At 68.6% G+C, this 42,431-nt stretch carries 37 protein-coding genes (1 of these 37 running past the window's edge); 15 read left to right on the top strand and 22 right to left on the bottom strand.

Annotation, left to right across the window (positions count from 1 at the left end; translation table 11 throughout):
- Positions 1-307: 307 nt before the first annotated feature.
- Together MT346_RS14695 and MT346_RS14690 are read right to left on the bottom strand one after the other, a co-directional pair.
- Positions 308-589, bottom strand: a complete 282-nt coding sequence (locus MT346_RS14695) for a hypothetical protein (RefSeq protein WP_243563839.1) — start codon at positions 587-589, stop codon at positions 308-310.
- 62 nt (positions 590-651) lie between these two features.
- Entirely contained in the window at positions 652-2,271 is a 1,620-nt protein-coding gene (locus tag MT346_RS14690; RefSeq protein WP_243563838.1) for a DHA2 family efflux MFS transporter permease subunit, read from the bottom strand.
- 68 nt (positions 2,272-2,339) lie between these two features.
- Between MT346_RS14690 and MT346_RS18470 the strand changes: the two genes are divergently transcribed.
- The 4 genes from MT346_RS18470 to MT346_RS14670 all read left to right on the top strand — a co-directional run bounded on the left by MT346_RS18470 (position 2,340) and on the right by MT346_RS14670 (position 5,358).
- Positions 2,340-2,897, top strand: coding sequence for a GNAT family N-acetyltransferase (locus tag MT346_RS18470; protein ID WP_243563837.1), 558 nt, complete (start codon positions 2,340-2,342; stop codon positions 2,895-2,897).
- A 10-nt stretch (positions 2,898-2,907) separates the two neighbouring features.
- Entirely contained in the window at positions 2,908-3,840 is a 933-nt protein-coding gene (locus tag MT346_RS14680) for an NADP-dependent oxidoreductase (RefSeq protein WP_243563836.1), read from the top strand.
- A gap of 61 nt (positions 3,841-3,901) precedes the next feature.
- On the top strand, positions 3,902-4,207 hold the full coding sequence (locus MT346_RS14675; protein ID WP_243563835.1) for a hypothetical protein: 306 nt from the start codon (positions 3,902-3,904) through the stop codon (positions 4,205-4,207).
- Complete coding sequence (locus tag MT346_RS14670; RefSeq protein WP_243563834.1) at positions 4,204-5,358, top strand: hypothetical protein; 1,155 nt, start codon at positions 4,204-4,206, stop codon at positions 5,356-5,358. The genes MT346_RS14675 and MT346_RS14670 overlap by 4 nt, the downstream gene beginning before the upstream one ends.
- A 6-nt stretch (positions 5,359-5,364) precedes the next feature.
- Here the strand turns inward: MT346_RS14670 and MT346_RS14665 are convergent, their stop codons facing one another.
- The 4 genes from MT346_RS14665 to MT346_RS14650 form a co-directional block, all read right to left on the bottom strand.
- A complete protein-coding gene (locus tag MT346_RS14665; protein WP_243563833.1) occupies positions 5,365-5,991 on the bottom strand; it encodes a response regulator transcription factor in 627 nt (208 codons plus the stop codon).
- Positions 5,988-7,217 carry a sensor histidine kinase gene (locus MT346_RS18465; RefSeq protein ID WP_243563832.1) on the bottom strand — a complete coding sequence of 410 codons (1,230 nt, stop codon included), beginning with the start codon at positions 7,215-7,217 and terminating at the stop codon, positions 5,988-5,990. The genes MT346_RS14665 and MT346_RS18465 overlap by 4 nt, the downstream gene beginning before the upstream one ends.
- 62 nt (positions 7,218-7,279) lie before the next feature.
- Positions 7,280-8,125 carry an ABC transporter permease gene (locus MT346_RS14655; RefSeq protein ID WP_243563831.1) on the bottom strand — a complete coding sequence of 282 codons (846 nt, stop codon included), beginning with the start codon at positions 8,123-8,125 and terminating at the stop codon, positions 7,280-7,282.
- Complete coding sequence (locus tag MT346_RS14650) at positions 8,122-8,961, bottom strand: ABC transporter ATP-binding protein (protein WP_243563830.1); 840 nt, start codon at positions 8,959-8,961, stop codon at positions 8,122-8,124. Before MT346_RS14650 ends, MT346_RS14655 begins: the two co-directional genes overlap by 4 nt.
- Before the next feature lie 169 nt (positions 8,962-9,130).
- Between MT346_RS14650 and MT346_RS14645 the strand changes: the two genes are divergently transcribed.
- Genes MT346_RS14645 through MT346_RS14635 form a run of 3 tightly spaced genes read left to right on the top strand, consistent with a single transcriptional unit; the run spans position 9,131 to position 12,038 of the window.
- Complete coding sequence (locus tag MT346_RS14645; RefSeq protein ID WP_243563829.1) at positions 9,131-9,493, top strand: lactococcin 972 family bacteriocin; 363 nt, start codon at positions 9,131-9,133, stop codon at positions 9,491-9,493.
- A gap of 35 nt (positions 9,494-9,528) precedes the next feature.
- Positions 9,529-11,388: a hypothetical protein gene (locus MT346_RS14640; RefSeq protein ID WP_243563828.1), complete on the top strand. Its 1,860-nt coding sequence runs from the start codon at positions 9,529-9,531 to the stop codon at positions 11,386-11,388.
- The gene (locus MT346_RS14635; RefSeq protein WP_243563827.1) at positions 11,385-12,038 is read left to right on the top strand and encodes an ABC transporter ATP-binding protein; all 654 of its coding nucleotides are present in this window, start codon (positions 11,385-11,387) and stop codon (positions 12,036-12,038) included. Before MT346_RS14640 ends, MT346_RS14635 begins: the two co-directional genes overlap by 4 nt.
- 44 nt (positions 12,039-12,082) lie before the next feature.
- On the opposite strand, the gene MT346_RS14630 is transcribed toward MT346_RS14635, so the two are convergent.
- The 4 genes from MT346_RS14630 to MT346_RS14615 all read right to left on the bottom strand — a co-directional run bounded on the left by MT346_RS14630 (position 12,083) and on the right by MT346_RS14615 (position 15,344).
- Positions 12,083-12,604: a very short patch repair endonuclease gene (locus MT346_RS14630; RefSeq protein ID WP_279397089.1), complete on the bottom strand. Its 522-nt coding sequence runs from the start codon at positions 12,602-12,604 to the stop codon at positions 12,083-12,085.
- A gap of 163 nt (positions 12,605-12,767) precedes the next feature.
- Positions 12,768-13,505, bottom strand: a complete 738-nt coding sequence (locus MT346_RS14625; RefSeq protein WP_243563826.1) for a nuclease-related domain-containing protein — start codon at positions 13,503-13,505, stop codon at positions 12,768-12,770.
- A 264-nt stretch (positions 13,506-13,769) separates the two neighbouring features.
- Positions 13,770-15,059: a hypothetical protein gene (locus MT346_RS14620; protein WP_243563825.1), complete on the bottom strand. Its 1,290-nt coding sequence runs from the start codon at positions 15,057-15,059 to the stop codon at positions 13,770-13,772.
- 78 nt (positions 15,060-15,137) lie between these two features.
- Positions 15,138-15,344: a DUF2510 domain-containing protein gene (locus MT346_RS14615; RefSeq protein ID WP_243563842.1), complete on the bottom strand. Its 207-nt coding sequence runs from the start codon at positions 15,342-15,344 to the stop codon at positions 15,138-15,140.
- A gap of 366 nt (positions 15,345-15,710) precedes the next feature.
- On the opposite strand from MT346_RS14615, the gene MT346_RS14610 reads away from it, so the two are divergent.
- The gene (locus MT346_RS14610; RefSeq protein WP_243563824.1) at positions 15,711-17,846 is read left to right on the top strand and encodes an AAA family ATPase; all 2,136 of its coding nucleotides are present in this window, start codon (positions 15,711-15,713) and stop codon (positions 17,844-17,846) included.
- Positions 17,847-17,892: 46 nt separating this feature from the next.
- Positions 17,893-19,020 carry an McrC family protein gene (locus tag MT346_RS14605; RefSeq protein WP_243563823.1) on the top strand — a complete coding sequence of 376 codons (1,128 nt, stop codon included), beginning with the start codon at positions 17,893-17,895 and terminating at the stop codon, positions 19,018-19,020.
- A gap of 158 nt (positions 19,021-19,178) precedes the next feature.
- Here MT346_RS14605 and MT346_RS14600 read toward each other — a convergent pair whose 3' ends face one another.
- Complete coding sequence (locus MT346_RS14600; RefSeq protein WP_243563822.1) at positions 19,179-20,405, bottom strand: DUF2130 domain-containing protein; 1,227 nt, start codon at positions 20,403-20,405, stop codon at positions 19,179-19,181.
- 263 nt (positions 20,406-20,668) lie between these two features.
- Here MT346_RS14600 and MT346_RS14595 point away from each other — a divergent pair, with 263 nt between their 5' ends.
- The 4 genes from MT346_RS14595 to MT346_RS14580 are packed head-to-tail and all read left to right on the top strand — an operon-like array spanning position 20,669 to position 28,600.
- Positions 20,669-22,576, top strand: coding sequence for a hypothetical protein (locus MT346_RS14595; protein ID WP_243563821.1), 1,908 nt, complete (start codon positions 20,669-20,671; stop codon positions 22,574-22,576).
- A 9-nt stretch (positions 22,577-22,585) separates the two neighbouring features.
- Positions 22,586-24,196: a class I SAM-dependent DNA methyltransferase gene (locus MT346_RS14590; RefSeq protein ID WP_243563820.1), complete on the top strand. Its 1,611-nt coding sequence runs from the start codon at positions 22,586-22,588 to the stop codon at positions 24,194-24,196.
- Positions 24,193-25,383 (top strand): restriction endonuclease subunit S, encoded by a 1,191-nt coding sequence (locus MT346_RS14585; protein ID WP_243563819.1) that lies wholly within the window; start codon positions 24,193-24,195, stop codon positions 25,381-25,383. The genes MT346_RS14590 and MT346_RS14585 overlap by 4 nt, the downstream gene beginning before the upstream one ends.
- Before the next feature lie 34 nt (positions 25,384-25,417).
- Positions 25,418-28,600 (top strand): type I restriction endonuclease subunit R, encoded by a 3,183-nt coding sequence (locus MT346_RS14580; protein ID WP_243563818.1) that lies wholly within the window; start codon positions 25,418-25,420, stop codon positions 28,598-28,600.
- Between the two features lie 104 nt (positions 28,601-28,704).
- Here the strand turns inward: MT346_RS14580 and MT346_RS14575 are convergent, their stop codons facing one another.
- From MT346_RS14575 to MT346_RS14555, 5 genes are read right to left on the bottom strand one after another with little or no spacing between them, the layout of a single operon-like run.
- Positions 28,705-29,730, bottom strand: coding sequence for a MupG family TIM beta-alpha barrel fold protein (locus tag MT346_RS14575; RefSeq protein WP_243563817.1), 1,026 nt, complete (start codon positions 29,728-29,730; stop codon positions 28,705-28,707).
- Positions 29,730-31,295 (bottom strand): PTS transporter subunit EIIC, encoded by a 1,566-nt coding sequence (locus MT346_RS14570; protein ID WP_243563816.1) that lies wholly within the window; start codon positions 31,293-31,295, stop codon positions 29,730-29,732. The genes MT346_RS14575 and MT346_RS14570 overlap by 1 nt, the downstream gene beginning before the upstream one ends.
- A 41-nt stretch (positions 31,296-31,336) precedes the next feature.
- A complete protein-coding gene (gene murQ, locus MT346_RS14565; RefSeq protein ID WP_243563815.1) occupies positions 31,337-32,248 on the bottom strand; it encodes an N-acetylmuramic acid 6-phosphate etherase in 912 nt (303 codons plus the stop codon).
- 8 nt (positions 32,249-32,256) lie between these two features.
- Entirely contained in the window at positions 32,257-33,150 is an 894-nt protein-coding gene (locus MT346_RS14560; protein ID WP_243563814.1) for a MurR/RpiR family transcriptional regulator, read from the bottom strand.
- Between the two features lie 57 nt (positions 33,151-33,207).
- Positions 33,208-33,861 carry an NUDIX domain-containing protein gene (locus MT346_RS14555; RefSeq protein ID WP_243563813.1) on the bottom strand — a complete coding sequence of 218 codons (654 nt, stop codon included), beginning with the start codon at positions 33,859-33,861 and terminating at the stop codon, positions 33,208-33,210.
- Positions 33,862-33,946: 85 nt separating this feature from the next.
- Between MT346_RS14555 and MT346_RS14550 the strand changes: the two genes are divergently transcribed.
- Positions 33,947-34,888 carry an ADP-ribosylglycohydrolase family protein gene (locus tag MT346_RS14550; protein WP_243563812.1) on the top strand — a complete coding sequence of 314 codons (942 nt, stop codon included), beginning with the start codon at positions 33,947-33,949 and terminating at the stop codon, positions 34,886-34,888.
- A 42-nt stretch (positions 34,889-34,930) separates the two neighbouring features.
- Here the strand turns inward: MT346_RS14550 and MT346_RS14545 are convergent, their stop codons facing one another.
- From MT346_RS14545 to MT346_RS14535, 3 genes are read right to left on the bottom strand one after another with little or no spacing between them, the layout of a single operon-like run.
- Positions 34,931-35,509: a hypothetical protein gene (locus MT346_RS14545; RefSeq protein WP_243563811.1), complete on the bottom strand. Its 579-nt coding sequence runs from the start codon at positions 35,507-35,509 to the stop codon at positions 34,931-34,933.
- Positions 35,506-36,027 (bottom strand): hypothetical protein, encoded by a 522-nt coding sequence (locus MT346_RS14540; RefSeq protein WP_243563810.1) that lies wholly within the window; start codon positions 36,025-36,027, stop codon positions 35,506-35,508. Before MT346_RS14540 ends, MT346_RS14545 begins: the two co-directional genes overlap by 4 nt.
- 17 nt (positions 36,028-36,044) lie before the next feature.
- Positions 36,045-36,446, bottom strand: coding sequence for a hypothetical protein (locus MT346_RS14535; RefSeq protein ID WP_243563809.1), 402 nt, complete (start codon positions 36,444-36,446; stop codon positions 36,045-36,047).
- A 78-nt stretch (positions 36,447-36,524) separates the two neighbouring features.
- Between MT346_RS14535 and MT346_RS14530 the strand changes: the two genes are divergently transcribed.
- Positions 36,525-39,977 carry a TM0106 family RecB-like putative nuclease gene (locus MT346_RS14530; RefSeq protein ID WP_243563808.1) on the top strand — a complete coding sequence of 1,151 codons (3,453 nt, stop codon included), beginning with the start codon at positions 36,525-36,527 and terminating at the stop codon, positions 39,975-39,977.
- A 24-nt stretch (positions 39,978-40,001) separates the two neighbouring features.
- On the opposite strand, the gene MT346_RS14525 is transcribed toward MT346_RS14530, so the two are convergent.
- The 3 genes from MT346_RS14525 to MT346_RS14515 all read right to left on the bottom strand — a co-directional run.
- Entirely contained in the window at positions 40,002-40,664 is a 663-nt protein-coding gene (locus tag MT346_RS14525) for a GPP34 family phosphoprotein (protein WP_243563807.1), read from the bottom strand.
- A 78-nt stretch (positions 40,665-40,742) separates the two neighbouring features.
- Positions 40,743-41,540: a glucose 1-dehydrogenase gene (locus MT346_RS14520; RefSeq protein ID WP_243563806.1), complete on the bottom strand. Its 798-nt coding sequence runs from the start codon at positions 41,538-41,540 to the stop codon at positions 40,743-40,745.
- Positions 41,541-41,629: 89 nt separating this feature from the next.
- Positions 41,630-42,431 carry the 3' portion of an HNH endonuclease family protein gene (locus MT346_RS14515; protein ID WP_243563805.1) on the bottom strand. Its footprint extends 38 nt past the window's final position, so 802 of the gene's 840 nt are visible here — the last part of the coding sequence; its start codon lies beyond the right edge, outside the window; the stop codon is at positions 41,630-41,632.

Below are 42,431 nucleotides of genomic sequence, written 5' to 3'. Positions count from 1 at the left end.
GGAAGCTAAGCCTCTCAGCGCCGATGGTACTGCAAGGGGGACCTTGTGGGAGAGTAGGACGCCGCCGGACTCAACGTGCAACACCAGGAAACCCCTGACCTCCACAGGTCAGGGGTTTTCTGCATTCCAGGGGGTCTTCCACTCTTCTTGCATCCATCCCGGTGCGAGCACGGAACGGACGGACGTGACGGTTGCACCGGGCCTGCGCCGGTCGGCAGAAAGTGCATATCGAGATGGCGGTCGGTGTGATGCGGGCGGTTGCCGCGCCTCCTGACCGTTGTCGTGCAGTAGCCGCGGAGCGGCCCGGTCAGCGCCAGTTGCGGCGCTGCTCGCGGAACCACCGGGGTGTCAGTGCCGGTGGGAGGTACCAGGTTGCTGTCGCCCCGAGGACAGTGAGCGTTGCGGGGATCCAGAACACCCAGGTCGGTGCGTCCGTGGCGAGGACGACGCTCACCAGGACGATGCCGAGACCGAACCAGAACAGACCGAATACCCAGTACGACAGGCCGTCTTTCGCCCACGAGCGCCAGACTCCGGTGTACCCGACAGTGCCGATGAGCATCAGGACGGCACCGATGATCCAGATCACGTCGTCCTCCCAGGTCGTGGCTGTGCGTGACGACCCTACGGTGCCGCGGGCGCTGCGCTGGGTCAGTCGGCGCTGGTGGTGGCGGGCTGTGCAGCGTCGTCGGCGGACTCGTCCTCGCGGCGGGGTGCCCGCAGTCGCAGGGTCGCGCCGAGCCCGATGACCAGGAAGCCCGCGGCCGAGAACGCGGCAGCGCGGGTGCCGTCCGAGAACGCGACCTCGGCGCTGTCGCGGGTTTCGCCGGTCAGCGAGCCGATCGCGCCGCCCGAGGACTGCACGACCGCGTCGGCGACCTTCGAGGCCGCGGCCGCGGGTGCGCCGGCGTCCTGCAGGCGGTTCTCGAGGACCGTGCCGGTCGAGGTGAACAGCACGGTGCCGAGGACGGCGATGCCGAGGGCCGAACCGATCTGGCGTGCGGTGCTCTGGGCGCCCGAGGCCTCGCCGCTGCGCTCGACGGGGACGTCCTGCAGCACCACACCGGTCAGCTGGGCGGTCGCGAGCCCGACACCGAAGCCGTAGACGAACAGGCACGGGACGATCGCCCACCATGCGGTCGTGGCGCTGATCACGAAGCCGATCGCCGCGACCCCGATGATCTCGGCACCGATGCCCATCCGGACGATCGGCAGCGCACCGATCCGCTGGCCGACCGTCGCAGCGAACCCACTGGCGACGAAGGAGCCGATGGCCAGGGCCAGCAGGACGAACCCGGTCTGCAGTGCGGTGTAGCCGAGGACGTTCTGCAGCCAGAGCGGAAGGCTCAGGATGATGCCGAACTCGCCGAGCGACACGATGAGCGCGGCGATGGAGCCGTTGCGGAACGAGCCGATGCGGAACAGGTCGAGGGCGATGAGCGCCGAACGACCCGACCGCTGCCGGCGCAGGGACCAGCGGACGAACCCGACGCCCGCCAGCACGGCGACCAGGAACGCGATCGGGATCGGGGAGATGCCCGTCGACCACGACCAGTTGCCGATGGTGAGCGGCGTCGACGAGGGGGTCCACCAGCCGTAGGTGCGTCCCTCGATCAGACCGAACACCAGGGTGGCGCTGGCGACGACGGACAGCACCGCACCGACGACGTCGATGCGCTCGGCGTGAGCGGCGTCACGGGATTCCTGCACCGCGTACACGAGCCCGACCAGGATGATCGCGACGATCGGCACGTTGATGCCGAAGGCCCACCGCCACGAGAACTCCGTCGTCAGCCAGCCGCCGAGCAGGGGCCCGACGGCGACCATCCCGCCGATCGTCGAGCCCCAGACGGCGAAGGCGATGCCGCGCTCGCGTCCGGTGAACGTGGCGTTGAGGATCGAAAGCGTCGTGGGCAGGACCATGGCGCCGCCGATGCCCTGCAGGATCCGCGAGACCACCAGCAGGTCACCCGTGGGGGACAGGGCAGCGAGCACGGACGCGACTGCGAAGACGATCACACCCGTGGCCAGCAGTCGACGTCGGCCGTACCGGTCCGCGAGCGCGCCGAACACCAGCAGCAGGGCGGCGAACACGAGCGTGTAGCTCTCCTGCACCCACTGCACCAGGGTCGAACCGATGTCCAGATCAGCGACGATACTGGGGATCGCGACGTTCACGATCGTGGAGTCGACGATGATCAGGGCGACGGCCAGGCTGATGACGACCAGGCCGATCCAGCGGCGGCGTTCGGGTGCGGCGGTGGTGCTCACGAGGGGTCCTTTCGGGTGTTCAGCATGCTGACGAGTTGACGGTACTCCCTGTCGGGCAGGATGGAACTGTGCGGACTGAGTCAGATGGACAGGGTGCCCGGTTCACGGTCCGTTCGACGGTGGAGGACGACTGGCCCCTGGTCCGCCAGACCCGCATCGAGAACGCGACCGACAACCCGATCTCGTACGGTGCGACGCTCGCCACGACCCTGGGTATGACCGAGGACGATTGGCGGATGCGGGCCCGTCGCGGCACGGCGATCGACGCGATGAGTGTGGCGGCGGTCCACGACGACACCGGGCGGTGGATCCGGATGATGAGCGCGCAGGAGCAGGACGGACCGATTCTGACCGGCGTGTGGGTGACGCCGGAGTTCCGCGGTCGGGTGCACGGCGTGGCCGACGCACTGTTCGCCGAGGTGCTCGCATGGGTGCCGGGACGCGGGGACAGGCTGACGCTGTGGGTGGACGAGGGGCCGGCGGGCTTGCCGGCGCGTCGCTTCTACGCCCGGCACGGGTTCACCCCGACGGGGCGGCGGCGGGCGATCGGGTTCGCGCCGGGGGACTCGATCGAGATGGCGATGCCCGTGCCGGGTGGCTGGGAGCCGTCGGGCATCGACCGGTAGAACGGAAGGCATGCAGGTCGTCGGAGTCACAGAGTTCGGAGGGCCCGAGGCCCTCGCCGTCCACGAGGTCCCGGAGCCCCACGCGGGAGCCGGATCGGTCCGGATCCGCGTGCAGGCGTTCGCCGTGAACCCCACCGACACCGGCGTGCGGGCCGGTGAGCGCGACAGCTCGCAGTCGTCGTCGCCGTACGTGCCCGGGATGGACGCTGCGGGGGTCATCGACGAGGTCGGCCCCGACGTGTCCGGCTGGCAGGTCGGCGACGCGGTGATGGCCATGGCACTGCCCCTCAGCACCCACGGTGGCGCCTACGTGCAGGAGCTCGTCGCCCCGGTCGGCTCGTTCACCCACGTGCCCAAGGACACCTCGATCGAGTTGGCTTCGACCGTGCCGATGAACGGACTGACCGCGATCCGCATCCTCGAGCTCGCGGGCGTGCAGCGTGGCGGGACCCTGGCCGTCACCGGCGCCGCCGGCCTGCTCGGCAACTACCTGGTGCAGCTCGCCAAGTCCGAGGGCATCACGGTCATCGCCGACGCCGCGCCCAAGGACGAGGCGCTCGTGCGCTCGCTCGGGCCGGACCACGTCGTGCCGCGCGGGGACGGGTTCGCGGATGCCGTGCGGGCGATCGTGCCCGAGGGCGTCGACGCGCTGGCCGACGCCGCCGTGCAGCGCGACGTGGTCGTGCCCGCCGTGCGTGACGGCGGTGCGTTCATCGACGTGCGAGGGTGGCCGGGCAACGGCGCCGACGGCGTGCGGTTCGAGCAGGTGATGGTGTTCGGCGAGTACCGGTCGTTCGACAAGCTCGAGCGGCTGCGGCACGCCGTCGAGGGCGGGACGATCACGCCGCGGGTTGCCGAGGTGCTGCCGGCGTCGCGGGCGTCCGAGGCGCACGAGCGGCTGGAGGCCGGTGGGACGCGAGGGCGCTTCGTGCTGACCTGGTGACCGCTGGTCCGTCGGGCCCCGCCGTAGGGTGGAGGTCCGACGGAACGGACGGGGGCGCCGGATGGCAGCAGTGGTCTGGATGATCGTGATCGGCGGGGTGTTCATGGTGCTCGGTGCGCTGGCGTACCTCGGCGTCTGGCGCTCGTGGGTCCGGATCAACCCCAGCATGCAGTTCTTCGGCATCTTCTGGCTGGGGACCGCCGTGGTGTGCGAGGGCATCGCCTGCACCTGCTTCAACGGACCGGTCCCGCTCGCCCTCTCGCTGATGGGGTGCTTCGTCCTCAGCGGATCGTTCGGGTTCTGCATGATGTTCGGCGGCGCGCGATGGGCTGCGCCCCGCTGGTACCGGCGCCGGATGCGCCGATGACCCGGCACGTGCCGTGGGACCCGTGGCCGGACCCACGGTGGGACGCGCTCGTGATCGTCGGTGGTCTGGTGTTCGAGGTGCCGGTCGGCTGGGCAGCGTCCCCGACGGACGGAGGTGTCCGGCTCGACCGAACGGACGGCGTCGTGTCGATCGGACTGTCGGCAGTGCCCGATCGGCCGGTGGAGCTGGCGCGCCGCGTGCTCACGACACGGCCGGACGCCGTGCTGCTGGAATCCGCGACCGATCAGATCCTGTTCGCGCTGCCCGAGCCCGCTGACCTGGTCATGGTCGAGCACCGCTGCATCGACGTCGGTGGCACACGCGTGCGCATCGATCTGCGGTGCTCCGTGCGGGACTGGCCCGCGGTGTCGGAGGTCGTCGACGGGCTCCTGGAGTCCCGGTGGTCCACGCGGGACACCGTGCACGCGGTCGGTCTGCCGGAACTGGCCGCCGAGGTCGGTCCGGGGCCGGTGCTGCAGTGGCGCACGGACGCCGGTGTGCTCGACCACCTGGTGCGCTTCCGTGACCGTGGCGTTGTGCCGGGTGGTGAACGGCGGTCCGAGGCCGGCCGGTCAGCACGGGAGCACGGACTGGTCGGCCGGTTCGGCGCTACCACGGACAAGGGCGACGAGCTGGTCGGTCCGATCAGGGACCCCGACGCGGTGCTCGCCGTCGAGCGGAACGACCCCGCGAACCCCGACGTCGTCCACCGATGGTCGTGCTGGGTGCAGGGCCGGCGGTGCGTCGTGCGAGCGGAGCAGCCGGACGGTTCGACGGCGCTGGGAGTCGTGGACGTCGGGTCGGTTGCCGGGCACCTGTTGGCGTGGATCTCCCCGGAACCGACGGGCACGATCGTCGGCCGTGGTGCGGTGACGATCTCGTCGGCGCAGCTCGTCGACCGCTCCGGCCCGTGCCCGAGCGACGTCGCCTGGTTCCGGGCAGCCTGGACGGCGCCGACCTGGCAGTCCGTGCGCGGCTGGAGCGACGCTGCGCGCTCGGGGTTCGGATGGCTGTCGATCGGCGGGGTCGGCGTCGCAGAATGGAGTAGTACGGGCGACCGTGTCACGCTCGCTCCCGAGCGCCCGAGCAGCCTGGTCCGACAGGTGGCCACCACGACGAACGGGCTTGCGACGGCCGCAGTCCGTACTTGAGCCCCGTCAGCGGAGCAGGTCGAGCTCCATCGCGCGCGTCACGGCGCGCGTGCGGTCGTTCACACCGAGCTTCTCGAACACATGCCCGAGGTGCGTCTTCACGGTGGTCTCGCTGAGGAACAGGGCGCGGCCGATCGCCGGGTTGCTGTTGCCCTGCGCGACGAGCCGGAGCACGTCGAGCTCGCGCGGGGTCAGCGACGGCCCGGTCGGCACCGAGCCCGTGGCCCGACGCACCAGGGCCGCTGCAGCTGAGGGCGCGAGCGCCGTCTCACCCCGCGCGGTGGCGCGGACGCCCGCCAGGATCTCGGACTCGGGCGCCGCCTTGAGCAGGTAGCCGGTGGCTCCGGCTTCGATGGCGGCGAGGATCTGGTCGTCGGACTCGTACGTGGTCAGGATCAGCACGCGGATGCCGGGATCGGCGCTGAGGATCTTCGCCGTCGCCGCATCACCGTCGAGGTGCGGCATGCGGAGGTCCATGAGCACGACGTCCGGGCGTTCGGCCAAGACCACGGCAACCGCGCTCTCGCCGTCGGGCGCCTGACCGACGACCTGGATGTCGTCGGCGTCCTGCAGCAGCGCGACGATGCCGGCGCGGACGATGGGGTGGTCGTCGGCCACCACCACGCGGATCACCGGGCCACCCCCGCCACCGAGCGCTCGGCTGACGCCGGGACAGACGAGAGGACCGGTGCGGACGGGAGGCTCGGTGCAGCCCCGGTGGGCAGCGTCGCCGTCACGACGGTGCCGCGACCCGGGCCGCTGGTGATCCGACACGACCCGCCCGCCAGCGCGAGGCGCTCGCGCAGGCCGCGGAGCCCGTGGCCCGCTGAACTGACGCCAGTGTCGAAACCGACCCCGTCGTCGGTGATCCGCAGGGTCGTCTGCTCGGCTTCGTGGCGCAGTTCGACGTGCACCGCGGTCGCGCGAGCATGCGTGCGGACGTTGCTCAGGGCCTCCTGGGCGACGCGGAGCAGCACCACCTGCGCGTCGCGGTCCAGCGCACACTCCGAGGCGTCGACGGTGACCGTCGTGCCGGTCTCGCGGGTGTGGCGCTCGCCCAGTCGGTGGAGGGCTCCGCCGAGGCTGTCGCGCGTGACGCCGGCCGCTCCGGCAGCGACGAGGGCGCGGGACTCTTCCAACGCGGCACGTGCGGACTCTTCGAGCACGACCAGGCGGTCCTGGAGTGCATCGATCCGGTGGCTCGCCAGGTCGCTCTGCGCGCGTTCGGTGAGCATGACGATGCCGGCCAGGTTCTGCGCGACGGTGTCGTGGATCTCACGCGCCAGACGTTCGCGTTCGCTGGCGATGCCGGCGTTGCGATTCGCCTGGGCCAACGAGGTCTGCGTGGCGCGGAGCTCGTCGAGGAGTTCACGGCGGGACTCGGACAGGTCCGCGATGCTCGAGATCCAGATGCCCATCGCGCAGGCCCCGATGATGCTGATGCCCTCGATCACGAGCGTGCTGACCAGGGCGTCTGGACCGCCGGAGACCTGCAGGCCGATGCTGCTGGCAACCCCGACCGCGATCGAGAACAGCACACCGGTGCGGATGCGTTCCGTCTGGACCCAGATCAGCGGGAACACGATGCACTGCACGAACGCCGTACTCGGTGCGATCGCCGGCAACACCGCGGCCGACACGACGACCAACGGCAGGAACACCGCCGCGGCCTTCGGCTCGGAGTAGCCGCGATGCCCGTACGCGACGTAGGCGAGGACCAGGATCGCGATCATCGCGTACGCCGGCCACCGCGACGACCAGGGCGACCAGCCGAACGCCGCAATCACTGCGGTCAGGGCCATGGTCGCCCCGAAGAAGGCGTGCAACCACCGGTTGCGGACCCAGCTCTCGGTGCTCATGGACACAGCCTGCCACCCGGACACGGCCCGATCGGAGTTGTCCACAGGCCGGATCCGGCGCATCAGGAGTCCTTGCGGTTCCAGCGGAAGGTGAGGACGCAGGCCACCGTGCCCACGACCAGCCACGCCACCAACACCAGCGTTCCGATGCCCAGGTGCCACGCGCCTCCTGGCTCGGCGCCCGCGAACGCGTCGGGCAGGAAGACGGAGCGCATGCCGGACGCCATCCACCGCAGGGGGAAGACGGACGCGGCGTTCTGCAGCCAGTCGGGCAGCTGGGTGAAGGGGAGGTAGACGCCGGAGATGAACTGCAGGACCAGCACGATCGGGACGATCGTGGCGGTGGCGCGGCGTCCTTCGCGCGGCAGGGCCGAGATCGCGATGCCGAGTACGCAGCTGGTCGCGATGCCGAGGACCATGATCCCCGCGAACCGTGCCCACAGGGTGCCGTCGGTCGGCAGGTCGACGCCGAAGACCAGGCTCGCGATCAGCAGGAGCAGGGCGGTCTGGATCACGGTGGTCACCAGGACCATGCCGATCTTGCCGACGAAGTAGCTCAGCACGGGGAGCGGTGTGCCGCCCAGACGCTTGAGCGTGCCGTCGCTGCGCTCGCCGGCGATGTCGACACCGAGCGACTGTGTGCCCGACAGGAGGATGCCCGTCGCCACCAGACCCGGTAAGTAGTACGTCGCGTAGTCGACGCTGACGTTCCGCCCGGCCTGGATGTCCGGAGCACTGCTGAACGCGACCGAGAACAGCGCCAGCATGATGATCGGGAACAGGAACGTGAAGAAGACCGAGTCCGGAGCGCGGAAGTACGAGCGGATCTCGTAGCTGATGCGGGCGGTGCCCATGCTGGCCGTGTTGGTCCGGCTCTTGGTCGTCGGTGCGCTGGTCGTCGTGGTCATTTCGATCCCACCATCTCGAGGTAGACGGACTCGAGGGACGGGCGGATGACCTCGAGGTCGTGCATCGGTTCGGTGCTGCTGCGGATCCGTTCCGCCGCGTTGGTGGTGCGCTCCTCGTGCACGGTGCCGGCGTCGTCGTGCCAGCGGATGCGTGGTGTGCGAGCCTGAGCGCCGCCGATCTCGTCGATCGGGGCGATGTCCAGCAGCTTGCCGTCTGCTATCACCGCTGCCCGGTCGGCGAGCTGCGCGGCCTCGTCGAGGTAGTGCGTGGTGAGCAGGATCGTCGTGCCCTCGCGCTGCACCTGTTTCAGCAGGTCCCAGAACTGCCGGCGGGCCTCCGGGTCGAAGCCGGTCGTCGGCTCGTCGAGGAACAGGACCTCTGGTCGGCCGATGATGCCGAGTGCGACGTCCACACGGCGGCGCTGCCCGCCCGAGAGCCGGGCGATGCGGGTGTTGCGCTGCTCGGTCAGGCCCGTCGCGGCGATGAGCTCGTCGGTGCTGCGCGGGTTCGGGTAGAGCCGGCCGAAGTGGTTCAGCTGCTCGGCGACCGTGACGTTGGGGGACTCGCCGCTGGTCTGCAGGACGATGCCGATGCGGGCGTTGTGGCTGCGGCTGGCACGGGCCGGGTCGTGGCCGAGGACACTGACGTGGCCGTCGGTGCGGGAGCGGTAGCCCTCGAGGATCTCGACGGTGGTGGACTTGCCGGCGCCGTTCGGGCCGAGGAGGGCGAAGGTCTCGCCCTGCGCGATCGTGAAGGAGACGTCGTCCACGGCGCGCTTGCCGGTGGGGTACTGCTTCGCGAGGTTGCGGACCTCGATGGCTGGGGTGTCGGGCATGGTGCCAGCCTGGCCCGGTCTTCGGCTCGGTGGGTCGGGGGAGCGGGTGGGGTTGCATCCTCCGATCGGAGGATGGGACGGTGAATATGCAAGACTTCAGATGGTGGAATTGTTTGTGTAGCGTCAGTCCCGGTCGAACTCCGACCTGAACCGACGAGGGGAACACCACATGACGAAGTCGATCGTGACCATCGCGCTCTGCGCGCTGACGACGCTCGCAGGGACGATGGGTGCCAGCGCCGCATCCGCCGCCACTGTCGGCGACGCTGCCGCAACGGGTGGGAGTGTCACGCTCGATTCGCCGAAGACGGCGCGCAACGGCACCCAGGTGGTCGGCGGGGGGATCTGGACGTACGCAGTCAGCAGTGGACGAGTCGTCTCCGTCTACGACAACTCGAAGCTGGTGCACAGTGCATCAGTGAAGTCCTCCGGAGTCACGAAGTCCTCCGGCAAGGTCGCGAAGGGGAAGATCGCCTCCGCGAGTCGCCCCTCCGCGTTCAGTGGCAACCAGGCCTTCTGGAACATCTACTGATCCGGACCTTCGCGACCGCCACCATCATCGCGGTGGTGGCGGTCGCGCTCTTCTCCGCGGGCCTCGTCGTCTTCCTCTCCGGCAGCGTCGAGGCGCTCGGCTATGCGTCGGGACGAACCACGATCGACCTGACCGATCTGCCGTTCGGGCCCACGAAAGCGGAGCACATCGCGCTCCTCCAGCGTCTGGCGAGTGACGACGGCGTCGACCTCGCGTTGCTCGTTCCCGACCGCAGCGGCGCGCCCGGTGAACTCGACGCGTACGTGCTGCACGGCGACATCGCTCGACCGACGTTCTGGGGGGAGATCACGGAGCGTCCAGTTCGTGACATCGGTGACGCCGTCATCGTCTGGACGTACGCGGTCGACGGGTCCGGTCCGGACGTGTCACGGTTCCTCGGTCACCTCGGCGAGGCTGGGTTCACGTTCTCGAGGGCTGAGCCATTGCCGCTCCCGACACTGCTCGAGGCGTTGATGAAGCCCGGTGTGGCCGGAATCGGCTTCGCGGTGTCGATTGCGCTCCTCATCGCGCTGGTCTCGGAGTCGCATCACCGCGCACCCCGCCAGCGCGTGCGTCGTCTCGCTGGTTGGACCCTCGGACGCATCGCAGCACGCGAGCTCGTGGACATCGCCGTGCTCCTCCTCACCGCATTCGCGGCCGTGTTCGCCGGACTCGCCGGTTTCCTCGCAGTTCGCGGAGCGTCAGACGCCGTCTGGGTTCTTTGCTGGACCTCGTTCGCGACCGTCAGTGCCATCGCTCTCGCAGCCACGGCAGGATCTCATGTCGGCTTCGCGGTCATCAGCGGACGTCAGCTCGGCGGGCCGGACGTGCGCCGCTGGCGGCCGGTGCTGACGGCAGCATCGGGGATCGCGCTCGTCGTCGTGCTGGTCGGGAACGTGTCGACGATCACGTCAGCGAGCACCGATGCGAGAACACTCGAGGCCTCGCTCGCTGCGGAAGCAGCGCATGGTGACGATGTCGTCTTGGGCGTCGGGTTCGCGGGAGAACGCCAGGACCTGGCACTCGGGAGCATCGGCGCCGCCGCGATCGAGCGGAAGCGTGCCCGGATGGCGATGACGAATGCCTTTCCTGATGCGCTGGTGGTCGCGGGAAGCGGCACCACCGGCCTACCGGAGTCGGTCGCGCGGCGCGACGGTGTCACGGTGCTGGTACCCGAGGCCATGCACGGTCGCGCGGATGAGATCGAGAACGAGGTCCGGAGCGGCATCGCGGAGGGCTGGGCGCTCGATGACGCAGATCCGCCGAGGACACTGTCGGTGTCCACTGAGGTCGTCGAGAGCACCGCTCCCATCGTCGAGGCCGCTGACCGGTGGGTGGATTGGGGAGCCCCGAAGGGACCGACCTGGCCGGAGATCGCAGTCGTCGTCGTGTCGGACGTCAAGGACATCGCTCCGAACCGTGTCGGCACCGCAACCCACAACGGAGAGGTACGGTTCTCGGACCGCGCCAGCCTGGAACAGGCACTGCACGACGAGCACGTGTTCGACGTGGTCACCCAGGTCAATGCCGTCGGCGCCGTGATCGACCGGCGGCTCGCGGTGGTCCGAAGCGACCGGATCGTCCTCGCTGGCGCGAGTCTTGCGGCCCTCGTCGCGGCGCTCTTCGCCGCCGGAAGTCTCGTCACGAGCCATCTCCGCCGCGGGCAGCGCGCACACCGTCTCTTGCGTCTCGTCGGGCGACATCCGGCGGTAGCGCATCGATCGTTCGTCCTGGGAGCAGCTGCGACGAGCGGATGCGCGGCACTCCTGACCGGTGCGCTGGGGACGTTCGAGCCCGCCGAGATCATCGGAGCAGCCGTGGCTGCAGGGAGCGCCACCGCACTCGTGCTCAGCGTGCTGATCGCCCTTGACCACGTCTGGAGAAGGAGAGCATGACGCAGCAACGAGCACACATCACCGCCGAGAGGCTCGGCTACGACATCGGGAAACGAACGCTGTGGGACGGGCTCGACGTCCGGGTGGGACCGGGTGAAGCACTCGCCCTGCGCGGACCGTCCGGCCAGGGGAAGAGCACGCTGCTGCGATGCCTCGGCGGGCTCGAGCGTGCCACACGGGGCACGATCCACGTCGCCGGCACAGACCTGAACGATGCGCACCCTCGCATGCTTCGACGCCTCCGCCGCCACGACATCGGCTTCGTCATGCAGGACCACGCGATCGTTCCTGAGTGGACAGTCGAGCAGAACCTCCGTGTGCTGCCGTTCACTGCCGCCGAACGTCGAGAAGTCCCCGCTCGGATGCACCAGTCGCTGCTCATGGTGGGACTGCACGGCCGCCAGCGTTTGCGCGCAGGCACACTCAGCGGCGGGGAACAGCAGCGGGTCGCCGTGGCGCGGTTGCTCCTGCAACGACCGCGAATCGTGCTCGCGGACGAACCGACAGCGTCGCTTGACGACGAGAGTTCCGCGCGGGTTCGGTCGGGGCTCGACGTGCTGCGCGCATCCGGAAGTGCGGTCGTCGTCGCGACGCATGATCCGGAGCTCGTCAAGTGGGCTGATCGGAGCCTCGATCTGTCGGCTCGGTGAACGAGGAAGCACGCGCGATCACCAGGAGAAGCAGACCCGTGTCGTCACCACGATCCGGGTGCTGTGGGCTGCGAAATGGGGGAGTACCGGAATGGAGGATCGGGGCCGGGTCGAGCTGTGCCTCCAGTCCGCCTGTGGCGCGTTCGCGCGATGCGCGCCCACCGCTGCAGCTCGCGCTCCACGCGGTCCGCAGCAGCGTCCGGGTCCTCGTGCTCCCAGACGCGCAGCACCTTCCAGCCCTCGCTGCGCAGGACCGCATCGTGATGCGCATCGCGCTGCCGGTTCGCCAGCAGCTTCGTGCGCCAGAGTTCCGCGTTGGCCTTCGGCAGGTGGATGTGCTGGTCGCAGTGGTGCCAGAAGCAGCCGTCGACGAACACGGCGATGCGGGCTCGCGGGAACACGATGTCGGCTCGGCAGCGGGTGGCGGTGCTGACGCGGCGGTCGACGAAGTAGCGCAGGCCCCGGGCGTGGAGCGCTCGCCGGAGAGCGAGCTCGGGCGCGGTGTCGCGACGGCCGAAGCGGGACATGTGCTTCCGCCGGGCATCGGTGGCTTCCCAGTGCTGCATCGTCCGACGGTAGCCAGTGGTGGGTCGGCGCCCAGTTCGGTCGCGACTTCTGTGGAGAACGAAGCAGGCCTCGCTCTTCAGGAGCGGCCGTACGGCTGTCGGCTCCTACTCATCACAGAGTGAGAAGAACGAACCTTCAAGGTCCGTCGGGGGCCTCTTCGGGTCAGGCGGGACGGAACTCAGACTGCAGCCGCTGCTCGACCGCGGTGACGTCGACATCACCTGCAGCACGCCGGAGCAGCTTCGAGAGCTTCTTCGGCCACACCACGTGAACGCCGTCGACCTGGAACGAGCCGCCGATGATCGGCCAATCCGCGTCGATGAAACACAGGGCACCCACCACCGGCACGTCGACCACGGAGCGAACCGCGTCGAGCTGCTTCTGCATCCCGAGCAGCAGGGAAGACCTGTCGCGGCGGCCGACGAACAGACGCTCAGTTCGCGGTTGGAGGATTCCTCCGTCGACGCGAAGCGTGGGCCGCTCGGATTGGTAGCGCTTGGTGTCGATGACCCAGACTCCGGTTGTCGTCACGACGAGGTGGTCGATGTTTGCTCGGGATCTCCCGCGCCGCCGGTCATGCAGGACCCGTACGACGTCCGAGGACAGCGCATCGAGTGATGCACCCACGCGTTCCTCACCGATGGCGCCCGACCGCCAGGCGCTGGTGCTCTGCCGCTCAGGGGTGAGCGCGACCGCGACACCGCCGAGCCGCCCCCAACGCGCTCGCACGGCCGCCTCGTCGTTCGCCAGACGGCGTTCATGCTCGCGACGTGCCGAGGCACCCGCCTTCTGCAGAGCGCCCGTGGAGAAGCCCGTGGACTTCGCCCCGAGCTCTCCTTCGCCTGGCCGTGCTTCGCCGTCGACATGGTCTTTGCGTGCTGAGCCGCCGGTGATGGCCATCGTCTCGTCCCCTCGGCCGGGCACCTCTCTGGGGTGCCGGTCGTGAACCATCCTCGCAACTCGTAGCGACTCGCGGGAGAGCCCGTTGGGGGGGGGGGGGGCTCCGATCAGCCGAGCTGCCAAGAATGATCGAGAAACGCAGTGCCAACCCGATCCGGTAGGTCTTCGAGGCGCGTGCGAGGTGTGTTCGTTCCTGCGCGCAGCCCGGCATCTCGGAGGGCGCGATCGAGCGCCGCGGCACGGGCTCCAGCCTTCGGCACGGTGTCACTCCGACGACGACGCGGAGCGTTCCTCGGGTTGTCCACCGTCAGCAGCCTCATGGCGGCGGAGGCGGCTGGCGATTCCCGCCAGCCCGGACGACAGCGCACCTGCGGCCGACGCCGCGTGATCGATGGCATCGCCGCTCAGCCGCTTCGCGAGATCCACCCCGTCCTCGCCGAGCTCGACTGCCTTGTCCCGCGCTCCGTCAGCAACAGCGTCCGCGGCGGCCTTCCATCGCGTCGCTTCCAGCGCCCGGCGCTCGCGTTCGATCCCGAGGCTGTCGTGGAAGACCTCCACGCCGTCCGCGACGAGGTTCGTGGAGTGGACGAGTGCACGAGCCGCCTTCGGGTGCAGAACGATCTTCAGGTCGGCGAGTCCCGCAGCGTGGTCCATCCGTGCGACGAGACGTTCCGTGCTCCGCAAGATCGATTGTTTCCGCTCCTGCCTCGCGAGCTTCAGCGTTCTCCGGTGTTGGTCGAGCTGATCGGGAGCGGTGTCGAGGACTCGATCGAGTTCCAACACGGCGAGACCGTCCTGCAACTGGAAGCACCGGGCCAGGACTGCGAGCCACTCCTGGACAGTTGTCTCCGCAGCGCTCGAGGCGTCGGCGAGGTCCTTGACCTTCGTCGTCTTCTCGAGTTTCTCGGCCAGTGCATCGAGTTGACGGAGCGCGTAGGCCTGGGTGCGAGCAATCGTGAACTCGGTGCCTTGCACCTTCGACCAAGTGATCTCGCTGACGGATCCGATGCTGTCGCGCATCCGGAGAGCGTCAGCGATGACGAGGTCCACGCCGATCATGTCCGCGAGGGATGCGTCCTTCTGGGCACGCAGGACGTCGTCGAGCTTCGCGTCAATGGTTGCGAGGTAGTCGGTTATCTCGTCCATGGCCTGCTGCATCGCGAGTTGCGCCATGATCCCTGCCGCACCGGTCAAGATCGCGGGGTTCGTGAGGAACGACCTCGACGCTTTGGTGATCTCGAGCAGTCCCTTGATCTTGCCGCCATCGGTCAGTACCGCGCGGCTCACCCCTGCAGACGAACCCTTCATGAGGGACGAGTGTTGCATCGCCTTTGCGGACTCCTTGGTGAGCTTCACCCAACGGCCAGCATTGGCCGCGATCTCCGCTCCGGCGCCGGCCGCACCCGAGCCGATGCTGTACGCCTGGCTGAGCTTCGGGAGGTCGAAGCCCCGAGACTCCAGACCGTTCGACGCCAGGAAGCGATCAACGGCCGACGTCTCCCCGATGATGGCGACACCGTCTTCGTCGTCGATCATGTCGATCTCGTCTGCCACTGTGTGCTCCTTGTGTCCGTTGTGGGGGAAGGGTGATCGCGCTCGCCCCTGGTCCAGGAGCGAGCGCACCAGTCAGAGCTACAGGCCCGGCGCCGGGGGAGCAGGTGGAGCTGACTGTTGCACGTGTTCGGTCCACTGCATGCCGTCCCACCAGCGGTTCGATCCCTGTGCGTCGGCGTACCAACCGGGCGGTGGCCCTTGCGGTGCGATCGAAGGGACCGCCGACTGCTGGACCGTGACGGTTGGCTGCGGAGTCGTCGCCTGCGCACCGAGGTGCAGCGACATCTTGTGCCCGCATCCGCGACAGGTCTTCGTGAACCCCATGGCCAGCTCAGAAGCGCCGAGGCTCATCACCGCGAGGCTGGCGCGTCCACTGTTCCGCCCGAGGTTCGCGGCTGCACTGTTCGTGCACTTCTTGCAGTCCCGGCAACCGGTCTCGACGCGTTTCGCCATGTGTTGCACCTCTTGTCCCTTCGGGCAGCGTACGAGTGGTGCTCATGTCTGGCTATCACCCGACCGGGGGTGCTGCGGCATCGCGCAACGCTGTGCGGCTTCGGGGAAGGTCGCGCGGCACGATCTTCGACGGACGCCGCCGTAGGATCTGGAAGCTGAGGGCCTCTCCCGAATGGTCCGCAGGACAGGAGCGACTCCGTGTCAGATCAGCAACTGCAGGATGCCCGGCTGATGGCTGCCCTCCGCTTCCTCGCCGCCCAGCCGGATGCGGTGCCTCGCAAGAGCGTGTGGGACGCCGTGCAAGCACAGATCCCGATGAGTGAGACCGAATCGACCTTCGTCCCGTCCCGCCCCGAACCACGTGGCCGCAACGCCTTCTGGTTCGGCACCTCGACGCTCGGCCGTGCCGGTTTGCTGACCAAGTCCGGAGACGGCCTGTGGTCGATCACGGATGAGGGCCGACAAGCGATCGCAGACGACCCGGAGCCGACCACCTTCCGTCTGGAAGCGACCCGCGCTGCTCGTGAGGCGACGAAGTCGTTGATGGCTGATCGTGCGGCACGACTCAGCGTCGCGATCCTGCCACCAGACGCAGGAGCGGAGCGGATTCGCGAGGCGTCACAACGGTTCCGCGAACGCGGTCTCCGTGAGCGGACGTCGGTGTTTGCCGAGCACCGAACGGTCTGGCGAGCCGATGTCACCGCGGAGTTGATCGCACGGTTCGTTGAGCAGGAGGAAGTGGCCGGCGCCAGCTTCCTCGAGAAGCTGCGCGAGCAGTTCGCCGATGCCACCGACGACGCGCGGCTGCTGATGGCGGAGCTGGTGGCGTGGCAGCTCCTGCCGCTGCAGAGCCCCGGGGAGCGGAAGAAGCGGGAGCGTGTCCAGTCGTTGCTCGACTCGATGCAGGAACCGGTCCTGATCCCAGCCGAGGTGGACCAGGCGTTCCGCTCGTGGTCGTTCAATCCCGGTCAGGGGATGGCGCACGGCATCTACAACGCCCTCTCGATCGTGGTGCGGCTCGTGCACCAGTGGGTTGCATTGGCAGATGACGAGCGGAGTGCCCTGCTCGACGATCCGTGGGCATGGCGGGACTTCGTCGCATCCGTTCCGGGAACGCCCTTCCCGACGCAGCGCAACGAGTTGATGTACCTGGTGCACCCGGAGGCGTTCGGCGAGGTGGTCTCTGCTGTGGACCGCGATCGCATCCGGACTGCATTCCGTGGTGAGGTCGTCGGCGACGCCGGGGCCATCGAGGTTCCGGACGATCCCGATCGGGAGTTCCTCGACATCACCCTCGCGCTGCAGGCGAAGGAAAACGGCGCGGCTGTCTACTACCGAGAACCTCTCCGGTCTCGCTGGGCGGGTACGCCCGTGCCACTGGAGAAGCCGGACGACCAGGCGCCGGGGAAACCGGATGGACAGGAGGAGGCTGAGGAGCGGACCGTCTTCCCCTCGGTCAGCCGAGAACTCGCGTCGAGCCTCCACATGCCTCAGGCCTGGCTGCAGCAGACCCTCGACCTGATCGAGCGCCGCAAACAGGTGATCCTCTACGGCCCACCCGGCACCGGCAAGACGTTCCTGGCCCAGGCGCTCTCGAAACACGTGACGGACGGCACCGACGGCGAGACCACCATCGTCCAGTTCCACCCGACGTACTCGTACGAGGACTTCTTCGAGGGCTTCCGCCCCGTCGCCAATGACGACAGCGGCAACCTCGCCTTCACACTGCGGAAGGGCCCGCTCCGCCGTCTCGCCGACGCTGCCGCCGCCAACCCCGAGGCGAACTACTTCCTGGTCATCGACGAGATCAACCGCGGCAACATCGCCAAGGTCTTCGGCGAGCTGTACTTCCTGCTGGAGTACCGCGACAGCGAGATCTCCCTGCTCTACAGCGACGAGCCGTTCACCCTGCCGAGCAACATCTTCGTCATCGGCACGATGAACACTGCCGATCGCTCGATCGCGATGCTGGACGCCGCGATGCGGCGACGCTTCGCCTTCATCGAGCTGCACCCGGAACGCGAGCCGGTGCAGAACGTGCTGTCGCGCTGGGCGGCGACCAAGGGCCTCCAGGACGACCGCGCCGACCTGCTGACGCGGCTCAACGCGCAGATCCAGGACCACGACGCCAAGGTGGGCCCGTCGTTCCTGATGCGCGACCTGGAGGTGACCGGTCTGCAGGACGTGTGGCGGTACGAGATCCTGCCCCTGCTGGCAGAGCACCACTACGGCGAAGGCGTCGACCTGGAGGCTCGGTACGGCCTGGCGACGTTGCGCCGCCAAGCGACGTCCTCCGTTGCGGACGGGACCGAAGGTGCTTCCGTCGACGATTGAGCTGCGGGAGGCGGACCAGCCGGTGGTGCACCGGCTGCCTCGGGCGGTGGCCGTCGGACTTGCGGCGGCGAACATCGCGACCGTCGCCCCGACGTTCGGTGCGGACGAGTACCGCGTGAGCGGGGTCCGGAAGGTCGGCGTCGTGCGGATCGCTGGGCACACGGTGTGGCTGAAGCCGAAGACGCCCGTGCGGCGGCTGTTCGCGATGCTCGGGTACGCGCGGGCCGGCAGTGCGATCTGGACCGAGGACGACTTCGGGTTCGAGGAGGACGACGAGCTGGTGCCGGCGTTGGCGCACGCGTTCGTGCGGCAGGCCTCGCGGGCGCTCGCCGGAGGGCCGCTCCGCGGGTACGTCACCCGCGAGGACGCGCTGCCGCTCGTGCGTGGGCGGTGGCGGATCGGGGACCAGCTGACGCGACGGGGTGGGCAGCCGCTGCCGGTCGAGGTGTCGTTCGACGACTACGTGGAGGACATCGCGGAGAACCAGGTGCTGCTGACTGCGGCGACGCGGTTGTTGCGGCTGCCGGGAGTGCCGGCGGACGTACTTGGGGCGCTGCGGCGGATCGTGCGGGTGGTCGACGGGGTGTCGGTGATCCCGGTCGGGGCTCCGGTGCCGGTCGTGCGGGCTGATCGGCGGAACGCGCGGTACTCGTCGGCGCTGGCGTTGGCGTCGCTCGTGCTGTCGGGGTCGTCGGTCGAGCAGCGTGCGGGGTCGGTCGTGGCGTCGGGGTTCCTGGTCGACATGTGGTCGGTGTTCGAGGACTTCGTGTCGGCTGCGCTGCGCGAGGCGTTCAAACCGTACGGGGGAGTGCTCGTGGTGCAGTATGCGTCGACGCTCGACGTCGAGGGGACGGTGAAGATCGCCCCGGACTTGGTGTGGGTCGTCGACGGGGTTGTGCGGGCGTGCATCGACGTGAAGTACAAGGTCGAGAAGCACGGGCAGTACCCGAACGCTGATCTGTACCAGATGGCGGCGTACTGTCGGCGGTTCGGGCTGAGAGAAGGCTGGCTCGTGTACGCGGCCGGCGATGCGACAGAAGCGGGTGTGCAGATCGTCGACGGCCCCTCGATCTGTCGGCTTGCGCTCCGCACGGACAGCACCCCTGCAGTGCTCGGTGAGCAGATGAGAGCGATCGCGCAGGAACTCGCTCGATCGCTGGGCGTGCCGGCCTGAGCCATCTGGCTCGCGGTGGTTGCCCGTACCAACCACCGCGACCCAGAGGCCGGCGAGCGGGTCCCGCTGTGGATCGCGGCTTCGCCGCATCGCGCACCCGTCGTCGCAGCCATCTGTGTGGGAGTGCTGTCGGGTTCCCGTGGTCCGTCCCGCGGGGCCTAAGCGGCGTCCGGCTGTTCGGGCGCGTTGAGCTCGGCGAACTTGGCTGCCATCGTCGGGTTGCCCTTGGTCAGCTTCTTCACGGTCAGCGCTGTCGCCTTGTCATTCGCGAGTCGGAGGTGGTTCTCCGATCCGAGAAGCTCGCCCTTCACCTTCTGGAGTCGGGCAATCGCGTTGTCGATCTCCTTGATCGCTGCGTCGAACTTGCCCTTGGCGAGGTCATAGTTGCGGCCGAACGCCGACTTGAAGCCATCGAGTTCGGACTCGAAGTCGGTGATGTCGATGTTCTGTTTCTTGACCTGCTCGAGCTCGGCCTTCACCACGATTGTGTCCAGAGCAGCGTTGCGCAGCAGCCCGATGATCGTGAGGAAGAACTGCGGGCGCACCACGAACATCTTCGGGTAGAGGTGCGACACGTCGGTGACACCGGTGTACAGGTCGGAGTCCTCTTCAAGCATCGAGACAAGCACTGCATACTCGCAGCCCTTGTCATTGCGGTCCTTGTCGAGCTTGGCGAGGAAGTCGATGTTCTTCTTCTTCGACGCCGTCGCGTCCGACTCGTTCTTCATCTCGAACATGATTGAGAGGTACTGCACGCCGTCTTCGCTGTAGTCGCGGAAGATGTAGTCCCCCTTCGTGCCGCCGCTTGTGTCGTTGTCCTTCCCGAACTCGGCGTGGGGGAAGGCGAGTGAGCGCATGCGGTTGAACTCGACCTCGCAATGCTGCTCGAGGGTCTCGCCGAGCAGCTTGACCGACAGCTTGGCCTTCATGTCCCTGTAGCGGTCGATGAGCTCGTCCTTCATGGCCAGCTCCTTGGTGTGCGACTGCGCGAGCGCGAGGTCCTTGACCTTGTGTTCGGCCGCTTGAACTTCCAGCTTGCTCTTCGCCTCGTTGAGGTTCTTGCCCGCGACCGACACCGCCTTCGCGACAGCCAGCTCCTGGTCGGTCGCTGCCGACTTGAGCTCGGACTTGAGCTGCTGGATCTCGGCGTCCTTCGTGGTGCTGACCTCGCGAACCTGCTGTGTTGCGTTCGCCACCGCGAGTGCGATCTCGGCCTCCTTGGCCTGCTCGGCCGCAGCGAGGCGCGCATGGAGCTCGGTCTCGAATTCGGTGGTGCGGACCTGCTGAACGATGTCGGCGTACTTCGCCTCGTCAATGGTGAAGAGGGTGTCGCAGTGCGGGCACTTGATCTCGTTCGAAGCGATGGTCGGTGTGGTCTCAGTCATGGGTACCTCCAGGTAGGGGCGAGGCGTTTTCCACGGACGGGCTGCCCCAGTAACGCTCCGCCAGTCAACGGCGATGTCATGTCGCCGCAACAGATGGTGGCGCGTTCGTCCTTGGGCTTTGGCAGATTGTGCTGATAAGCCCACTTATCGGAAAAATAGCTTTGCGGGTACCCCGATTCGTGTACTTTGGCTCCGTGTCCTCAGCGCCAACACTTCTCATCGACTTGGCCGGCGTCGCCCGACTGGCTGGTGTGCGGCGACCCGTGGCATCGATGTGGCGATCGAGGTTCGCGTCGTCGTCCGATCCGTTCCCGCGGGCTGTCGATGAGCGGGACGGCCGGGCTCAGTTCGATGCACAGCAGGTCGCCGACTGGCTCATGCGCACATCACATGGCAACAACCCCGAAGCGCGCGCGGATGCTGCAGCGGAGGCGAGCCCGCCGGACTTCTCGTTCGCCGACTCACAAGCTGTCGCCGAGTTGGAAGCCCTGATCGCCCTCTCCGCGCACGTGGATGATCTCGTCGTACTCACGCCGTCCGGGATCGAGGAGGCCGGCGCCGAGCTCGACCCTCGCGACATCACGCTGCAGGCCGAGATTGCCGCGCACGCGCGACGGGGCGCACCATGGGTCGGGTTTGCCGCCCATCTGATCGACGCGGCATACTCACCGTCGGCCGCGTTGGCGCACGTGACCCAGCGGCATGCTGCTTCGCGGAGGACAGCGGGGTCCGCAGGGCAGCTCGGTGGCGATGCGATCGCCCTGATCGTCGAAGCCACGCTCGCGCTCGTTCGCGAAGGCGATGCCGTGCGCCTCGATGCGCGCGATGCCGCGCTCTCTGCAATGCTGGCAGGCAAACTCGGCGACGATGTGAGCATCGTGCTGCCCGAGGACGCCGAAAGTCGGCGTGTTCGGCGCCAGCTGCTCGTCGACGGACACTGGCTCGCGGATCCAGAAGAGCCTGCTCCGCGCTTCGTCGCAGTCTCGCGCGTTCCGGCTCGGTGTGATGACGACGTCGCAAGCATCCTGCGAGCCGTCGATGAGGTCTCCTTGTCGTTGGGCGACTCGGATGCGGCAGTGGTGATCGGCCCCGCGAGGGCGCTCGTGGACCCGTTGACGCCCCTGGGCGAGCGGGCGCGCGCTGACATCCTTCGTTCGGGCCGAGTGCGGGGGATCGCTCGTTTGTCGGCCGGGCTGGTCGACAGCGCGGTCCGCGAGTCTCTCGCGCTCTGGGTGCTCGGTGATCCGGCAGGTGACGTTCCGCCAGCGGAGCGTGTCACCGCTGTTGCTGATCTCACCTCGATGCCGCTGACTGCCGCTACCCGCACTGACCTCGTTTCGGATTTGATGGCTGGCATGGGTAGCGGACGTGACCTGCGCGCCCATCAGTTCCGCTTTGCGAGATTCGTGAGGACGACGTCGTTGCAGGCGCGAAGCGGCTCGCTCGTGACGTCGGCAACTCGGAAGTCCGTGCTCGCGACGACTCGCACAGCCGAGCTTCCCGTGCTTCTCGACCTCGCCGCCGATGCGATTCGCGACGACATCACTCCGGTTGAGATCGCGCCTGCTTCGCACGACGTCCCGCGACCTGCATTGGTGCCCGACCTGATCGAAGCCCGGCATTTGAGGAGGATCCCGGGTGTACGCCTCGATCCTGATCTGCTCGGCTCGGAAGGACTCATCGTCGTGACGCCGTCCGAACTCGACGATCCCGCGTCGATCGGTCGCACCCGCATCGATCAGCTCGCGTTCGCGGCCCGGAACCCCAACGCGCAACTCACCCGCGCGGGCGACGTGGTCTTCCGAACCAGCCCGTCCGCGGCCGCGTGGGTAGATGCTGACGGCTCGAAGGTTGTCGCTTACCCCGCACAGGTGCTGCGTATCGACATGGATGACCCCGGCGGACTCGTCCCTGAAGTCGTTGCTGCTGACATCACCGGCGCGACCGCTGGTCCCGGGGCGTGGAAGCGCTGGACGCTGCGTCGCGTCACCCCTCAGGTGATCGCCCCGCTCCGCCGGGCACTCGCCGACATCGCGACCACCCGCGAACACCTCGAGGCGCGGGCTTCACGCCTCTCCAACTACGCCGCCCTGATCGTCGCCGGTGCGACGTCCGGAGCGGTGACCATGATCGACATCAACAACGCCGTGGATGCGGCAACCACCCGGTAAGGACCACGCATGCCCCGCACACCGAAAGCCGCTTCGCAGGCGCCGTCGACAATGAAGGAGCTGAAGGACACGCTCTGGAAGGCCGCCGACAAGCTGCGCGGGTCGATGGATGCCTCGCAGTACAAGGACGTCATTCTCGGGCTCGTGTTCCTCAAGTACGTGTCGGACGCCTTCGACGAGCGCCGCGCAGGCATCCGTACCGAACTCACCGCCGACGGCTACGACGACGACCAGATCGCCGATCTGATCGACGACACGGACGAGTACACCGCCCAGGGCGTGTTCTGGGTACCCGCGATCGCACGTTGGGGGTTCCTCGCCGAGAATGCAAAGGGTCTCGGCCCGTCGATGAACTCCAGAGAGAAGTCGATCGGCGCGCTCGTCGACGAGGCAATGGATGCCGTCATGCAGGCGAATCCGCAGCTCTCCGGAACGCTGCCGCGCATCTTCAACCGCGACAGCGTCGACCAGCGCCGCCTGGGCGAACTCATCGATCTGTTCAACTCTGCACGCTTCGCGACCCAGGGGCAGGGCGGCTCGGACGGACGCAGAGCCCGAGATCTGCTCGGCGAGGTGTACGAGTACTTCCTCGAGAAGTTCGCCGCTGCAGAAGGCAAGCGGGGCGGCGAGTTCTACACCCCTGCTGGTGTCGTGCGGGTACTCGTTGAGATGCTGCAGCCGACCAGCGGGCGGGTGTACGACCCGGCGTGTGGTTCAGGCGGCATGTTCGTCCAAGCCGAGAAGTTCATCGACGCCCACCACGGCGAGGGCTCGGACATCTCGGTGTACGGACAGGAGCTCAACGAACGAACCTGGCGAATGGCAAAGATGAACCTCGCCATTCACGGCCTCACCGGCAACCTCGGGCCGCGCTGGGGTGACACCTTCGCCCGCGACCTACACCCCGACCTGCAGGCCGACTACGTCATGGCCAACCCGCCCTTCAACATCAAGGACTGGGCGCGCAACGAAGAAGACCCCCGCTGGCGGTTCGGCGTGCCGCCGGCCGGCAATGCGAACTACGCGTGGATCCAGCACATCCTCTCCAAGCTCGCCCCCGCCGGTCAGGCCGGTGTCGTGATGGCTAACGGCTCGATGTCGTCGAATTCCGGTGGTGAGGGGAAGATGCGCGCGGAGATCGTTGAAGCCGATCTCGTGTCCTGCATGGTCGCCTTGCCGACTCAGCTATTTCGCTCCACGGGTATCCCGGTATGTGTCTGGTTCTTCGCGAAGGACAAGGGTGCGAGAGCTGGAGAGGTGCTTTTTATAGACGCCCGCAGTCTCGGACACATGGCAGACCGCGCTGAGCGCGCGCTATCAGACGAAGACATTGCCCGAATCGCGGACACGTTCCACGCATGGCGCGGGCTCGAATTGGATGCTGTGCTTGGGGAGTACTCGGACGTTTCGGGCTTCTGTTACTCGGCATCGCTGGCCGAGATTAAGGCGGCGGGATACACGCTGACGCCGGGACGGTATGTCGGCGCGGCTGAGTCCGAAGATGACGGCGAGCCGATCGCGGAGAAGCTCGCACGGCTTCGAGTCGAGCTTGAGACGCAGCTTACGGAATCAGCGCGCCTCGCTGAGGTCGTTCGCGAGCAGCTCGGGCGCGTGTCGTGAGCGTCACTGTCACCGCGTTGCAGGACGCCGGGGTCCGCGTGCTCGATTGTGAACACAAGACTCCCGCGGCCCAGCGCTTCGGACACCCCTATATTGCAATCCCCGACATTCAGGATGGGCGCGTGGTGCTCGATCAAGTTCGCTTGATCTCCGACGATAACCTCGCTGAGTGGACACGTCGAACTGTCCCTATAAAAGGGGACATCCTCGTAACTCGGCGTGGGCGCGTCGGCGACACGGCGCCTGTACCAGATGTGCCGTGCGCGATTGGGCAAAACATCGTGCTTCTTCGCTCAGATGGCACGAAGGTGCACAAGGACTTTCTTCGCTGGGCGGTGCGCAGCCCGGAGTGGTGGAGCGAAGTCGAACGGTTGCTGAACGTAGGCGCTGTATTCAGCAGTCTAAATGTGAAGGATATTGGGCGGATTCGGCTCTCAATCCCACCAATTGCCGAGCAGCAGGCGATCGCCGAGGTGCTGGGCGCCCTCGACGACAAGATCGCCGCCAACACCGCCCTCGCCGACACGGCTGAGCAGATGCTTCGGGCAGAAATTGACGCGGCGTGGCTTAGGAGTGAGGGCCGTTCCTCGACACTGTCCGACTTTGTGGAAATAAACCCCAAAGTAGCGGTGCCGCGTACTGATTCCGCCGTCTACATCGATATGAAGCGGCTGCCTGAGTCAGGGTGGTCCATCAATGGCTTTGACTACCGCGAACCGAGGGGCGGAGCAAGATTCCGAAACGGAGATACCCTCCTTGCCCGCATCACGCCGTGTCTCGAGAACCGGAAGACTGGCTTTGTCGATCATCTTGAGGATGGGCAGGTCGGGATCGGTTCAACCGAGTTCATCGTCTTGCGCTCTCGCAACGATGTCGCCGCGCCCATCTCGTTCCTCCTTGCGACCGCACCGCGCTTCCGGGATCACGCGATTCAGCACATGATCGGCACATCTGGACGTCAACGGGTGGCTGCTTCGGATCTCGCATCCTTCGAGATGCCGACGCCCGAGCCCGGCTGGCTATCGGATTTCGGTGGCCGCGCCGAAGCGATCTTCGAGGCGATCTCTATGCACTCCGCTGAGAATCGAACTCTCGCCGCGACCCGCGATGCGCTGCTCCCTCAGCTCATGTCGGGCAAGGTGCGCGTCCGTGATGCAGAGGCGACGGCATCTGAAGCCGGCGTGTGAACGCGCCAACATGACGAACTCGAAAGGGACACGCATGACATCGATCACCGAGGCTGACTGGGAACAGGACGCGCTCGAGACGCTCGCCGAGCCACTCGGTTGGCGTCCGACCAGGGGTGAGGACATCGCGCCCGGTATCGGGGAGCGGGACACCTGGGATGAGTTGCTGATTCGACCGCGCCTGCTCGATGCTCTTCGTCGCCTGAACCCCGGCATTCCGGGCGAATATCTGCAACAGGCTCTGGCAGAGATCGCGGCGCCCAAGTCGCAAGATGCGATCACAGAGAACCAGCGCATCCACGACTATCTCGTTGTCGGCTATCCGCTGAGCTACATCGACTCAGACGGCGTCGAGCAAAACCCGCGCCTTCGGCTGCTGGGAGCAGACCCGTCTGAGAACGACTGGCTCGCTGTCAACCAGGTCACTCTGCGGCAGCGCGATGTGCATCGCCGGTTCGACATCGTGCTGTTCGTCAATGGGATGCCACTGGTCATCGTTGAGTTGAAGCGTGCGGGTTCGGCATCGACCGGTGTCGCCCCGGCGCACGCGCAACTGCAGACGTATCTGCGAGAGCTTCCGATGGCATTCCGATTCTGCGTGCTCACACTCGCGAGCGACGGGCTCGCGGCGAAGTACGGCACCCCGTTCACGCCGCTCAACCACTTCGCGCCGTGGAACGTTGACGACGACGGCGCACCGCTGCCGCAGCCCCGTATCGAGGGAGGCGTGTCCGTAGAGCCGATCGATGACGCCCTCAACGGACTCTTCAACCAAGAGCGGTTCTTACAGCTCGTCCGGAACTTCACCGCGTTCGACGAGAACGCCGACGGGCTCACCAAGCGCATCGCGAAGCCGCACCAGTACTTCGCGGTGACGAAAGCGGTTGGGTCGACGGTGCAGGCAGTCGAGACGAACGGCAAGGCCGGTGTGGTCTGGCACACGCAAGGGTCGGGCAAGTCCATGGAGATGGAGTTGTACGCGAACCTTGTGTCGCGGTATCCAAAGCTCAAGAACCCGACCGTGATCGTCGTCACCGACCGCACCGAACTCGACGGCCAGCTGTTCGAGGCGTTCGACCAAAGCTTGCTGCTTGCCGAGAAGCCGAAGAAGGTTCGTAAGCGAACGCAACTTCGCGACGAGCTGAGTAATCGGGTCACCGGTGGTATCTACTTCACGACGCTGCAGAAGTTCGGGCTGAACGAGGCCGAGAAGGAGTCGGGTACGCAGCATCCACTGCTCACCGACCGGCGCAACGTCATTGTCGTCGTCGATGAAGCGCACCGCAGTCACTACGACGACCTCGATGGATACGCTCGGCACCTGCGAGATGCACTGCCGAACGCGACCCTCATTGCGTTCACCGGAACCCCGATCTCCTTCGCGGAGCGTGACACCCGCGCGGTCTTCGGCGATTACATCGACATCTACGACCTCTCCCGCGCCGTGGAGGACGGAGCCACCGTCCCGGTGTACTTCGAACCGCGGCTCATCAAGGTGTCGCTGGCAAACGGCGGCAACGAAGAGGACATCGACGCCGCCGCCGACGAGTACACGCTCGGCCTGGATGACACGGAACGGGCCCGGCTTGAGGCATCCGTCGCGGTCGTCAACGCCGTGTACGGCGCGCCCCAACGCATCGAGACCCTCGCCGCCGACCTCGTGAAGCACTGGGAGGAGCGGCGCGAACGGATGAAGCCGTTCCTCGAGTTGCCGGGCAAAGCACTGATCGTGGGCGGCACGCGCGAGATCTGCGCACAGCTCTATTCGGCGATCGTCGACCTGCGCCCCGACTGGCATTCGGATGCACTCGACCAGGGCCGCATCAAGGTCGTATACTCGGGGTCAGCCTCGGATGTGCCGCCGGTGAGCGACCACGTGCGGCGCGACTCTGAGAACAAAGCGATCAAGGCGCGGCTGAAGGACGCCTCGGACGAACTCGAACTCGTGATTGTCAAAGACATGATGCTCACCGGGTTCGACGCCCCACCGTTGCACACCCTCTACCTGGACCGGCCCCTCAAGGGTGCGCTGCTCATGCAGACCCTCGCTCGTGTGAACCGCACGTTCAAGGGAAAGCAGGACGGGCTGCTCGTCGCGTACGCACCGCTGGCTGACAACCTCGCCAAGGCACTGTCGGAGTACACCGTCCCGGACCAGGAGAACAAGCCAATCGGTCGGGACGTCGACGAGGCCGTGGGGATCGCATCGGAGCTGGTGGCACAGATTCGCGAGATGCTGACGGACTGCGACTGGCGGTCAATTGCGGCCGACGGCGGATCGCGCGCATGGCGTACTGCGGCGACCACCGCTACCAACTACCTGCGGGATGCCGCGAACCCGCTGAACTCCGTCGAGCTGGGCGCCGAGCGGCTTTCGGCACGGTACCGAACGGCGACGGGTCGCCTGGCGCGCGCCTGGGCACTCTCGTCGGGGCGTGCCGGCCTCGCCGAACTGCACGATGAGATCGCCTTCTACGAAGAAGTGCGCGTGTGGATGGCGAAGTTCGATGGCGCTGAACGACAGTCCCGCGACCAGCCGATCCCGGAGGAGATCTCCCGGCTGCTCGGCTCCCTCGTCGCTGACTCGATCGCGCCGGGCGACGTGCTCGACATCTACGACGCCGCCGGTCTCCCTCGCCTCGCACTCGACGACCTCGGGCCTGAGTTCCTTGCGAAGGCGCAGGCTGCACCGAACGCGCACCTCGTGATCGAGGCACTGCGCCAGTCGCTTACCGACGCCGGTTCCGCCGCTACTCGTGGCAACGTGGTGCGGCAGCGAGCGTTCTCGGAGCGGATCGCCGAGATCATGAACCGTTACACCAACCAGCAGCTCACATCGGCCGAAGTGATCGCCGCGCTGGTCGAACTGGCAAAGGAGGTCGCGGCCGAGGCATCTCGAGGCTCGCACTTCTCTCCGCCACTCTCGACCGACGAACTCGCCTTCTACGACGCCGTCGCCACCAATGAGTCGGCAGTCGACGTGCAGGGTGGGGACGTGCTCGCGCAAATTGCGAGAGAGCTTGTTGCCGTGATGCGTCGTGACGTGCGCACCGACTGGACGGTGCGCGACGATGTACGCGCAAAGCTGCGGTCATCGATCAAGCGGCTGCTGGTGAAGTACAAGTACCCGCCGGACAAGCAACCTGACGCGATCAAGCTCGTCATGGACCAGATGGAGTCGATGGCTCCGCGCTACGCGACCGAGCGTGAACGCTAGAACAGCTCGGGCTGCTGGAGGTTCGGACGACTCGTCCAATTGCCCCAAGGTTCGGTTCCACGCGGTCTTCTGAGGCTCGGGTTAGTTCTGAGTGTCAACCGGCCTCAGACGAGGACCAGACTGATGGCGCCGTCCGGGGTGGACAGGAGGGGTGTCGGGACAGCTCCGAGCACCGCGACGCGGTCGTCGCAAGGCAGATCCCAAAGCGTGATCGCCACCTCGCCGCAGTACCTCCCCGCCGACGCCAACTGCACGGTGACCGACCCCGCCGGCCTCGGCTGACCACCCACCTCGGGCAGCGGAAGCCCGGCGAACCGCTCCCGCGAGTGCTCCAGCCGGATCATCGCCTCGGCAGCATCGGGGCGGTTCCGATCGGGGACCGCCAGTGCCTCGATCACGGCGGGGTGTACACCCGGGGCCGCCACCCCGTCGAGCACCACGACGTCCGAACGGACGAACGACCCCAGCCGCTCCCACGAGTGATCGGTCAGCGCTGGATCCCCGACGTAGACATCGTCCACACCGGCATCGACGAGCTCGAGTGCCTGGAACAACGGCGGCATGGTGCGGTGCTGCTCGACGGTCGGCAGCCCCTCGCCGAGCGGACCACGACGAACCGAGTCGCCGGCAATGAACGCACCGACCCGCCACCCGAACTGCTGGGCGACCGACACCGACGATGCGACGGAAGCCAACGCCAACCCGGTCCACTCCCGCGGGTAGAAGTTGTGGATGAGCTCGACGTCGAGGTCCGCGAGCGGCGCAAGGTCAGGAGCACGCAGCGTGCTGGCGTTGAGCGCGATCGGCAGCACCGCAGCGATCGCACGGATCTCGGCAACCGAGAACCCGAAGTCGATCCGCACCCGGGCCACCCCGATCGACCGCAGGAACTCCCACGGCGAATCCCCAAGCAGCCGGGCGGTGTTGGGGGAGACGTCGGCCACGACCGCCAGCCCCGATGCAGTGGCCGCCGACACGATCGCAGTCGCCGCGGCTCGGGCTCCCGCAGGCGAGTCCTCTGGGATGTGCAACGAGGTGAACGCGAGCGTGGCACCGGCTGATTCGGCAGCCGAGAACGTCGCACCGGCCAGCTCAGTATGCGCCAGGTACGCGCTCGCGCCCAGGCGCATCAGCGAGCAGCCCCGACCGAGTCAGCGGCCGACGCGGAGTCAGCGGCCGAAGCCGAAGCAGCGGCAGGGGCCGCGGCGGGAGCGGTCGCGACGGGCGCCGGCGGAGCGACGGGGTCCCCGGGCGAAGCCGTCGACTGCGCCTCGAGGTCGGCCTTCACCGACGCGGACACCCCGAACAGCAGCGTCGCCACGAACCCGACGACGTACGCCACGACCAGACCCGAGCCGTACCCGAGCAGCGCCCACCCGTACCCGGACGACCCGTTCAGCAGCGGCAGCAGCGACAGGTCCGACGCACCGATGGCGATCGCCCCGACGGAGTGCCCGAGCTGGTCGAACAACCCGACGACACCACCACCGAACGCCCCACCGATGCACGCCGTGATGAACGGGCGACCCAGGGGGAGCGTCACGCCGTAGATCAGCGGCTCGCCGACGCCGAGCAACCCGGCGGGCAGCGCACCGCGGATCGTCCGCGAGAGCGCTTCATTCCGACGGAAGCGCATCCACAGCGCGATCGCGGCGCCGATCTGCCCGGCACCACCCATCGCCAGCACGGGCAGCAGCACGGTCCACCCCGTCTGGTCGATCAGCGTGGTGTGGATCGGCGTCAGGGCCTGGTGCATGCCGGTCATCACGAGCGGCAGGAAGAACCCGCCCAGGATGAACCCGGCAAAAGCACCACCGTTGGCCAGCAGCCACGTGGCCGCGCCGCCGATCGCGACGGAGACGACACCGGCGACGGACATCAGCACACCCAGAGTGATCGACCCGGCGACCAGCACGGTGACGGTCGGCACGACGATCAGCGCGATGACGTCCGGCGTGACGCGACGCATGAACCGCTCGACGTACGCGGCGAGGATGCCGCCGGCCATCGCCCCGAGCACACCGCCCTGGCCCGGAGCGAGGGTCTCGCCGAACACGGTGACGTTCGCGACTCCAGCGGCGACGATGATGCCGCCGACCGCGCCACCCAGGATGGGTGTGCCGCCGAACTCCTTGGCGGCGTTCATCCCGACGAACACGGCGAGCAGGGACAGGAAGCCGCTGGACAGCACGGCGAGGAACGGCGTGACGCCGGGCAGCCACCCCAGGTTGGTCAGGATGCCGTTGATGCCGGCGATCAGCCCGCAGGCGATCAGCGCGGGGATGAGCGGGATGAAGATCGCCGAGATCTTCCGGATCGCACGCATGGTCCGGCCATCGGCGCGGGACCGCGCAGTCGCCTTGATCGACGCACCACGAGCAGCCAGCTCCTCGGGAGAAGCGCCAGCAGACGCGCCAACCGCACCAGCCGCGGCCGTCGGGGCGGACCTGCGCAGGGCCTCCAGGTCGACGGCCACCCGGTCGACGAGACCCGGGCCCAGCACGATCTGCAGGTTCGAGCCGGCCGCGATCGCGGCCATGACCCCTTCGGTAGCCTGCAGCCCCGGCAGGTCGACCGAGGACGGGGACGAGACCTCGACCCGCAGCCGGGTCATGCAGTTCTCGACGTCGGCGATGTTGCCGGAGCCGCCGACACTGTCGAGGATCCGCTGGGCGAGTTGCTGTGCATCGGTCATGGCTGGTGCTCCTCGGGGGAAGGAAACGAAGGTGGTGCAGGTCAGGAGATGACGGCGCGCAGGGACCCGCCGGCGGCAGCGAGCCGATCGCGGACGGACATGGCGGAGTCACCGGTGAGGATCATCGCGATGGCGGTCTTCACCTCGCCGTCGGACGCGTCGAGCGCGGCTTCCACGTCTGCGGAAGCAGCGCCCGTGACGTCCTGCACGAGCGAGAACGCCCGTGCGACGAGCTTGGCGTTCGTCGCCCGCACGTCGACCATGCGGTTGCCGTACGTCTTGTTGCTGCGCACCATCGCGAGCGTCGTGAGCATGTTGCAGACGAGCTTCTGCGCGGTGCCCGCCTTCAGGCGGGTCGAGCCGGCGATGAACTCGGGACCGACGACGACGTCGATGGCGATGTCGGCCTCCCGCCCCGCGGCCGAGTCCGGGTTGCACGCGACGGACACCGACAGGGCGGACCGGCGCCGCGCCTCCAGGATCGCCGCGATCACGTACGGCGTCCTGCCGGAGGCGCTGATCCCGACGACCACGTCGTCCCCGGTCAGGCCGAGTGCGTCGAGGTCGCGGACGGCGGCGTCCTCGTCGTCCTCTGCGCCTTCGATGGCGGTGGTGAGCGCGATCTGCCCGCCGGCGATGACGCCGACGACCTGCGAAGGGTCGGTGCCGAAGGTGGGCGGGCACTCGCTGGCGTCGAGGACGCCGAGGCGCCCCGGTGTGCCGGCGCCGACGTAGATCAGTCGGCCGCCACGCGCGAAGGCGGCGGCGATCGCGTCGGCCGCCAGGGCGATGGCCGGGAGGCACGGGTCCAGCGCCGCGGGCACGCTGCGGTCGCCGGCGTTCATGCGCTGGGCAGCTTCGAGAGTGGAGACCAGGTCGATGTCGTCGAGTCGCGAGTCGGTCGACTCGGTCGTCAGGGACCGGAGTTCGTCGCGCAGGGAGTCGTGGTGCATGGGGGCCTTCAGGATCGGTGGTGCGTGCGGACGGCGGCGCGGCTGCGTGCCAGCAGCGGGCGGGAACGGTCGTCGGTGCGCTGGGCGACGACGATGAACAGGGTGTCGACGATGGCGAGCTGGCTCATCCGGCTACCCATCGCCGCGGGACGCAGGTCGCTCTCGGCGCCGGCGACACCGAGCAGGACGTGGTCGGCGGCCCGGGTGAGTGCCGTGCCACGGTGGCCGGTGATCGCGACGACGGTCGACCCGTGCCGCTCGGCTTCGGCCGCGACGTCCAGCACCTCGGTCGTCGTGCCCGAGTGGCTGACCAGGACGACCACGTCGCGTTCGTCGATCACGCTGGCCAGGGTCAGGGCGTTGTGCGGGTCGTCGGCGATCGAGCTCGCGATGCCGATGCGCTCGAGCTTCAGGTGCAGGTCACGCGCGACGATGCCCGAGGCGCCGACGCCGTACATCACGACGCGGCGGGCGTGCTGCACGGCCGCGGCTGCCTGCTCGAGCGAGGCCGGGTCGAGTGCCGCGCGGGTGTCGGTCATCACGGCGCGGACGTCCTCGGTGACCTTCGCGATGACCGTCGCCACGTCGTCGTCGACCCCGACGCCGGCGTGGATCTCGCCGTGGTCGTGGATGCCGCGCTCGACGGCGCGGGTCATGCTGCGCTGGAGCTCGGCGTAGCTGGCGAAGCCGAGGTGCCGGGCGAAGCGGGAGACCGTGGCGGCGCTGACGTCGGCGCGGCTGGCCAGGTCGGCGGCGCTGCCGTTGGCGCTGTCCTTCGGGTTCGCCAGGACGGCCTTGGCGATGGCGCGCATGCCCGTCGGCATCGTGGCGGACTGGGTCCGGACGAGCGCGAACGCGTCGGCGCGGTCGGCGCGCACCGTGGCGGCGGGTGTGGTCGACATGCATGCCATGAAAGCGCATTGCATGCCGTGGCGCTAGGTGTGAAAGTAAATTGCGTGTTACAGCGCGGGGCGGTGGGCTGGCCGGTACAACGCCGCCGGCTTCCCCGGCCCCTCCGCTGCGCGTCCGCCGGTCGCCGTCAGCATCGGCACCATCGCCCGCCGGAACGAATCCGGCAGCAACCGCTCCCCGAGCACGGCCTCGTGCAGCCCCCGCAACGCCGACATCGTGAACGGCGAGGGCAGCAGCCCGTGCGGGTCCGGAGCGCCCCGGTGGTCCTCGCGCAGCTGCGCAACCGCGAACCCGAGGATGTCGTCGTGCCCGTGGATCATGCCGGACGCCTCGGTGACGGGCACGATGCGGGCTCCCGATGCTGTCCTCAGAGCAGCAGCCGGCACCACGTCGAGGTGCGCCACGGACAGCACCCACCCCCGGTCGTCCCGCTCCGGATCGTCGAACACGTGCAGCTGCCGCGGCGCCAACCCCGTGACCCCGGCCTTGTCCCGCAGTGAGCGCAGCACTGCGTCCGCCAACCGTTCACCCTGGTGCACGAACGTCCCCGGTAGTCGCCAGTCCCCGTCGACGGCGTCACGCACCTGCAGCACCGACAGCGGGCCGCCGACCGGGGCGGTCAGCACGGCCGTGTCGACCGCCACGGAGGGCCGCGGGTAGTCGGACAGGCGCTTGCCGCTTGCATCGCGGTACGAGGTCATGGCACGAGTTTACGCACACTTGCGCAAACCGGTGTCCTGTGCCACGGTTGTTTTACGCAGTTCCGCGTAAACCTTCGGAGGGCTCATGACGAATATCCACGACCGCGCCGTCGGCGCCGTGCTCGGCTCCGCATCAGGCGACGCCCTCGGCGCCGGCTACGAGTTCAAGCCCGCTGTCCCGGAACCCACGCCGATCCGCATGGCCGGCGGCGGCTCGTTCGGCTGGGCCGCGGGGGAGTGGACGGACGACACGAGCATGGCCGTGCCGATCCTCCGCACCGTCGCCCGCGGTGGCGACCCGGCATCCGAAACGGCGCTCGACGGCCTGGTGGCCGCCTGGGCGAGCTGGGCGGTGAACGCGCCCGACGTCGGTATCCAGACGCGCAACGTCCTGACCGGACTGGAGGCCCACACCGCCGCCCACGCACGCGCTGCGGCCCGGCAGGAACACGAGTTCAAGGGCCAGTCGGCGGGCAACGGGTCGCTGATGCGGACCGCGCCGCTGGTCCTCGGGTACCTGACGGGTGCGCCGGACGAAGAGCAGCGGTTGGCCGCAGCTGCCCGGGCGATCAGTGACCTGACGCACCACGAATCGGACGCGGGCGACGCGTGCGTGCTCTGGTGCGCGGCGATCCGGCACGCGGTGTTGACCGGCGAGCTCGACGTCCGGCGGGGGCTGGACCTGCTCGACCCGTCGTCGCGCGAGGTCTGGGCCGAACGGCTGAGCGTCGCCGAGCAGTCGGAGCCGGTGGACTTCACCGACTCGAACGGCTGGGTGGTGTCAGCGCTGCAGGCGGCGTACGCGGCGGTCACGCGCAGTAATTCGCTCGAGGACGCCCTCGTTCGAGCAGTCCGGACTGGTAACGACACCGACACGGTGGCCGCGATCGCCGGAGGACTGGCCGGGGCCCTCTACGGCGCGTCCGCCCTGCCCGCGCAGTGGCGTGAGCTGCTGCACGGCTGGCCGGCGCTGCGGGCGGACGACCTGGTGACGCTGAGCGAGCAGGCACTCAGCCGCACCGCGTGACCTGCGGGCGTCGGAGGCTTCGATGGGGGGAGTCTCCGGCGCTCAGCGGTTCGCGGCTGCCAGGTACCGACGCGCCCCTCGGATCTGCCGGGTGAACACAATCGTCATCACGATCGCCACCAGGAGCAGCCCGATGAGGACGACCCGAGTGAGGCCCGCGTTCGACCCGTCCGGTGCGACGAGCGACGGTATCTGAGCGCCTCCGATCCCGACGTACAGCAACAGGAACTGCGCGAGCGCGAGCGGCAGGTACACGGCCGTCAGCTGCGCCAGGTGCAGGCCGCGCGCTGCGGTCTCCGGATCGGCGGACGGGATCGGCCGGCCCGACATCACGGCGTTGCGGAGCGTTCGCCGCGAGTCCTTGTCCAGCCCGGCAACGGGCAGGCGAACGTCAGGGGCGAGCTGCGTCGTCGTCGGCAGAAGCGAGAACGTCCCCGCCAGCCCACCGCCGGAAGCGCCGAAGCCCGCGACGGTCAGGAGCGCGACGAGCGGGGGCTGGCCGACAGCGACGAACGCACCTGACACGGCACCCACCGCCAGTCCGGCCAGGGCGATCGGGACCGTGCGACGCCGCGCACGCCGAGCGATCAGGTAGAGCTGGTCGGGGACCGCCAGCATCATTCCGACAGGCCCAGCTGCTCGCACTCCGCCCACTGCTCGGGGCGGTGCTGCGCGAGCCACGCCGTGAACTCGGCGAACCCGCTGTGGGTCGTGAAGACCCGGAACTGCTTCTTCCGTCGCTCGTCCCACCCGGTCAGGCTGACGAAGGTCATGCCGGCGCCGCTCGACTGCGTGGCGTAGCGGAGCCGGTGGAGATCAGCGACGTTCCGGTGGCGCGTCCGGCCCAACCCGCTCCGCACGTCGTATCGCTCGTCCCACACGGTGATGCGGCTGCGGTTCAGGACCAGGCCGATCGGCAGGAACACCATGCCGCCGCCGATCAGCATCGCGAACAGGCTGCCGCCGAAGTCGGGCGCAACGGTCGACTGGATCACCGCGCCGATGATGCCGATCCCGACCGCAGCGCCGCCGATGATCACGTACAACGTCGTGTTGAACCACGAACGCCGCACGACGAACAGTGGCTTCGCAGCCTCTTTTGTCGCGGTTCCGCCCCATGTGTTGATGCTGTTGCTCATCGTTCCCCCTTGCCGGATCAGCGTAGTGACGTCGCGGAGGTTCCGCGCGCGCGATCGATCGCGGCGATGAGCGCGGGGATGCCCCACACCACGAACCGGGGTCGGGCGCCGTTGCGCATGACGACCTCGATCTGCCGACGCAGGCCGCGGGAGACGTCGCGGACCTCGGTGATCTCGTCGAGTGGGATGCCGAACTCCGCCCGCGTGAAGTTCAGCCGGTGCGGGTGGAACCACAGTGCCGTCGACGTCAGGACGAGCTTGCCACCGACCCCCTCGACACCGCGCAGCCCGAACGGTCCCCGCCGTCCGGGTGCGACGTCGAAGGCAGCAGCGTCCAGCCCGACCCTGCTGTAGGCCGCGACGTCGATCAGGCACGTCGCGTTCCGGCGGAGCAGAACGGGCGACTCCTGCAAGCTCATCGTCTGACCGTACCGTGCGGGCTGAACGCGGCAGCAACGCCGTCGGGGCTGTCGGCACCCGCCCCTACGGTGGGTTCCATGCAGATCACCGAGGCCGGCCGTGCGCTCCTCAGCCCGAGCGACCTCACCACGTGGGCGACGTGCGAGTACGCCTTCCTGCGACGCCTCGACGTCAAGCTCGGCCGTGGGGAGCCCCTGCCCGACGAGCACGACGACATGCTCGACCGCACCGCCCGGCTGGGGGACCAGCACGAGCTGGACTACCTGGCGATCCTGAAGCAGACGCACGACGTGGTCGAGTTCGACCGACCGGCACCTCCGCAGTACGAAGCCGCCGCAGCCGAAGCACTCGAGACCATGCGGGACGGCGCCGACGTCCTGTACCAGCCGACCTTCCACGCCCCGCCGACCGAGCACACCGCGGGCTTCATCGGCTTCGCGGACTTCATCATCCGCAACGCGCGGGGCGAGTACGAGGTCTACGACACCAAGCTCGCCCGGCACGCCAAGATCAGCGCCCTGCTGCAGCTCGCCGCCTACGCCGAGCAGATGCAGGCGCACGGCATCCCGACCGGGCAGCAGGTGCACCTGGTCCTCGGTGACCGCACGACGACCACGCACGACCTGGCCGACATCGCGCCGGTGTACCGCAAGCAACGAACCGAACTGCAGCGGGTGATCGACGAACGGCTCGACGCGCAGGACCCCGTGCAGTGGGGCGACCCCCGGTACGCCAGCTGCGGCCGCTGCAGTGCGTGCCAGCAGCAGGTCGAGCAGCACCGCGACCTGGTGCTGGTGGCGGGCATGCGCCTCGATCAGCGCACCAAGCTGATCCGGCAGGGCGTGCGGACGATCGACGACCTGGCGGTCCGCACCACCCCGGTGCCCACCATGGCGAAGGCGACGCTGGATCGGCTGGTGCGTCAGGCGAGCCTCCAGATCGAGACAGCGGGTCAACGTACCCCGGCCTACGAGCTGCTCGACCCCCGCGCCCTCGACGCGATCCCCGCGCCGGACGCAGGCGACGTGTTCTTCGACTTCGAGGGCGACCCGCTGCACACCGAGGACGGCGTGCACTGGGGCCTGGACTACCTGTTCGGCCTTGTCGACGACCGCGCCGACTTCACCGCGTTCTGGGCGCACACGATCCGCGACGAACGACAGGCCCTGCTCGACTTCCTGGCGTTCATCGCCGAGCGCCGCCAGCAGCACCCGGGCATGCACGTCTACCACTACGCGGCCTACGAGCGGACGCACCTGCTGTCGCTCGCCGCCCGGCACGGCGTCGGCGAAGAGGCCGTCGACGACCTGCTGCGCGCCGGCGTCCTGGTCGACCTCTACCCGATCGTCCGCGGGGCCCTGGTGGTCGGCAGCCACAGCTACTCGATCAAGAAGCTCGAGCCGCTGTACATGGGCGACGACCTGCGCGTCAGCGACGTCACGAACGCGGCTGACAGCATCACCGCCTACGTCGACGCGATCGCAGAACTCCGCACGGGCGACGCCGCGGCCGGGCAGCACATGCTCGACCAGGTGGCGGACTACAACGCGTACGACTGCCGCTCCACGCTGCGGTTGCGGGACTGGCTGCTGTCGCTCCGGCCACCGTCGACGGACACCCCGGCGGAGCTCGACCTGCCGCCGATCCCGGTGGAGCGCGAGCCGAACCCGGTCTCCGTCGCGCTGGCAGCGGAGCTCGAGGACACCGACCCCCTCGACCGCACACCCGACCAGACAGCGCTGGCGCTCGCCGCAGCCGCGATCGACTACCACCGCCGCGAGGCCAAGACCTTCTGGCAGGACCACTTCGACCGGCTGCGCAACCCGCTGGACGAATGGGCCGACACGCGTGACGTCCTGGTGGTCGAGCGGGCGTCGGTGGAACGCGACTGGGACATGCTGCCGCGTGCCCGCTCGCAGTCACGGGAACTGCGGTTGTCGGGGACGCTCGCGCCCGGCAGTCGGCTCCGGCCAGGAGGCTCGCCCCACCTGGTGTACGACGACCCGACTCCGCCATCGGTCGGCTCTCCGGGCCCCGGGTCGAAGGGCGCGACGGACCGCGCCACGATCCTGGACGTGCGGGACGACGGCGAGACGACCGAGGTGCTGCTGCTCGAACGGCTGCCCGTCGGGGGAGAGCCCCACCATGAGTACCCGGTCGCGCTGGCACCGTCCTCGCCGCCGCGCGCCAAGCCCCAGCCCGAGGCGATCGCCGAGTGGGGTGGCTGGGTCCTCGACGCGTTGCCCGAGATGCTGCCCGACCCGGCGCTCGACCTGCTGCGACGGGTGCCACCGCGAGGTGCGCTCGCGCCCGTGGTCGGCGACGACACCGTGGGTGCGGTGGTGGCGACCATGCTCGGGCTGGACCACTCGTACCTGGCGATCCAGGGGCCTCCCGGCACCGGCAAGACGTACGTCGGGTCGAACGTCGTCGCGCGCCTGGTGCGGGAGCACGGATGGCGGGTCGGCGTGGTGGGGCAGTCGCACGCCACCAGCGAGAACTTCCTGTCCGCCGTGGTCCGCGCCGGGGTGCCCGCGGACCGCGTGGTCAAACAGCCGAAGGCGGGTGCTGACGCCGACGACATCGACGCGGCGGCGTGGACCCCGGTGAAGAACGGTGCGGCGATCGCGGCGTTCCTGGCGTCGTGCGAGCAGACCGGCAGCGGGGGCGTCGTGGGCGGGACGGCGTGGACCTTCGCGAACGAGGGCACGATCGCGCGGCGTTCCCTCGACCTGCTCGTGGTCGACGAGGCCGGACAGTTCTCGCTCGCGCCGACGATCGCGTCGTCGGTCGCAGCCTCGCGGTTGCTGTTGCTGGGGGACCCGCAGCAGCTGCCGCAGGTGTCGCAGGGCTCGCACCCCGAGCCGGTCGACCAGTCGGCGCTCGGGTGGCTGGCGGACGGCGAACACGTGCTGCCGCCGGACTTCGGGTACTTCCTGGCCCGCACCCGGCGGATGGAGCCCGCACTGACCGCCTCGGTGTCGGACCTGTCGTACAACGGGCAGCTGACGTCGATGGTGTCCGGCCGGCACCTGGACGGGGTCCAGGCCGGCGTGCACCCGGTGCCCGTGGCGCACGTGGGGAACACGACGTCGTCGCCCGAAGAAGCAGCTCGGGTGGTCGAACTCGTGCGGGACACGGTCGGGCGATCGTGGACCGACGATCACGACGCGCGGACCCTGACCGACGAAGACGTCATCGTCGTCGCGCCCTACAACGCGCAGGGGGCGGTGATCCGTGCGTCACTCGATGCAGCAGGGTTCAGCGGCACCCAGGTCGGCACGGTCGACATGTTCCAGGGGCGCGAGGCCGTCGTGTCGATCGTGTCGCTGGCAGCGTCGAGCGCAGCGGACATCCCGCGCGGGCTCGACTTCCTGCTCATGCCGAACCGGCTGAACGTGGCGCTGTCGCGGGCGATGTGGGCGGCGTACCTCGTGTACTCGCCAGCGCTGACGACGGCGCTGCCGCCCTCGATCCCCGGGCTGTCGCTGCTGTCGCGGTTCATCGAGCTCGTCGAGCCGCGCCCCTGACGCGTCAGCCGACCGCGCCGGTCCCTACGAGGACGCGACCGTCGCGGCTGTCGTCGCTGCCAGCACGCCCGCCATTGCGGCGGTGGTCTGGATGTCCTGCAGCACCGCCTTGACCGCGGGCGACGCCCACGTGCCCAACGTGATGTCCTGCACCCGGGCCTTGTCGACCTTGCCGAACTGCTGCCGGAGGGACCCGGTTGCGTCGAGCAGCGCGATGGTCGCCGCCGTGAACGGGGTGGGGGTGGTGCGGCCGTCGAGGACCTCGAGCACTGTGGTCCGCAGAGCCATCTCGGGCCGGCCGTCCCGCTCCGGGTACGCCGTCGACGGGAAGATGCCGAAGGTCTTGCGCTGCTGCTCGGTCAGCAGCCCGGCCTGCACGAGCTCGGCGGCGACGTCGTCCCGGAGCTGGCGCCCGCCGAGCTTCGACACCCACCACTTCGCCTTGCGCGGTGTGCCGGATGCCGCGATGGTGCCGACCACGGCGTCGAGGACCCCGTTGCCCACGGGCGCCCCGTTGACGACCCGCACCAGCTTGCCGTCCAGGGACACCGCCCCGCGCAGCGCGAGGTCCGCCAGGACCGCGCCGGCCAGGCCGGCGTCGAAACGGCTGGCGTCGACGGCGCGGCGACCGTCGGGTTCGGTCAGCAGCAGCGCGAACGCCTGGGGCACGGTCAGTTGCTCAGCCATCCCTCGATCGTTCCACGTGCTGCGGGGGTGCGTCGAGCCTCCAGGCCGGAGAGCGCGGCACGGTGCCGAGCTGACCGCTCAGTAGGCGGCGGACTGGCCACCGTCGATCGGGACGACGGTGGCGTTGACGTAGCTGGCGTCGTCGGACAGCAGGAACGCGACGACCGCGGCGATCTCGGGTGCTTCGCCGTAGCGCTTGGTCGGGTTGCCCTGGATGAACTCCTCGGCGGCCCCGCGCGGGTTCTCGGCGTCGAGCTGCTTCATCGAGTTCTCGACCATCGGCGTCCAGATGGCTCCGGGGGCGATGGCGTTGATGCGGATGCCGTAGCGGCCGTACTCGACGGCGGAGTTGCGGGTCAGGCCGACCACGCCGTGCTTGGCGGCCGCGTACCCGGACTGGTTGCCGATGCCGCGGATGCCACCGACGCTGGCGGTGTTGACGACCATGCCGGAGCCCTGCTCGCGCATGATGCCCAGGACCTTCTCGAGGCCCAGGAACACCCCACGCAGGTTGATCGACACGACCTTGTCGAACTCGGCGGCCGTGAAGGACTCGGTCGGGTTCTGCTTGCCCTCGATGCCGGCGTTGTTGAAGAAGCCGTCGATGCGGCCGAAGCGCTCGGTGGTGGCGGTGACGTATGCGTCGACCTGGGCCTCGTCCGACACGTCCGCGACGGTGGTCAGGACCTCGGCCTCGGGGGTGGCATCGAGGACGGCGGCCTTCGTGGCGTCGAGGCCCTCGCTGCTGACGTCGACCAGCGAGAGCTTCGCGCCCTCGGCGGCCAGGCGGACGGCGGTCGCACGGCCGAGTCCGGAGCCGCCGCCGGTGATCAGGACGACACGGTCGGAGAAGCGGGTGGTGGTGTTCGTGGGCATGGGAGGCCTCCTGAGGTCTTCATCGTCGAAGGTCGATGCGTTCGCATCGGCTCGCCATCTAGACTACACCTGTCGTTTTGCGCCGACGGTCAGCAGCGGTCGAGCACCCGCGTCATCGCCTGCTGCTCCGCCGGCGCGACCCACAGCCGGTACCGGGTCTTCACCGTGACCTGGTGCTCGACGTACGTGCAGCGGAACGCCGTGGCCGCGGGCAACCAGGTCGCGGCGTCGCCGGATCGCTTCTGCGCGTTCGAGTGTCCGTCGACCGCGAACAGGTTGTCCGGGTCGTTCGCCAACGCCTGCCGTTCGCCCTGGCTGAGCTGCTGCGCGCCCGTGACCCAGGCGTTCTCGAGCGCGACGACGTGGTCGATCTGCACGAGCGTCGAGGTGGTGTTCCCGCGCACGAAGTCGATCGTCGTGCCGGTGTACGGCGATCGGAGTTCGCCGGACGTCACCCGGCACGGGCCGCTCCGCACGACGTCGGTCAGGTCGCGGGCCAGCACGTCGTTGCGGGTGTCGCAGCCGTTGTGGTCGACGTCCAGCCACGCGGTGCCGAAGTCGGCGGTGCGGTCGTAGCCCGTCGCGGGGGCCTTGCCCTTGACGGGCAGGGCCGCCAGCTGCGCGCGTGCGGTCGCGACGTCGGCCGGACTGTCGGCCGCCGGGTCGGCCGCGCCGTCGGGCGCCGGGTCGCCCGGACTGCCGGCCGGACTGTCGGCCGGACTGGAGGCTCGGGTCGGCTCCGGCACGGGTGCTGCGGTCCCACGGGCGGTCGCGCTGACGGTCGGGGCTGCTCCGGTGGCCGGTGTTCCGTCCGCCTGAGAGGGCGGCGCGCCGGTCGCGTGGAGCGCGTACCCGAGGACGGCGATGCCGATCAGGATCAGCGAGCTGGAC

This window comes from Curtobacterium sp. VKM Ac-2922 (assembly GCF_022815645.1).
In the GTDB taxonomy this organism is placed as follows: domain Bacteria; phylum Actinomycetota; class Actinomycetes; order Actinomycetales; family Microbacteriaceae; genus Curtobacterium.
This window is presented reverse-complemented; position numbering and strand designations above follow the sequence as displayed.

What these genes read in the sequence shown, in the direction of transcription:
- MT346_RS14680 (WP_243563836.1), top strand. Translation starts at nt 2,908, where the DNA reads ATGCAGGTCGTCGGAGTCACAGAGTTCGGAGGGCCCGAGGCCCTCGCC.
- MT346_RS14675 (WP_243563835.1), top strand. Translation starts at nt 3,902, where the DNA reads ATGGCAGCAGTGGTCTGGATGATCGTGATCGGCGGGGTGTTCATGGTG.
- MT346_RS14670 (WP_243563834.1), top strand. Translation starts at nt 4,204, where the DNA reads ATGACCCGGCACGTGCCGTGGGACCCGTGGCCGGACCCACGGTGGGAC.
- MT346_RS18465 (WP_243563832.1), bottom strand. Translation starts at nt 7,217, where the DNA reads ATGAGCACCGAGAGCTGGGTCCGCAACCGGTGGTTGCACGCCTTCTTC.
- MT346_RS14655 (WP_243563831.1), bottom strand. Translation starts at nt 8,125, where the DNA reads ATGACCACGACGACCAGCGCACCGACGACCAAGAGCCGGACCAACACG.
- MT346_RS14650 (WP_243563830.1), bottom strand. Translation starts at nt 8,961, where the DNA reads ATGCCCGACACCCCAGCCATCGAGGTCCGCAACCTCGCGAAGCAGTAC.
- MT346_RS14645 (WP_243563829.1), top strand. Translation starts at nt 9,131, where the DNA reads ATGACGAAGTCGATCGTGACCATCGCGCTCTGCGCGCTGACGACGCTC.
- MT346_RS14635 (WP_243563827.1), top strand. Translation starts at nt 11,385, where the DNA reads ATGACGCAGCAACGAGCACACATCACCGCCGAGAGGCTCGGCTACGAC.
- MT346_RS14630 (WP_279397089.1), bottom strand. Translation starts at nt 12,604, where the DNA reads ATGCAGCACTGGGAAGCCACCGATGCCCGGCGGAAGCACATGTCCCGC.
- MT346_RS14625 (WP_243563826.1), bottom strand. Translation starts at nt 13,505, where the DNA reads ATGGCCATCACCGGCGGCTCAGCACGCAAAGACCATGTCGACGGCGAA.
- MT346_RS14615 (WP_243563842.1), bottom strand. Translation starts at nt 15,344, where the DNA reads ATGTCGCTGCACCTCGGTGCGCAGGCGACGACTCCGCAGCCAACCGTC.
- MT346_RS14600 (WP_243563822.1), bottom strand. Translation starts at nt 20,405, where the DNA reads ATGACTGAGACCACACCGACCATCGCTTCGAACGAGATCAAGTGCCCG.
- MT346_RS14590 (WP_243563820.1), top strand. Translation starts at nt 22,586, where the DNA reads ATGCCCCGCACACCGAAAGCCGCTTCGCAGGCGCCGTCGACAATGAAG.
- MT346_RS14580 (WP_243563818.1), top strand. Translation starts at nt 25,418, where the DNA reads ATGACATCGATCACCGAGGCTGACTGGGAACAGGACGCGCTCGAGACG.
- MT346_RS14575 (WP_243563817.1), bottom strand. Translation starts at nt 29,730, where the DNA reads ATGCGCCTGGGCGCGAGCGCGTACCTGGCGCATACTGAGCTGGCCGGT.
- MT346_RS14570 (WP_243563816.1), bottom strand. Translation starts at nt 31,295, where the DNA reads ATGACCGATGCACAGCAACTCGCCCAGCGGATCCTCGACAGTGTCGGC.
- murQ (WP_243563815.1), bottom strand. Translation starts at nt 32,248, where the DNA reads ATGCACCACGACTCCCTGCGCGACGAACTCCGGTCCCTGACGACCGAG.
- MT346_RS14560 (WP_243563814.1), bottom strand. Translation starts at nt 33,150, where the DNA reads ATGTCGACCACACCCGCCGCCACGGTGCGCGCCGACCGCGCCGACGCG.
- MT346_RS14555 (WP_243563813.1), bottom strand. Translation starts at nt 33,861, where the DNA reads ATGACCTCGTACCGCGATGCAAGCGGCAAGCGCCTGTCCGACTACCCG.
- MT346_RS14550 (WP_243563812.1), top strand. Translation starts at nt 33,947, where the DNA reads ATGACGAATATCCACGACCGCGCCGTCGGCGCCGTGCTCGGCTCCGCA.
- MT346_RS14545 (WP_243563811.1), bottom strand. Translation starts at nt 35,509, where the DNA reads ATGATGCTGGCGGTCCCCGACCAGCTCTACCTGATCGCTCGGCGTGCG.
- MT346_RS14540 (WP_243563810.1), bottom strand. Translation starts at nt 36,027, where the DNA reads ATGAGCAACAGCATCAACACATGGGGCGGAACCGCGACAAAAGAGGCT.
- MT346_RS14535 (WP_243563809.1), bottom strand. Translation starts at nt 36,446, where the DNA reads ATGAGCTTGCAGGAGTCGCCCGTTCTGCTCCGCCGGAACGCGACGTGC.
- MT346_RS14530 (WP_243563808.1), top strand. Translation starts at nt 36,525, where the DNA reads ATGCAGATCACCGAGGCCGGCCGTGCGCTCCTCAGCCCGAGCGACCTC.
- MT346_RS14525 (WP_243563807.1), bottom strand. Translation starts at nt 40,664, where the DNA reads ATGGCTGAGCAACTGACCGTGCCCCAGGCGTTCGCGCTGCTGCTGACC.
- MT346_RS14520 (WP_243563806.1), bottom strand. Translation starts at nt 41,540, where the DNA reads ATGCCCACGAACACCACCACCCGCTTCTCCGACCGTGTCGTCCTGATC.